At 62.2% G+C, this 55548-nt stretch carries 59 protein-coding genes and 1 tRNA gene (2 of these 60 only partly in view); 45 read left to right on the plus strand and 15 right to left on the minus strand.

What is annotated here, in order from left to right:
- The 30 genes from GTP69_RS04510 to ispF form a co-directional block, all read left to right on the plus strand.
- Positions 1 to 549 carry the final stretch of a family 20 glycosylhydrolase gene (locus GTP69_RS04510; RefSeq protein WP_229260809.1) on the plus strand. 2001 nt of this gene lie to the left of the window's left edge, so only the last 549 of its 2550 coding nucleotides appear in the window; its start codon lies beyond the left edge, outside the window; it ends in the stop codon at positions 547 to 549.
- Between the two features lie 72 nt (positions 550 to 621).
- Positions 622 to 2040, plus strand: coding sequence for an ABC transporter substrate-binding protein (locus tag GTP69_RS04515; RefSeq protein ID WP_371867798.1), 1419 nt, complete (start codon positions 622 to 624; stop codon positions 2038 to 2040).
- A complete protein-coding gene (locus tag GTP69_RS04520) occupies positions 2009 to 2716 on the plus strand; it encodes a response regulator (RefSeq protein WP_202424305.1) in 708 nt (235 codons plus the stop codon). Before GTP69_RS04515 ends, GTP69_RS04520 begins: the two co-directional genes overlap by 32 nt.
- Positions 2679 to 4169 carry a sensor histidine kinase gene (locus GTP69_RS04525; RefSeq protein ID WP_161053749.1) on the plus strand — a complete coding sequence of 497 codons (1491 nt, stop codon included), beginning with the start codon at positions 2679 to 2681 and terminating at the stop codon, positions 4167 to 4169. The genes GTP69_RS04520 and GTP69_RS04525 overlap by 38 nt, the downstream gene beginning before the upstream one ends.
- A gap of 28 nt (positions 4170 to 4197) precedes the next feature.
- On the plus strand, positions 4198 to 5307 hold the full coding sequence (locus tag GTP69_RS04530; RefSeq protein WP_161053750.1) for an acyltransferase family protein: 1110 nt from the start codon (positions 4198 to 4200) through the stop codon (positions 5305 to 5307).
- 123 nt (positions 5308 to 5430) lie between these two features.
- A complete protein-coding gene (locus tag GTP69_RS04535; protein WP_161053751.1) occupies positions 5431 to 6198 on the plus strand; it encodes a GIN domain-containing protein in 768 nt (255 codons plus the stop codon).
- Positions 6199 to 6221: 23 nt separating this feature from the next.
- Complete coding sequence (locus tag GTP69_RS04540; RefSeq protein ID WP_161053752.1) at positions 6222 to 6830, plus strand: tetratricopeptide repeat protein; 609 nt, start codon at positions 6222 to 6224, stop codon at positions 6828 to 6830.
- 97 nt (positions 6831 to 6927) lie between these two features.
- Positions 6928 to 7908: an NAD(P)H-quinone oxidoreductase gene (locus GTP69_RS04545; protein ID WP_161053753.1), complete on the plus strand. Its 981-nt coding sequence runs from the start codon at positions 6928 to 6930 to the stop codon at positions 7906 to 7908.
- A gap of 126 nt (positions 7909 to 8034) precedes the next feature.
- Complete coding sequence (gene tpiA, locus GTP69_RS04550) at positions 8035 to 8781, plus strand: triose-phosphate isomerase (protein ID WP_161053754.1); 747 nt, start codon at positions 8035 to 8037, stop codon at positions 8779 to 8781.
- A 72-nt stretch (positions 8782 to 8853) separates the two neighbouring features.
- Complete coding sequence (secG, locus tag GTP69_RS04555; protein WP_161053755.1) at positions 8854 to 9261, plus strand: preprotein translocase subunit SecG; 408 nt, start codon at positions 8854 to 8856, stop codon at positions 9259 to 9261.
- 183 nt (positions 9262 to 9444) lie between these two features.
- A tRNA-Leu gene (locus GTP69_RS04560) sits at positions 9445 to 9529 on the plus strand.
- A gap of 163 nt (positions 9530 to 9692) precedes the next feature.
- Positions 9693 to 10052 carry an NADH-quinone oxidoreductase subunit A gene (locus GTP69_RS04565; RefSeq protein WP_072780614.1) on the plus strand — a complete coding sequence of 120 codons (360 nt, stop codon included), beginning with the start codon at positions 9693 to 9695 and terminating at the stop codon, positions 10050 to 10052.
- 3 nt (positions 10053 to 10055) lie between these two features.
- Entirely contained in the window at positions 10056 to 10532 is a 477-nt protein-coding gene (locus tag GTP69_RS04570; RefSeq protein WP_008450353.1) for a NuoB/complex I 20 kDa subunit family protein, read from the plus strand.
- 17 nt (positions 10533 to 10549) lie between these two features.
- Positions 10550 to 11143, plus strand: a complete 594-nt coding sequence (locus tag GTP69_RS04575; protein ID WP_161053756.1) for an NADH-quinone oxidoreductase subunit C — start codon at positions 10550 to 10552, stop codon at positions 11141 to 11143.
- On the plus strand, positions 11143 to 12396 hold the full coding sequence (locus tag GTP69_RS04580) for an NADH-quinone oxidoreductase subunit D (protein ID WP_161053757.1): 1254 nt from the start codon (positions 11143 to 11145) through the stop codon (positions 12394 to 12396). The genes GTP69_RS04575 and GTP69_RS04580 overlap by 1 nt, the downstream gene beginning before the upstream one ends.
- Before the next feature lie 17 nt (positions 12397 to 12413).
- Complete coding sequence (gene nuoE, locus GTP69_RS04585) at positions 12414 to 12893, plus strand: NADH-quinone oxidoreductase subunit NuoE (RefSeq protein ID WP_160991431.1); 480 nt, start codon at positions 12414 to 12416, stop codon at positions 12891 to 12893.
- A complete protein-coding gene (nuoF, locus tag GTP69_RS04590) occupies positions 12890 to 14185 on the plus strand; it encodes an NADH-quinone oxidoreductase subunit NuoF (RefSeq protein ID WP_161053758.1) in 1296 nt (431 codons plus the stop codon). Before nuoE ends, nuoF begins: the two co-directional genes overlap by 4 nt.
- 22 nt (positions 14186 to 14207) lie before the next feature.
- Positions 14208 to 16526 (plus strand): NADH-quinone oxidoreductase subunit NuoG, encoded by a 2319-nt coding sequence (nuoG, locus tag GTP69_RS04595; protein WP_161053759.1) that lies wholly within the window; start codon positions 14208 to 14210, stop codon positions 16524 to 16526.
- Positions 16526 to 17611, plus strand: a complete 1086-nt coding sequence (gene nuoH, locus GTP69_RS04600) for an NADH-quinone oxidoreductase subunit NuoH (protein ID WP_161053760.1) — start codon at positions 16526 to 16528, stop codon at positions 17609 to 17611. Before nuoG ends, nuoH begins: the two co-directional genes overlap by 1 nt.
- Positions 17612 to 17623: 12 nt before the next feature.
- Positions 17624 to 18112 (plus strand): NADH-quinone oxidoreductase subunit NuoI, encoded by a 489-nt coding sequence (nuoI, locus tag GTP69_RS04605; protein ID WP_110848932.1) that lies wholly within the window; start codon positions 17624 to 17626, stop codon positions 18110 to 18112.
- Between the two features lie 74 nt (positions 18113 to 18186).
- A complete protein-coding gene (locus GTP69_RS04610; protein ID WP_161053761.1) occupies positions 18187 to 18828 on the plus strand; it encodes an NADH-quinone oxidoreductase subunit J in 642 nt (213 codons plus the stop codon).
- Positions 18825 to 19133 (plus strand): NADH-quinone oxidoreductase subunit NuoK, encoded by a 309-nt coding sequence (gene nuoK / locus GTP69_RS04615; RefSeq protein WP_110848930.1) that lies wholly within the window; start codon positions 18825 to 18827, stop codon positions 19131 to 19133. Before GTP69_RS04610 ends, nuoK begins: the two co-directional genes overlap by 4 nt.
- 36 nt (positions 19134 to 19169) lie before the next feature.
- On the plus strand, positions 19170 to 21257 hold the full coding sequence (gene nuoL, locus GTP69_RS04620; protein WP_161053762.1) for an NADH-quinone oxidoreductase subunit L: 2088 nt from the start codon (positions 19170 to 19172) through the stop codon (positions 21255 to 21257).
- A 31-nt stretch (positions 21258 to 21288) separates the two neighbouring features.
- Entirely contained in the window at positions 21289 to 22800 is a 1512-nt protein-coding gene (locus GTP69_RS04625) for an NADH-quinone oxidoreductase subunit M (protein WP_161053763.1), read from the plus strand.
- Between the two features lie 21 nt (positions 22801 to 22821).
- The gene (nuoN, locus tag GTP69_RS04630) at positions 22822 to 24327 is read left to right on the plus strand and encodes an NADH-quinone oxidoreductase subunit NuoN (RefSeq protein ID WP_161053764.1); all 1506 of its coding nucleotides are present in this window, start codon (positions 22822 to 22824) and stop codon (positions 24325 to 24327) included.
- Complete coding sequence (locus GTP69_RS04635; protein ID WP_161053765.1) at positions 24327 to 24632, plus strand: DUF2818 family protein; 306 nt, start codon at positions 24327 to 24329, stop codon at positions 24630 to 24632. The genes nuoN and GTP69_RS04635 overlap by 1 nt, the downstream gene beginning before the upstream one ends.
- A gap of 34 nt (positions 24633 to 24666) precedes the next feature.
- Positions 24667 to 25218 carry an NUDIX domain-containing protein gene (locus GTP69_RS04640; RefSeq protein WP_161053766.1) on the plus strand — a complete coding sequence of 184 codons (552 nt, stop codon included), beginning with the start codon at positions 24667 to 24669 and terminating at the stop codon, positions 25216 to 25218.
- Complete coding sequence (locus GTP69_RS04645; protein ID WP_161053767.1) at positions 25215 to 25904, plus strand: hypothetical protein; 690 nt, start codon at positions 25215 to 25217, stop codon at positions 25902 to 25904. Before GTP69_RS04640 ends, GTP69_RS04645 begins: the two co-directional genes overlap by 4 nt.
- An 8-nt stretch (positions 25905 to 25912) precedes the next feature.
- Positions 25913 to 26641, plus strand: coding sequence for a 2-C-methyl-D-erythritol 4-phosphate cytidylyltransferase (ispD, locus tag GTP69_RS04650; RefSeq protein WP_161053768.1), 729 nt, complete (start codon positions 25913 to 25915; stop codon positions 26639 to 26641).
- A gap of 2 nt (positions 26642 to 26643) precedes the next feature.
- Positions 26644 to 27132 carry a 2-C-methyl-D-erythritol 2,4-cyclodiphosphate synthase gene (gene ispF, locus GTP69_RS04655; protein ID WP_161053769.1) on the plus strand — a complete coding sequence of 163 codons (489 nt, stop codon included), beginning with the start codon at positions 26644 to 26646 and terminating at the stop codon, positions 27130 to 27132.
- Here ispF and GTP69_RS31030 read toward each other — a convergent pair.
- Together GTP69_RS31030 and GTP69_RS31810 are read right to left on the minus strand one after the other, a co-directional pair.
- Entirely contained in the window at positions 27072 to 27572 is a 501-nt protein-coding gene (locus tag GTP69_RS31030) for a DUF433 domain-containing protein (RefSeq protein WP_202424288.1), read from the minus strand. The two genes, ispF and GTP69_RS31030, sit on opposite strands and share 61 nt — an antisense overlap.
- Positions 27499 to 27774, minus strand: coding sequence for a BrnT family toxin (locus tag GTP69_RS31810; RefSeq protein ID WP_161053770.1), 276 nt, complete (start codon positions 27772 to 27774; stop codon positions 27499 to 27501). The genes GTP69_RS31030 and GTP69_RS31810 overlap by 74 nt, the downstream gene beginning before the upstream one ends.
- 210 nt (positions 27775 to 27984) lie before the next feature.
- On the opposite strand from GTP69_RS31810, the gene GTP69_RS04670 reads away from it, so the two are divergent.
- Positions 27985 to 28587, plus strand: coding sequence for a DUF6624 domain-containing protein (locus tag GTP69_RS04670; protein WP_161053771.1), 603 nt, complete (start codon positions 27985 to 27987; stop codon positions 28585 to 28587).
- Between the two features lie 5 nt (positions 28588 to 28592).
- Here GTP69_RS04670 and GTP69_RS04675 read toward each other — a convergent pair whose 3' ends face one another.
- The 4 genes from GTP69_RS04675 to GTP69_RS04690 form a co-directional block, all read right to left on the minus strand.
- Positions 28593 to 29009: a hypothetical protein gene (locus tag GTP69_RS04675; RefSeq protein WP_161053772.1), complete on the minus strand. Its 417-nt coding sequence runs from the start codon at positions 29007 to 29009 to the stop codon at positions 28593 to 28595.
- A gap of 56 nt (positions 29010 to 29065) precedes the next feature.
- On the minus strand, positions 29066 to 30991 hold the full coding sequence (locus GTP69_RS04680) for a M61 family metallopeptidase (RefSeq protein ID WP_161053773.1): 1926 nt from the start codon (positions 30989 to 30991) through the stop codon (positions 29066 to 29068).
- Between the two features lie 80 nt (positions 30992 to 31071).
- On the minus strand, positions 31072 to 31797 hold the full coding sequence (locus tag GTP69_RS04685; protein ID WP_161053774.1) for an SDR family oxidoreductase: 726 nt from the start codon (positions 31795 to 31797) through the stop codon (positions 31072 to 31074).
- On the minus strand, positions 31794 to 32660 hold the full coding sequence (locus GTP69_RS04690) for an NAD(P)H-binding protein (RefSeq protein WP_161053775.1): 867 nt from the start codon (positions 32658 to 32660) through the stop codon (positions 31794 to 31796). Before GTP69_RS04690 ends, GTP69_RS04685 begins: the two co-directional genes overlap by 4 nt.
- 97 nt (positions 32661 to 32757) lie before the next feature.
- On the opposite strand from GTP69_RS04690, the gene GTP69_RS04695 reads away from it, so the two are divergent.
- Both GTP69_RS04695 and GTP69_RS04700 read left to right on the plus strand, forming a co-directional pair.
- Positions 32758 to 33663: a LysR family transcriptional regulator gene (locus GTP69_RS04695; RefSeq protein WP_161053776.1), complete on the plus strand. Its 906-nt coding sequence runs from the start codon at positions 32758 to 32760 to the stop codon at positions 33661 to 33663.
- A 19-nt stretch (positions 33664 to 33682) separates the two neighbouring features.
- Complete coding sequence (locus tag GTP69_RS04700) at positions 33683 to 33985, plus strand: hypothetical protein (RefSeq protein ID WP_161053777.1); 303 nt, start codon at positions 33683 to 33685, stop codon at positions 33983 to 33985.
- A 4-nt stretch (positions 33986 to 33989) separates the two neighbouring features.
- On the opposite strand, the gene GTP69_RS04705 is transcribed toward GTP69_RS04700, so the two are convergent.
- Entirely contained in the window at positions 33990 to 35219 is a 1230-nt protein-coding gene (locus tag GTP69_RS04705) for an MFS transporter (protein ID WP_161053778.1), read from the minus strand.
- A gap of 89 nt (positions 35220 to 35308) precedes the next feature.
- Here GTP69_RS04705 and GTP69_RS04710 point away from each other — a divergent pair, with 89 nt between their 5' ends.
- Complete coding sequence (locus GTP69_RS04710) at positions 35309 to 35908, plus strand: TetR/AcrR family transcriptional regulator (protein WP_161053779.1); 600 nt, start codon at positions 35309 to 35311, stop codon at positions 35906 to 35908.
- Between the two features lie 40 nt (positions 35909 to 35948).
- On the opposite strand, the gene GTP69_RS04715 is transcribed toward GTP69_RS04710, so the two are convergent.
- From GTP69_RS04715 to GTP69_RS04730, 4 genes are all read right to left on the minus strand, one after another.
- Positions 35949 to 36950: an FHA domain-containing protein gene (locus GTP69_RS04715; protein ID WP_161053780.1), complete on the minus strand. Its 1002-nt coding sequence runs from the start codon at positions 36948 to 36950 to the stop codon at positions 35949 to 35951.
- Positions 36947 to 38371 carry a S1 family peptidase gene (locus tag GTP69_RS04720; RefSeq protein ID WP_161053781.1) on the minus strand — a complete coding sequence of 475 codons (1425 nt, stop codon included), beginning with the start codon at positions 38369 to 38371 and terminating at the stop codon, positions 36947 to 36949. The genes GTP69_RS04715 and GTP69_RS04720 overlap by 4 nt, the downstream gene beginning before the upstream one ends.
- 15 nt (positions 38372 to 38386) lie before the next feature.
- Positions 38387 to 39040: a GTP cyclohydrolase II gene (gene ribA, locus GTP69_RS04725; RefSeq protein WP_161053782.1), complete on the minus strand. Its 654-nt coding sequence runs from the start codon at positions 39038 to 39040 to the stop codon at positions 38387 to 38389.
- 130 nt (positions 39041 to 39170) lie between these two features.
- Complete coding sequence (locus GTP69_RS04730; protein ID WP_161053783.1) at positions 39171 to 39875, minus strand: pirin family protein; 705 nt, start codon at positions 39873 to 39875, stop codon at positions 39171 to 39173.
- Positions 39876 to 40017: 142 nt separating this feature from the next.
- On the opposite strand from GTP69_RS04730, the gene GTP69_RS04735 reads away from it, so the two are divergent.
- The 5 genes from GTP69_RS04735 (at position 40018) to GTP69_RS04755 (ending at position 45170) form a co-directional block, all read left to right on the plus strand.
- The gene (locus GTP69_RS04735) at positions 40018 to 40956 is read left to right on the plus strand and encodes a LysR substrate-binding domain-containing protein (protein WP_161053784.1); all 939 of its coding nucleotides are present in this window, start codon (positions 40018 to 40020) and stop codon (positions 40954 to 40956) included.
- A 39-nt stretch (positions 40957 to 40995) separates the two neighbouring features.
- Positions 40996 to 41988: an EAL and HDOD domain-containing protein gene (locus GTP69_RS04740; protein WP_161053785.1), complete on the plus strand. Its 993-nt coding sequence runs from the start codon at positions 40996 to 40998 to the stop codon at positions 41986 to 41988.
- Positions 41981 to 44128 (plus strand): putative bifunctional diguanylate cyclase/phosphodiesterase, encoded by a 2148-nt coding sequence (locus GTP69_RS04745; RefSeq protein ID WP_161053786.1) that lies wholly within the window; start codon positions 41981 to 41983, stop codon positions 44126 to 44128. Before GTP69_RS04740 ends, GTP69_RS04745 begins: the two co-directional genes overlap by 8 nt.
- Positions 44129 to 44215: 87 nt before the next feature.
- Complete coding sequence (locus GTP69_RS04750; RefSeq protein WP_161053787.1) at positions 44216 to 44797, plus strand: BPSL1445 family SYLF domain-containing lipoprotein; 582 nt, start codon at positions 44216 to 44218, stop codon at positions 44795 to 44797.
- A gap of 7 nt (positions 44798 to 44804) precedes the next feature.
- Positions 44805 to 45170, plus strand: a complete 366-nt coding sequence (locus GTP69_RS04755) for a glutaredoxin (protein WP_161053788.1) — start codon at positions 44805 to 44807, stop codon at positions 45168 to 45170.
- A gap of 5 nt (positions 45171 to 45175) precedes the next feature.
- On the opposite strand, the gene GTP69_RS04760 is transcribed toward GTP69_RS04755, so the two are convergent.
- From GTP69_RS04760 to GTP69_RS04770, 3 genes are all read right to left on the minus strand, one after another.
- The gene (locus GTP69_RS04760) at positions 45176 to 45481 is read right to left on the minus strand and encodes a protealysin inhibitor emfourin (RefSeq protein ID WP_202424289.1); all 306 of its coding nucleotides are present in this window, start codon (positions 45479 to 45481) and stop codon (positions 45176 to 45178) included.
- Positions 45482 to 45495: 14 nt separating this feature from the next.
- Positions 45496 to 46521: a M4 family metallopeptidase gene (locus GTP69_RS04765; RefSeq protein WP_161053789.1), complete on the minus strand. Its 1026-nt coding sequence runs from the start codon at positions 46519 to 46521 to the stop codon at positions 45496 to 45498.
- A gap of 70 nt (positions 46522 to 46591) precedes the next feature.
- Positions 46592 to 46804: a DUF3820 family protein gene (locus tag GTP69_RS04770; RefSeq protein WP_161053790.1), complete on the minus strand. Its 213-nt coding sequence runs from the start codon at positions 46802 to 46804 to the stop codon at positions 46592 to 46594.
- 135 nt (positions 46805 to 46939) lie between these two features.
- On the opposite strand from GTP69_RS04770, the gene GTP69_RS04775 reads away from it, so the two are divergent.
- From GTP69_RS04775 to sppA, 6 genes are all read left to right on the plus strand, one after another.
- A complete protein-coding gene (locus GTP69_RS04775) occupies positions 46940 to 47833 on the plus strand; it encodes a VOC family protein (RefSeq protein ID WP_161053791.1) in 894 nt (297 codons plus the stop codon).
- Positions 47820 to 49268: an alginate export family protein gene (locus GTP69_RS04780; RefSeq protein WP_202424290.1), complete on the plus strand. Its 1449-nt coding sequence runs from the start codon at positions 47820 to 47822 to the stop codon at positions 49266 to 49268. Before GTP69_RS04775 ends, GTP69_RS04780 begins: the two co-directional genes overlap by 14 nt.
- Positions 49269 to 49302: 34 nt before the next feature.
- Positions 49303 to 50400: an aromatic ring-hydroxylating dioxygenase subunit alpha gene (locus tag GTP69_RS04785; protein ID WP_161053792.1), complete on the plus strand. Its 1098-nt coding sequence runs from the start codon at positions 49303 to 49305 to the stop codon at positions 50398 to 50400.
- A gap of 85 nt (positions 50401 to 50485) precedes the next feature.
- Positions 50486 to 51688 carry an MFS transporter gene (locus GTP69_RS04790; RefSeq protein WP_161053793.1) on the plus strand — a complete coding sequence of 401 codons (1203 nt, stop codon included), beginning with the start codon at positions 50486 to 50488 and terminating at the stop codon, positions 51686 to 51688.
- A gap of 123 nt (positions 51689 to 51811) precedes the next feature.
- Complete coding sequence (locus tag GTP69_RS04795; RefSeq protein ID WP_161053794.1) at positions 51812 to 53257, plus strand: sodium:solute symporter; 1446 nt, start codon at positions 51812 to 51814, stop codon at positions 53255 to 53257.
- 40 nt (positions 53258 to 53297) lie between these two features.
- Positions 53298 to 55190, plus strand: coding sequence for a signal peptide peptidase SppA (sppA, locus tag GTP69_RS04800; protein WP_161053795.1), 1893 nt, complete (start codon positions 53298 to 53300; stop codon positions 55188 to 55190).
- Here sppA and GTP69_RS04805 read toward each other — a convergent pair.
- Positions 55187 to 55548, minus strand: the final stretch of a protein-coding gene (locus tag GTP69_RS04805) for a sensor histidine kinase (RefSeq protein ID WP_161053796.1). Its footprint extends 907 nt past the window's final position; the window shows 362 of its 1269 coding nt (coding positions 908–1269); its start codon lies off the right edge, out of view; it ends in the stop codon at positions 55187 to 55189. The genes sppA and GTP69_RS04805 overlap by 4 nt on opposite strands.

A 55548-nucleotide genomic window follows, 5' to 3' on the forward strand; every position in this document is an offset into this window, starting at 1 on the left:
AACTTCATGCCGCTCGATTACCTGAAAGAGGCCAGTGAAGCCAACCGCGTCGGCAAGGACGCGTTGACCGATTATGGCAAGCGCCGTGTGCGCGGGCTGGAGGCCACGCTGTTCACCGAAACGGTGCGCGACCCGCGCCGCATCGAGTATCTGGTGATGCCGCGCCTGCTGGCGGTGGCGGAACGCGCCTGGGCGCCCGATCCGGCCTGGGCCACCGAGCCGGATGCCGACAAGGCCGCTGCGCTGCGCCGCATTGGCTGGACCGGCTTCGTCAACGCCCTGAGCCAGCGCGTGCTGCCGCGCCTGGATCTGGAGCATGCGGACATCGATTACCGCATCGCACCACCGGGCCTGATGCTGGATGGCGACCGCGTGCTGGTCAACCATCTGCTGCCGGGCATCACCATGCGCTACACCACCGACGGCAGCGCACCAACGGCGAGCAGCCCGCTGGTGAACGGCCCCATCATGGAGCGTGGCGTGATCCAGGTCGCCGCCTTCGACCGCAACGGCCGCCGCGGCAACGTGGCGCGCATCGAACGGCAATAGCACACCAGCCCGCCGCAGACTGCCCGGCGGCGGGCTTCTTAGCTATAATCAACGTTTTCTGCGGGATATTGAGTGATCGCTTCGATGGAAAAACTGGGCCGGTTTTGCTTCGACTGGTTATGCCTTCGCCCGCGTTCCCGCACCTCATCCTCGCGCCGCGCCTGGGTCTTCGGTCTGCTGGCCGCGACCTGCGCCTGCAACGGCGGCCAACTGGCGCTGGCCGCGCAAATTCTCACTCCCGCATCCTCTCCGCTTGCCGCGCCATCGTCCAGCGTGCAGGTGCTGCACTGGTGGACTTCTGCCAGCGAGCGCAAGGCCGCCGACCTGCTGGTGCAGCGCCTGGCCGACGAACATATCGAATGGCAGGACGCAGCGATTCCCGGCGGCGCCGGCATTGGCGCCGGCAAGGTACTGAAGGGCAGGGTGCTGGCCGGCGACGCGCCGGAAGTCACGCAGATGATCGGCGTCTCGATCGCCGAATGGGCCGAGATGGGCCTGCTGCTGGAACTCGACAACGTCGCCGCCGCCGGTAACTGGAACAGCTTCCTGTTTCCCACCGTGCAGAGCCTGATCCAGCACCGCCGCCATGTGGTGGCGGCGCCGCTGGGCATTCACCGCGTCAATACGCTGTACTACAACCGCGCGCTGTTCGCGCAGCTCAGGCTGGCGCCGCCGCAGACCTGGCGCGAGTTCGAGGCTGCCGTCCACAAGCTGCGCGCGGCCGGCGTGCAGCCGCTGGCGCAAAGCAGCGAAGCGTGGCAGGTGGCGGCGCTGTTTGAAAACCTGGTGCTGGCCGAAAGCGGCCCGGAGTTCTATCGCGATCTGTTCGTGCGCCGCAGTCCGGCCGCCGCCGCCGACCCGCGCAGCGCCAACGCCTTGCAGCGCCTGCGCATGATCAAGGGCTGGATGCGCGGCCCGGTGGAGGAGCGGCCGTGGACCGACATCGTCGCCCAGTTCGCGCGCCAGCCGGTCGGCATGATGATCATGGGCGACTGGGCCAAGCCCGAACTGGCCGAATACGGCGCCGTGCTGGACCGGGACTACGGCTGCGCCGCTGCGCCGGACACCAGCAAGTACCACCTGTACAGCGTCGACGCGCTGTCGATGTTCGCCGGCGACTACCGCCACATGGCAGCGCAGGAAAAGATGGCGCGGCTGCTCGTGACGCCGGCGCTGCAGGCCGACTTCAACGCCCTGAAGGGCGGCGTGCCGGTGCGGCGCGATGCCGACCCCACCCGCATGGACAGCTGCGCGCGCGCCTCGTGGACCACCTTTGCCAAAGGCGCGGCGGTGCAGGCGCCCAGCCTGGTGCACCGCATGGCCACCGACGAAGCCACGCGCGACGCCATCATCGCCGAAGTGCAGCGCTATTTCCTCGACGACCGGGTGACGGTGGCCGAAGCCCAGCGCCGCATCGGCGCCCTGTTCAAAATGTTCAATCTCAGAAACCAAGGAGTACCTGGTGCGCAAGATACTGATCGTAGACGATGATCAAAAGACCCGTGTGCTGCTCAAGACCTATCTGGAAAAAAACCAGTACGAGGTGATCCTGTCGCACAACGGCGAGAGCTTTCTCGCCGAGCTGCAAACGCATGTGGACCAGTTGTCGCTGGTGATCCTCGACGTCATGCTGCCGGATACCGACGGTTTCGTGCTGTGCAAGCAGGTGCGCCAGCGCTCCAATGTGCCGATCATCATGCTGACCGCCAGTTCCGACGAGACCGACCGCATCGTCGGCCTGGAACTGGGCGCCGACGATTACATCGCCAAGCCCTACAGCCCACGCGAGCTGCTGGCGCGCATCAAGGCCATCTTGCGGCGCAGCGCGCTGGAGGCGCCGTCGCGCTATTACCGCTTTGTCGGCTTCACGATGGACCTGATGGAGCGCAAGGTGACCGACAGCGACGGCCAGCAGGTGGTGCTGACCGGGCTGGATTACCAGCTGCTCAAATACTTCATCGAGCATCGCGGCGTGGTGCTGGACCGCAGCGTGCTGAGCGAAGAGACGCGCGGCCGCGATACCGGCCCGCTGGACCGCTCGCTGGACGTGCAGATCAGCCGTCTGCGGCTGCGCCTGAACGACGACGGCAAGCAGCCGGCGCTGATCAAGACGGTGCGCGGCGCCGGCTATGTGTTTGCCGCCGACGTCAGCGTGTCCAGTGCTTAAGCTCCTGCGCGGCTTGCGTCGCCTGTGGCCGGCATCGCTGCTCGGCCGGCTGACGCTGGTGATGGTGGCCGGCGTGCTGGTCACGCAGGTGGCCGCCAGCGCGATCTGGGCCAGCCAGCTGCGCGCCAAGTCGCGCGTGGAGGCAGAGTCGTCGGCGCAGTATGTGGCGCACAGTGCGGCCGGCGCCATCCGCTTCTTCCGCAGCCTGCCGCCGGCCTATCGCATGCTGATCATCCAGCAGCTGCGCGAAATGGGCGGCACGCGCTTCTTCGTCAACTTCAACCATGCGTATGTGCCGGTGAGCCAGATCAAGGGCTACCCGCTGGCCGACAGTGTCATCGCCACCGTCGGCGCGACGCTGAAGGCCGACCTGCCGCATTCGCCCGGTTTCCAGCTGGCGTTCTCGTGGCCGGACAAGCTGGTAGTGGCCGAGCATGACGTGCGCCTCAACGATCTGCCGGATTCGTGGGTGCAGCACGTGCTGCTGTTGCAGCCGGACCCCGCGCCCATTCTGGTGATCCAGACCGAGATCGAGCCGGGCAACTGGCTGTATATGGCTGCGCTGATGCCCAACCCGTATTTCCTGAGCAGTAACGACCCGTTCACGTGGGACCGGCTGACACCGCAGGCGCTGTCGCTGGCCGTGGTGCTGGTGCTGTGCCTGCTGGTGGTGCGTTCGATCACGCGGCCGCTGGCGGCCTTGTCGGATGCGGCGGCGGCCTTCGGCCAGGGGCAGGATGAGGAGACGCGGCCGTTGCCGGAGACCGGCAGCCGCGAGTTCATCAACACGGCGCGCGCGTTCAGCGCCATGCGCGAGCGCATCCACCGCTATATCGAGGATCGCGAGCGGCTGTTCATTTCGATTTCGCACGACCTGCGCACGCCGATCACCCGCCTCAAGCTGCGCTCCGAGCTGCTGGACGACGAGGCGCTGCGCAACGAGTTTGAAGAAGACCTTGACGAGCTGGACATGATGGTCAAGGGCGCGCTGCAATGCGTGAAGGACAGCGACATCCACGAGAACCCCGCCGAGATCAAGCTCGATTCCATGGTCGGCCGGCTGGTGCGCAGCGCGCAGCTGGCCGGACACGTGGTGGCGTGGCAGCCCGGCGGCCTGACGGTGCGCGCCAAGCCGCTGGCACTGAAGCGCGCGCTGGGCAACCTGCTGGACAACGCGCTGTTCTACGGCCAGCGCGCCGAGATCCGTGCCTACGCCGCGCCGGGCACGGTGACCATCGCCGTGCGTGACCACGGTCCCGGCGTGCCGGACGACGCGTTCGCCAGCCTGTTCGATCCCTATGTGCGGCTGGCGCATGGCCGCGAGCAGAACGACGGCGGCATGGGGCTGGGGCTGGGCATCGCGCGCGGCATCATCGAAGCGCAGGGCGGCGAACTGATACTGGAGAACCATCCGGACGGCGGCCTGAACGCCATCATCCGGCTGCCGGCTTGATTCATCATCTGAAGGGACGGGCGGTTCAATGAAGACACAGCATCAACGTTCGCAAGCGATCGACGTGCTGCGTGGCCTGACGGTCGCGCTGATGATCATGGTGAACATGCCGGGCACGCCGGAAACCAGCTACGCGCCGTTCCTGCACGCCGCGTGGCACGGGCTGACGCTGACGGACCTGGTGTTCCCGACCTTTATGTTCGTGGTCGGCACCGCGCTGGCCTTCACGCTGGACAAGTATGAGGGCATGGGCGAGGCGGCGGTGCTGAAGAAAATCTTCACTCGCACCGCGCTGATTTTCCTGTGCGGCTTTTTGATGTACTGGTTCCCGTTCATCAGCTTTGATCACGGCGTGTCGGTGATTCCGTTCTCCGGCACGCGCATCTTCGGCGTCCTGCAACGCATCGCGCTGGGTTACTGCGCCGCGTCGCTGATCCTGCATTACAGCGGCGAGAAGGGGGCGCTGGTATTTGCGGTGCTGGCGCTGTTTGGCTACTGGGCCTTGATGGCCGGCTTCGGCGACTACACGCTGGCAGGCAATGCGCAGCGCAAGCTGGATTTGCTGCTGGTGGGCGAGGCGCATATGTACCACGGCGAGGGCATCGCCTTCGATCCAGAAGGGATACTCAGCACGCTGCCGTCCATCGTCAACTTACTGGCCGGCTACTTCGCCGGACGGCTGGTGCGCCGGCTGGGCGCCAGCTACGAAACCATCGCCAGGTTGATGCTGGCCGGCGCGGTGCTGGCGACAGTCGCGCTGTGCTGGAGCAGCGTGTTCCCGCTGAATAAAAAGCTGTGGACCAGTTCCTACACACTGATCGCCATCGCGATTGACCTTGGCGTGCTGTCGCTGCTGCTGTACGTGATTGATCTGCGTGGCCAGCGCGGCTGGACGTATTTCTTTGAGGTGTTTGGCCGCAACACGCTGTTTATCTACCTGTTCAGCGAGTTGCTGGCAACGCTGTTCTTCATCAACCAGATTGATGGCCTGTCGGTGTTCGACTGGATCTATCAACATCTGTTCCGTCCATGGGCCGGCATTTACAACGGCACGCTGCTGTGGGCACTGACCTATATGCTGGGCTGCTGGCTGGTCGGCTACGCGCTGGACCGCAAGAAAATCTACATCAAGCTCTGACGCGCCATCCCCGGAATTTGTCGTCCAGTGCCCGTTTTGTGCAGTTCGTCGCATTCCGGACTGGTGGCGCGGCTGAGCATATTATGCTTATGATAGCTGCAACAACATCTGAGGAATTCCACAATGAAGAAGCTTTTCCAGTTCGGCCTGCTGTTCGCCGCGTTCTGTGCCCTGTTTAGCCGTGCCAGCGCCGCCGATGAGGTCACTGAAACGCGCATGATTACCGTCGATGCCCGCGTGGTGCGGGTCATGATCGAGGGCGTCATCGATGTCAAGTTGCGCCAGGGTGACATGCCGTCGCTGAAGATTACCGGCGAAAAACGCTATATGGAGAAGCTGACGGCGTCGCAAACCGGCGACACCTTGCATCTGGAAAGCGAAGGACGCGGCATCAAGGTCGGCCGCGGCACCACGCGCGCCGAGCTGATCCTGCCCAACCTGCGCCAGGTGGTGTCGGAAGGCGTCGGCAGCACCGACATCAACGGTTTTACCGGCGACAAGCTGGAATTGAGCCTCGACGGCGCCGGCAGCATGAAGGTGGTGGCCGATTACCGCGCGCTGAAGGCCAGCCTGGGCGGTGTCGGCAGCATGAATCTGTGGATCAGCGAGAACGACGAGGCCGACCTGGACCTGCGCGGCGCCGGCTACATCACGCTGGGCGGTCGCAGTAAGTTGCTGAAAGCCAACCTCGGCGGCGTCGGCAGCCTGAATGCGCAGCAGTTCCAGGCGGATGCGGTGGATATCGATTTGAGCGGCCTGGGCAACGCCACCGTGAATGCCAAAACCAATGCAACGCTGAACTTGAGCGGCCTGGGATCGGTCATTGTGTATGGCAAGCCGCTGAATCGGAATGTCAGCGTGGATGGCCTGGGCAAGGTCAGCTGGAAGTAAAACACACCTATATATAACGCGATATGAAAAAATTCATACTAGCGATGGTCATCGCTCTGGGCTGGCAGTCAGCCGCGATAGCCGGATTCGCCGAAGGGGCGACTGCGTATAACAACAAGAATTACGCGGTGGCATTGAAAGAAATACGGCCGTTGGCACAGGCCGGCAACGCCGATGCCGAGCATCTGCTGGGCTTGATGTATTACATGGGCCGCGGCGTGCCGCAGGATTACAAGGCGGCGCTGGAGTGGCACCGCAAGGCGGCGCTCAAGGGCAAGGCCGATGCGCAGTATGTGGTCGGCGCCATGTATTACACCGGCAATGCGGTGATCCAGGATCACAAGCAGGCGGTGGGCTGGTTCCGCAAGGCGGCCGAGCAGGGCCATGTGCAGGCGCAGCAGGTGCTGGGACTGATGTACCGTTATCACATGGGCGGCGTGCCGCAGGATAATGTGATTGCCTATATGTTATGGAACCTGGCGGCGGCCAATGGCTCGGCCAATGCGGCCGAGCAGCGCTCGCAGGTGATCAAGACCATGACCCAGGAGCAGGTCGAGGAAGGGCAGGCGCTGTCGGCGGCGTGGAAGGTGAATACGCCGCTGCCGCAGAAGTCGCGCACGGGCGGCGGCTAAACCCCCAAAGCGAAGAGGGGTCTGACCCCATACGGGGTCAGACCCCGCAGCGGATCGCCGTGCGGGGTAAAATTGCCCTTTCTTTGAAAGGCTTCCCATGCGCGCGATTGAAATCACCCAGCCCGGCCCGGCCGATGTCCTGAAACTGTGCGAACGCCCGATGCCGGTGGTGAAGGCCGGCGAGGTGCTGATCAAGGTCCACGCGGCCGGCGTCAACCGCCCCGACGTGTTCCAGCGCCAGGGCAATTACGCGCCGCCGCCGGGCGCTTCCGACATCCCCGGCCTGGAAGTGGCCGGCGAGATCGTCGACGGCGATCTGGACTACACTACCCTCGATATCGGCGACCATGTCTGCGCTTTGGTGCAGGGCGGCGGCTATGCCGAGTACGTTGTTGCGCCAATACAGCAGGTTTTACCGGTGCCGAAAGGCTGGTCCATGCTGGAAGCGGCTTCAATTCCGGAAAATTACTTCACAGTCTGGAGCAATGTTTTTGACCGTGCCCATCTGACCGCCGGCGAGACTTTACTGGTGCAGGGCGGCAGCTCTGGCATCGGCGTCACCGCGATCCAGTTGGCCACCGCCATGGGCCACCGGGTGTTCGCCACCGCCGGTTCCGACGACAAGGTGGCGGCCTGCATGAAACTCGGCGCCGAGCGCGGCATCAACTACAAAACCGAGGACTTCGCCACCGTCATCAAGTCGCTGACCAATGACCGCGGCGTCGACGTGATTCTCGACATGGTGGCCGGAGACTACCTGCCACGCGAGGTTTCCTGCCTGGCGGACGACGGCCGCATCGCCATCATCGCCACCCTGGGCGGCGGCAAAGCGACGCTGGACATGGCCCAGGTGCTGCGCCGCCGGCTGACCATCACCGGCTCCACGCTGCGCCCGCGCTCGGCCGAATTCAAGGGCGCGATCGCCAAAAAGCTGAAGGAGCGGGTGTGGCCGATGCTGGCTGAACGCAAGATCAAGCCGGTGATCCACACCGTGTTCCCGCTGGAACAGGCCGCCGCCGCCCACGCGCTGATGGAGAGTAGCTCCCACGTCGGAAAAATCATGTTGCAAGTGATCTGAATGGGCATTTCGTTGTAAAATGCGTAGTAAATTTACGGTTTTGGTTAGCCGGGGATGTCCTTTGCCTGTTTGACCCCGCCTTTTTGGGCGCGGTACAATGGCGAGTTATTCATCTTTAGGCTAGCTATGCGTCGCAAACTCGTTATCGGTAACTGGAAAATGAACGGCAACCGCGCCGCCAACACGGCTCTGTTGTCCGGCATCGTTGCCGGCTTGAACGACTTTGGCGCGGATTGCGCGGTGTGCGTGCCGGCGCCGTACTTGGCGCAGTGCCAGGCTGAACTGGCGGGAGCGCCGGTCGCGTGGGGTGGGCAGGATGTCTCCATCCATGCCGACGGCGCCTATACTGGAGAAGTGTCGGCAGCGATGCTGCGGGACTTCGGCGCCACGTATGTGCTGTGCGGCCACTCCGAGCGCCGCGCTTATCACCACGAGAGCAATGAGCTGGTGGCGCAGAAGGCTGTGGTGGCGTTGGCCGCCGGCCTGACGCCGGTGGTGTGCGTGGGCGAATCGCTGGCCCAGCGCGAAGCGGGGCAGACCGAGGATGTGATCTGCGGCCAGTTGCAGGCAGTGCTGGATGCGCTGCCGGCGGACGATGTGGCGAAAATCATACTGGCCTACGAGCCGGTGTGGGCCATCGGCACCGGCCGGACCGCCACGCCGCACATTGCGCAAGATGCCCATCGCTTCCTGCGCAACTGTGTGGCGAACAAGAATGCGGCGGCAGCCGCCACCGTGCAAATCCTGTACGGCGGTAGCATGAAGCCGGAGAATGCCAAAGAATTAATGGCGCAGCCGGATATCGACGGCGGCCTGATCGGCGGTGCAGCTTTAAAGTCGACTGATTTTCTCGGGATTATTCAGGCGGTTTAAACGCAACGCTGTAGCGGTAAAACTGAAGTAGAAACAAAACGATACAAAACTTTTAATTTGGAATGGAATAACATGAGCTCCTTGTTCAATCTGGTTATCATCGTGCAGGTCGTTTCGGCCCTCGCCATTATCGGTCTGGTGCTGCTGCAGCACGGCAAAGGCGCCGACATGGGCGCAGCCTTCGGCTCGGGCGCCTCGGGTAGCCTGTTCGGCGCCACCGGCTCCTCGAACTTCATGTCGAAGTCGACCGGCGTCGCTGCTGCCGTCTTCTTCGCCGCCACGCTGGCGCTGTCGTACATCACCACCCACCAGACCAACAATGTCAGTGGCGGCGTGATGGATAAACTGCCGGCCGTTACCGCACCGGCGCCGGCCCCGACCAACGCCATTCCTGGCACGCCAGCGGCCCAGGTAGCCCCGGCGGCATCGGCGCCTGCTGCACCTGCAGCACCGGCGCCAGCAAACTCCATCCCAAAGTAATATAATTGTGTAGTTAATTAGGCGCAGTTGATAATTTTTTAAGTTGTTTGCACATTGTTTTGGCAGTATCGTAGCGAAAATCTTTTGTGCATCAAAATAGTTAAAGATTTATCGTTTTTCTTCTTGTTTTGACGCAATACGGATTAACAACCGCGTGAAAAAGAAGTAAAATAACGGCCTTATGCCGACGTGGTGAAATTGGTAGACACGCTATCTTGAGGGGGTAGTGGCGCAAGCTGTACGAGTTCGAGTCTCGTCGTCGGCACCAGAAAATATAGGCCAGCAAGGGTGGTACCAAGCTGGCTTTTTTACGAGGATGTGTCGTTCGATCCTGGTCAGAGCAGTTTTACGATTGGGGCGAACGTTAAGCGCACCGCAGAGTACCGCGATGTGTCCTTTAAACTGATCGTTCAACATAAGCTCATCTAATCGTGAACCTCGAAAATTATCTCCCCGTCCTGTTGTTCATCCTCGTCGGTCTCGGCGTAGGTATCGCTCCCCAAGTGCTGGGCCACATTCTCGGCCCGAAAAAGCCTGATGCAGCCAAGCTGTCCCCGTATGAGTGCGGCTTCGAAGCTTTCGAAGATGCGCGCATGAAATTCGACGTGCGTTATTACCTCGTCGCTATCCTCTTTATTTTGTTCGATCTGGAAACGGCATTCTTCTTCCCGTGGGGCGTCTCCATGCGCGAACTGGGCTGGCAGGGCTTCGTTACGATGATGGTGTTCATCGCCGAATTCGTGGTCGGTTTTTGGTATATCTGGAAGAAAGGTGCCCTTGATTGGGAATAAGCCATGGCTATTGAAGGCGTATTAAACGAAGGTTTCATCACCACCTCGGCCGACAAGCTGATCAACTGGGCGCGTACGGGTTCGATGTTCCCGATGACGTTCGGTCTGGCCTGCTGTGCGGTCGAAATGATGCACGTGGGCGCAGCCCGTTACGACATGGACCGCTTCGGCGTGGTGTTCCGTCCCTCGCCACGTCAGTCCGACGTGATGATCGTGGCCGGCACGCTGTGCAACAAGATGGCCCCGGCACTGCGCAAGGTCTACGACCAGATGCCAGAGCCGCGCTGGGTGATCTCGATGGGTTCCTGCGCCAACGGCGGCGGCTACTACCACTACTCTTACTCCGTCGTGCGCGGCTGCGATCGCATCGTGCCGGTCGACGTGTATGTGCCTGGCTGTCCGCCAACCGCTGAAGCCCTGCTGTACGGCATCATGCAGTTGCAGAACAAGATCAAGCGCACCAACACGATCGCACGCTAACGGGGGCGCTACACACAATGACTACTCATCTGGAAAAACTCCAAACCGCCCTCGGCACTGCCCTGGGCGATCGCGTTACTACCATCGTTGCACTGGGCGAAATCACGCTGGAAGTGAAGGGCGCCGATTACTACGCCGTCATGCAGATCCTGCGTGACAATGCGGAACTCGGCTTCGACACCGCGATCGACCTGTGCGGCGTGGATTACCTGAGCTATGGCGACGGCATCTGGGAAGGCCAGCGTTTCGCTGCGGTCGTCCACCTGCTGTCGGTCCAGCACAACTGGCGCGTACGCGTGCGCGCCTTCTGCGCCGACGACGACATGCCGCTGCTGCCATCGATCACGCCGCTGTGGCGCGCGATGAACTGGTACGAGCGCGAAGCCTTCGACATGTTCGGCATCCTGTTCGAGAACCACAACGACCTGCGCCGCATCCTGACCGACTACGGCTTCATCGGCCACCCGTTCCGCAAGGACTTCCCGGTGTCGGGCTACGTCGAAATGCGCTACGACCCAGAGCAGAAGCGCGTGGTCTACCAGCCGGTCACCATCGAGCCGCGTGAAAACGTGCCGCGTGTGATCCGCGAAGAAAACTACGGGATTAAATAATGGCTGAGATTAAGAACTACACCCTGAACTTTGGCCCGCAACACCCGGCCGCACACGGCGTGCTGCGCCTGGTGCTGGAGCTGGACGGCGAAGTGATCCAGCGCGCCGACCCGCACATCGGCCTGCTGCACCGCGGCACCGAGAAGCTGGCCGAGCAAAAGACCTACCTGCAGTCGGTGCCGTACATGGACCGCCTGGATTACGTGTCGATGATGTGCAACGAGCACGCCTACGTCATGGCCATCGAAAAGCTGATGGGCATTGAAGTGCCGCTGCGCGCGCAATACATCCGCGTGATGTTCGACGAGATCACCCGCATCCTGAATCACCTGATGTGGCTGGGCGCGCACGCGCTGGACGTCGGCGCCATGGGCCCGTTCCTGTACTGCTTCCGCGACCGCGAAGACCTGTTCGACTGCTACGAAGCGGTGTCGGGCGCGCGCATGCACGCGGCCTACTACCGTCCGGGCGGCGTCTACCGCGACCTGCCGGATGCGATGCCGCAGCACAAGCCATCGATCATCCGTTCGGCCAAGGCCATCGACAACCTGAACAAGGATCGTCAAGGCTCGATGCTGGACTTCATCGAAGCGTTCACCGCGCGTTTCCCGACCTATGTCGACGAATACGAAACGCTGCTGACCGACAACCGTATCTGGAAACAGCGTACCGTCGGCATCGGCGTGGTGTCGCCGGAAGACGCGAAAGCGATGGGCTTCACCGGCGCCATGCTGCGCGGTTCGGGCATCCAGTGGGATCTGCGCAAGCACCAGCCGTATGAAGTGTACGACCTGATGGACTTCGACATTCCAATCGGCACCAACGGCGACTGCTACGACCGTTACCTGGTGCGCGTGGAAGAGCTGCGCCAGTCGAACCGCATCATCAAACAATGCGTCGAGTGGCTGCGCAACAATCCAGGTCCCGTCATGACCAGCAACCGCAAAGTTGCGCCACCAGGCCGCGTGGACATGAAGACCAATATGGAATCGCTGATCCACCACTTCAAGCTGTTCACTGAAGGCTTCCACGTGCCGCCAGGCGAAGCGTATAGCGCAGTGGAGCACCCGAAAGGCGAGTTCGGCGTCTACCTGATGTCCGACGGCGCCAACAAGCCATACCGCGTGAAACTGCGCGCTCCAGACTACGCACACTTGCAGTCGCTGGATGAAATGGCGCGTGGCCACATGATTGCCGACGCCGTGACCATTATTGGCACGCAGGACATCGTGTTCGGCAGTATTGACCGCTAAGTGCGAGAGGCATAAGTATGTTGTTATCTGAGCAGTGCTACAAAAAAATCGATCGCGAGCTGGCCAAGTACCCAGACGATCAGCGTCAGTCGGCCGTGATGGCCGCGCTGGCGCACGCCCAGGTCGAACTGGGCTGGATCTCGCCTGACACCATGCAGGAACTGGCGGACTACATCCGCATGCCGGCGATTGCCGTGCAGGAAGTTGCCACGTTCTACAATATGTACAACCTGAAGCCGGTCGGCAAGCACAAGATCACCGTGTGCACCAACCTGCCTTGCGCCCTGTCGGGCGGCGAGCGCGCGGCGCACCACCTGAAACAAAAGCTGGGCATCGACTACCGTGACACCACGGCAGACGGCGAGTTCACGCTGATGGAAGGCGAGTGCATGGGCGCCTGCGGCGATGCGCCGGTACTGCTGGTGAACAATCACCGCATGTGCAGCTTCATGTCCAATGACAAAATCGACTCCCTCGTGGAGGAATTGAAGAAATGACGTCACTCCACGACCGACACATCGATCCAGTCATCCTGGCCGGCCTTAATGGCGACAACTGGCACTTGGAAGACTACGTAAAACGCGGTGGCTACAGCGCCCTGCGCCGTATCATCGAAGAGAAAATCACCCCGGAACAAATCATCGCCGACCTCAAAGCGTCGTCGTTGCGTGGCCGTGGTGGCGCAGGTTTCCCGACCGGCCTGAAGTGGAGCTTCATGCCGCGCCAGTTCCCGGGCCAGAAGTACCTCGTCTGCAATACAGATGAGGGCGAGCCGGGTACTTTCAAGGACCGCGACATCATTCGCTACAACCCGCACGCACTGATCGAAGGCATGGCCATCGGCGCGTACGCGATGGGCATCACCGTGGGTTACAACTACATCCACGGCGAGATCTTCCAGGAATACCTGCGCTTTGAAGAAGCGCTGGAAGAGGCGCGCGCCGCCGGCTTCCTGGGCGACAAGATCCTCGGCAGCGAGTTCAGCTTCCAGCTGCACGCGCACCACGGTTATGGCGCCTACATCTGCGGCGAAGAGACTGCGCTGCTGGAATCGCTGGAAGGCAAAAAAGGCCAGCCGCGCTTCAAGCCGCCATTCCCGGCGTCGTTCGGCCTGTACGGCAAGCCGACCACCATCAACAACACCGAAACCTTCGCTGCGGTGCCGTTCATCCTGAACATGGGTCCGGAGAAGTACCTGGCGATTGGCCGTCCGAACAACGGCGGCTCGAAGATCTTCTCGATCTCGGGCGACGTTGAGCGTCCGGGCAACTACGAGGTGCCGCTGGGCACCCCGTTCGCCAAACTGCTGGAACTGGCAGGCGGCATGCGCGGCGGTAAAAAGATCAAGGCGGTCATCCCTGGCGGTTCGTCCGCTCCAGTGGTGCGCGGCGAGATCATGATGCAGACCGACCTGGACTACGATTCGATCGCGAAAGCGGGTTCGATGCTGGGTTCGGGCGCGGTCATCGTCATGGACGAGACGCGTTGCATGGTCAAGGCAATGGAGCGTCTGGCGTACTTCTACTTTGAAGAATCGTGCGGCCAGTGCACCCCATGCCGAGAAGGTACGGGCTGGATGTACCGCATGATCCACCGTATCGAAAACGGTCAGGGCCGCAAGTCGGATCTGGACGTGCTGAACTCGATCTGCGACAACATCCAGGGCCGCACGATTTGCGCGCTGGGCGACGCGGCGGCCATGCCGATGCGTGCGTTCATCAAGCAATTCCGCGAAGAATTTGAACATCATATCGAGCACAAGCAATGCTGCGTGCCCGCTTATATCTAAGCTGCGTCAGGTAACGATCACCATGGTTGAAATCGAAATAGACGGCAAAAAAGTCGAAGTCCCTGCTGGTAGCATGGTGATGGACGCCGCCAACAAATTGGGAACCTACATTCCGCACTTCTGCTATCACAAGAAATTGTCGATCGCGGCAAACTGCCGGATGTGCCTCGTCGAAGTGGAAAAGGCGCCCAAGCCTTTGCCAGCATGCGCAACGCCGGTCTCGGCCGGCATGATTGTGCATTCCCACTCCGACAAGGCCGTCCAGGCACAGAAGTCGGTGATGGAGTTCCTGCTGATTAACCACCCGCTGGATTGCCCGATCTGCGATCAGGGCGGCGAGTGCCAGCTGCAAGACTTGGCAGTGGGCTACGGCAAGGGCGAATCGCGCTACGAAGAAGACAAGCGCGTCGTGACACCGAAAGACGCCGGCCCGCTGGTGTCGATGCAGGAAATGGCCCGTTGCATCCAGTGCACCCGTTGCGTACGTTTCGGCCAGGAAGTGGCCGGCGTGATGGAGCTGGGCATGATCGGCCGCGGCGAACACTCGGAAATCACCGCGTTCGTCGGCCAGACCGTCAACTCGGAAATGTCCGGCAATATGATCGACCTGTGCCCGGTAGGCGCACTGACGTCGAAGCCGTTCCGTTACAGCGCCCGTTCGTGGGAACTGTCGCGCCGCAAATCGGTCTCGCCGCACGACGGCCTGGGCGCCAACCTGATCGTTCAGGTCAAGGGCGGCAAGGTCAAGCGCGTGCTGCCGCTGGAAAACGACGCCGTCAACGAGTGCTGGATTTCCGACAAGGACCGCTTCTCGTATGAAGGCCTGGACACCACCGACCGCCTGACTCAGCCGATGCTGAAGCAGGGCGGCGAGTGGAAAGAAGTCGACTGGCAAACCGCGCTGGAATACGTGGCGCACGGCCTGAAAAACATCAAGCACGAACACGGCGCCAACGCCATCGCTGCTGTGGCCACGCCGCACTCGACGCTGGAAGAACTGCACCTGCTGCAAAAAGTCGTGCGCGGCCTGGGTTCAGACAGTGTGGACACCCGTCTGCGTCACAGCGATTTCTCGCTGGACGTGACCCCATGGCTGGGCATGTCGATCACCGAATTCGGCGCGCTGAACCGCGCCTTCGTGATCGGCTCGTTCCTGCGTAAGGATCACCCGCTGCTGGCCACCCGTCTGCGTACCGCGATCAAGGGCGGCGCCAAGCTGTCGCTGCTGAGCGCGACCGACGACGACCTGCTGATGAACGTCGCCAACAAACTGATCGTTGCTCCGTCGGAGTGGCTGTCGGCGCTGTCGCAAGTGGTGGTTGCTGTTGCCAAGGCCAAGGAAGTGGCGGCTCCGGCCGGCTTCGAAGGCGTACAAGCTTCGGACGCTGCCGCCGCCATCGCTGCTTCGTTGCTGTCGGGCGAGAACAAGGGCGTGTTCCTGGGTAACGCTGCGGCACAACATCCGCAAGCTGGCGCGCTGCACGCTGCCGCCCAATGGATCGCGGAACAGACCGGCGCCAAGCTGGGCTACCTGACCGAAGCCGCCAACACCGTCGGCGCCTATGTGGTCAACGCCAACGCCGGCAAAGCGCCAGTCTTCACCGAAGCCAAATCGGCCTACGTGCTGCTGAACGCCGAGCCAGAACTGGACGCGCACAACCCGCAAGCCGCTATCGCCGCGCTGAACAAGGCCGAGATGGTCGTAGTACTGTCGGCCTTCAAACACGGTCTGGACTACGCCGACGTGCTGCTGCCGGTATCGCCATTCAGCGAAACCTCGGGCACCTTCGTCAACGCCGAAGGCCGCGCGCAAAGCTTCAACGCGACCGTCAAGCCGCTGCTGGAAACCCGTCCAGCCTGGAAAGTGCTGCGCGTACTGGGCAACATCCTGGGCCTGACCGGCTTCGACTACGACACCTCGGAAGCGGTGCGCAACGAAGTGCTGGGCGCCGATGTGTTCGACGTTTCGGCCAAGCTGAACAACGTATCGAAACTGCCACTGGCCGCTTCGACCGTTGCTTCGACTGGCCCGGAACGTATCGCCGACGTGCCGATCTACTTCGCCGACGCCGTGGTGCGCCGCGCCGAATCGCTGCAAAAAATGGCCGACAGCGCCGCGCCGCAAGCGCACCTGTCGAGCGCACTGGCGCAGCAACTGGGCGTGGCCGCTGGCGACAAGGTCAAGGTCACCCAAGGTTCCGGCAGCGCGATCCTGGTCGCCGCTGTTGACGCCAAACTGCCTGCCAACGCCGTGCGCGTGGCCGCTGCTCACGCATCGACCGCCGCCCTGGGCAGCATGTTCGGTTCCATTACCGTAGAAAAAGCAGGAGAGGGGAAATAATGGCTCTGCCTGAATTCGTCACATCGCTTTACACGCTGGGCGAAACCAGCGTGCTGGCGCCGGTCTGGCCGCTGGTCTGGTCGCTGATCAAAGTCCTGTGCGTGCTGTTGCCGCTGATGGGCCTGGTCGCTTACGCCACCCTGTGGGAACGCAAGTTCATCGGCTGGATCCAGATCCGCGTCGGTCCTAACCGCGTCGGTCCGCTGGGCCTGTTGCAGCCGATCGCCGATGCGCTGAAACTGCTGTTCAAAGAGATCATCACCCCGGCCAAGGCCAACCCTGGCTTGTTCGTGATCGGTCCGATCATGACCATCATGCCGGCGCTGGCTTGCTGGTCGGTGGTGCCGTTCGGTCCACAGGCGGTGATCGCCAACGTCAACGCCGGCTTGCTGCTGCTGATGGCGATTACCTCGATGGAAGTCTACGGCATCATCATCGCCGGCTGGGCGTCGAACTCGAAGTACTCGTTCATGGGCGCGATGCGCGCCTCGGCCCAGATGATTTCCTACGAAATCCCGATGGGCTTCGTACTGGTGGTGGTGCTGATGGTGTCCGGTTCGCTGAACTTCGGCGACATCGTCGCCGGCCAGCAGAAGGGCATGTTCGTCGAGCACGGCATCAACTTCCTGTCGTGGAACTGGCTGCCACTGCTGCCGCTGTTCGTGGTGTACCTGACCTCCGGCCTGGCCGAGTGCAACCGTCACCCGTTCGACGTGGTCGAGGGCGAGTCGGAGATCGTTGCCGGTCACATGGTGGAATACTCGGGTATGGCCTACGCCATGTTCATGCTGGCCGAATACGCCAACATGATCCTGATCGCCACGCTGGGTTCGATCATGTTCCTGGGCGGCTGGTCCGCACCGTTCGCTGCGCTGGAATTCTGGGGCGGTTTCGGCGGCTTCTTCTGGTTGTTCGCGAAAGCGTTCTTCCTGGTGTCGGTCTTCATCTGGGTACGCGGTACTTTCCCACGCTACCGTTACGACCAGATCATGCGTTTGGGCTGGAAAGTGTTCATCCCGCTGACCCTGGTTTACCTGGTGTTCATCGCTGGCTGGATGCAGACCTCCTGGAATATCTGGAAGTAAGGAATAGAGACTATGGAACGTTTAAAAGACTTTATCGGCAGCTTCATGCTGACCGAGCTGATCAAAGGGATGGCGCTGACGGGCAAGTATATGTTCTCGCGCAAGATCACCGTGCAGTACCCGGAAGAGAAGACGCCGATGTCGCCGCGCTTCCGTGGCCTGCACGCGCTGCGCCGCTACCCGAATGGGGAAGAGCGCTGCATCGCCTGCAAACTGTGTGAAGCAGTGTGCCCGGCGATGGCGATCACCATCGAATCCGAGCAACGTGCGGACGGCTCGCGCCGGACCACCCGTTACGACATCGACCTGACCAAGTGCATCTTCTGCGGTTTCTGCGAAGAGTCGTGCCCGGTCGATTCGATTGTGGAAACGCATGTGCTGGAATACCACGGCGAGAAACGCGGCGATCTGTACTACACGAAAGAGATGCTGCTGGCCGTAGGCGATCGTTACGAAGACGATATCGCCGCAGCCCGCGCAGCGGACGCTCCTTATCGCTGACCCAAGCGGGCCGAACTTCGGTGAGGCCCGCGTTAGCGATCTGATCAATAAACTGTACGTCTCTTGGGTTAGTTATGGAATTTAAAACTGCTTTGTTCTACGTCTTCGCAGCCATCATGATTTTGGCTGCGACGCGCGTTATCACGGCCCGCAATCCGGTGCACGCGGCACTGTTCCTGGTGCTGGCGTTCTTCAACGCCGCCGGCATCTGGATGCTGCTGGAAGCCGAGTTCCTGGCGATTGTGCTGGTGCTGGTCTACGTCGGCGCCGTCATGGTGCTGTTCCTGTTCGTGGTGATGATGCTGGACATCGACACCGAAAAGCTGCGCGAGAACTTCTGGGGTTACCTGCCGGTCGCTTCCTTCGTCGGCGTGATCATCGTGCTGGAAATGGCTGCCGTGCTGTGGCGCTCGTTCCTGTCGTTCGACCCGCGTCCTGCGGCTGGCGCCAATATCGGCGGCACCAAGGAGCTGGGCCTGCTGATCTACACCAAATACATCTATGGCTTTGAAATCGCCGCCGTGGTCCTGCTGGTGGCGATCATCGCCGCCGTGGCACTGACCCTGCGCAAGCGCAAAGACACCAAACACTTCGACCCAGCCGACGCCGTCCGCGTCAAGCGCAATGACCGCCTGAAGATCGTCAAGATCGCGCCGGTCAGCGCGCGCGCAGCAGGCGCGGCTGGAGTTGATTCGGAAGTTAAGGAGGCACCATGACTTTATCCCTGGCTCACTACCTCGTCCTGGGCGCGATCCTGTTCGCGATCTCGATCGTGGGTATTTTCCTGAACCGCAAGAACATCATCATTATCCTGATGGCCATCGAACTGATGCTGCTGGCAGTGAATATGAATTTCATCGCGTTCTCGCATTACCTCGGTGATGCGGCAGGTCAGATCTTTGTCTTCTTCATTTTGACCGTTGCGGCCGCCGAATCGGCAATTGGCCTCGCGATCCTGGTGGTGCTGTTCCGTAATCTGGACACCATCAACGTCGAAGACCTGGACAGCCTCAAGGGCTAATTTTAACCTCACGAAAAATAACGATTAAGGTTCATCATGGCGGTTACTCTTAACCCTAATCTCCTGCTGGTCGTACCACTGGCGCCCCTCGCGGGCGCGGCGGTGGCGGGCTTGTTGGGAACGAAATTCTTCGGCAACGTGGTCGGTCGCAAGACCTCGACCGCGGCGACCATCCTGGGCGTGCTGGTGGCATTCATCATTTCGGCGATGACGCTGAACGACGTGCTCAACGGCGCAACCTTCAACGGCACCATCTACAACTGGATGACCGTGGCCGGCATGAAAATGGAAGTCGGCTTCCAGATCGACTCGCTGTCGGCGATGATGATGTGCGTGGTGACCTTTGTGTCGCTGATGGTGCACATCTACACCATCGGCTACATGGCGGAAGACGAAGGCTACAACCGCTTCTTCTCGTACATCTCGCTGTTCACCTTCTCCATGCTGATGCTGGTGATGTCGAACAACTTCCTGCAACTGTTCTTCGGCTGGGAAGCCGTGGGCCTGGTGTCGTACCTGCTGATCGGCTTCTGGTACACCCGTCCGACCGCGATCTTCGCCAACATGAAGGCCTTCCTGGTCAACCGTGTGGGTGACTTCGGCTTCATCCTGGGTATCGGCCTGCTGCTGGCCTACGGTGGTTCGATGAACTACCAGGACGTGTTCGCCAAGCGCGAAGCGCTGGCTCTGCTGACTCTGCCAGGCACCGACTGGATGCTGCTGACCGTCGCCTGTATCTGCCTGTTCATCGGCGCGATGGGTAAATCGGCGCAGTTCCCGCTGCACGTCTGGCTGCCAGACTCGATGGAAGGTCCAACCCCGATTTCCGCACTGATCCACGCGGCAACCATGGTTACCGCCGGCATCTTCATGGTGTCGCGCATGTCGCCGCTGTTCGAGCTGTCGGACACTGCACTGAGCTTCATCCTGGTGATCGGTTCGATTACCGCGCTGTTCATGGGCTTCCTGGGCATCATCCAGAACGACATCAAGCGCGTGGTGGCTTACTCGACGCTGTCGCAGCTGGGCTACATGACCGTTGCGCTGGGTTCGTCGGCTTACTCGGTGGCCGTATTCCACCTGATGACCCACGCCTTCTTCAAGGCACTGCTGTTCCTGGGCGCCGGTTCGGTCATCATCGGCATGCACCACGACCAGGACATCCGCAACATGGGCGGCCTGCGTAAATACATGCCGATCACCTGGATCACTTCGCTGCTGGGTTCGCTGGCTCTGATCGGTACGCCGTTCTTCTCGGGCTTCTACTCGAAAGACTCGATCATCGAAGCAGTGGGCGAGACCCATATCTGGGGCGCCGGCTTCGCACAGTTCGCCGTACTGGCGGGCGTGTTCGTGACCGCGTTCTACTCGTTCCGTATGTACTTCCTGGTGTTCCACGGTAAAGAGCGTTTCGGCCAGGCCCACGCGCATGGTCATGACGACCACCATGCCGCCGCGCACGACGACCACGCTCACGATTCCGACGCGCACCATGAGGAAGAGGAAGACGACCACGCTCACCACGGTCTGGCCCCAGGTCAGAAACCGCATGAGTCGCCATTCGTGGTCTGGTTCCCGCTGGTCATGCTGGCCATCCCATCGGTCATCATCGGCGCGCTGACCATCGGCCCGATGCTGTTCGGCGACTTCTTCAAAGGCGTGATCTTCATCGGTGAAAACCACAAGGCGATGGAACTGCTGGGCGAGGAATACCACGGCCCAGTGGCCATGGCGATCCACTCCCTGACCTCGCTGCCGCTGTGGCTGGCGATCGCCGGCGTGGCCGCTTCGTACTACTGCTACATGATCAATCCACGCGTACCGGCATGGTTCTTCGCCAAGTTCAAGGCAGTGCACACGCTGCTGGACAACAAGTACTACCTGGATAAATTCAACCAGGTGGTGTTTGCAGGCGGCGCCCGTCTGCTGGGCGAAGGCCTGTGGAACTTCGGCGACAAGAAACTGATCGACGGCCTGCTGGTCAACGGCAGCGCCAAAGTAGTTGGCTGGTTCTCGACGCTGACCCGCCTGGCGCAGACTGGTTACATCTACCACTATGCGTTCGTCATGATCCTCGGCATTCTGGGGTTCCTGGTCTACTTCCTGCCGTTTTGGCACGCTTAATTAGCTGATACGCAAAGAGATAACGATAACCATGATGCAGCAAACCATATCTACTCTACCTCCGTACCTGAGCCTGGCGATCTGGCTCCCGATTATCTTCGGCCTGATCGTCCTGGCAGTAGGGCGCGACAGCAACGCCGGCTTTACCCGCGTGCTGACGCTGATCGCGTCCATCGTCAGCTTCGGCGCGACGATTCCGCTGGTCACGCACTTTGACAACGCCGCGCACGGCATGCAGTTCGTCGAGAAATCGGCGTGGATCGAACGCTTCAACATCTTCTACTCGCTGGGCATCGACGGCCTGTCGCTGTGGTTCGTGCCGCTGACCGCCTTCATCACCATCATCGTGGTGATCTCGGCCTGGCAAGTGATCCAGAAACGCGTGGCCCAGTACATGGGCGCGTTCCTGATCCTGTCCGGCCTGATGATCGGCGTGTTCTGCGCCATGGACGGCCTGCTGTTCTACTTCTTCTTCGAAGCGACCCTGATCCCGATGTACATCATCATCGGTATCTGGGGCGGCGACAACCGCGTCTACGCCTCGTTCAAGTTCTTCCTGTACACCTTCTTCGGTTCGCTGCTGACGCTGGTTGCCATCATCTACCTGTACAAAGTATCGGGTAGCTGGGACATCCTGTACTGGCACAAAACGCCGCTGACGATGACCGAGCAGGTGGCCATCTTCTTCGCCTTCTTCATGGCGTTCGCCGTCAAAGTGCCGATGTTCCCGGTCCACACCTGGCTGCCGGACGTCCACGTGGAAGCGCCAACCGGCGGTTCCGCCGTGCTGGCCGCGATCATGCTGAAACTGGGCGCGTACGGCTTCATCCGCTTCTCGCTGCCGATCACCCCGGACGCATCGCACTACCTGTCGGGCTTTGTCATCACCCTGTCGCTGATCGCCGTGATCTACGTCGGCCTGGTGGCGCTGGTACAGAAAGACATGAAAAAGCTGGTCGCCTACTCGTCGATCGCGCACATGGGCTTTGTCACCCTGGGCTTCTTCGTCTTCAACGCCATGGCCACCCAGGGCGCCATCATGCAAATGATCTCGCACGGCTTCGTGTCGGCCGCGATGTTCCTGTGCATCGGCGTACTGTACGACCAGGCGCACTCGCGCCAGATCGCCGACTACGGTGGTGTGGTCAACAAGATGCCGCGTTTCGCCGCCTTCTTTATCCTGTTCTCGATGGCCAACTGCGGCCTGCCAGCGACCTCCGGTTTCGTCGGCGAGTTCATGGTGATCCTGGGCGCTACCCAGTACAACTTCTGGATCGGCCTGCTGGCAGCCACCGCGCTGATCTTCGGCGCAGCGTACTCGCTGTGGATGGCGAAGCGCGTCATCTTCGGCAAAGTGGCCAACCACCACGTCGCCGAGCTGGTTGATCTGAATGGCCGTGAATTCCTGATGCTGGGCATTCTGGCAGTCTGCGTGCTGGCCATGGGCCTGTACCCAGCCCCATTCACCGACACCATGCAAACCTCGGTTGCGGACCTGCTGGCACACGTTGCACAGAGCAAGCTGCCGTTCCCGGCGCATTAAGAAGAAAACGGAAACGCATAAATGACTACACCTATTCCACAAGAGGCCGTGAACCTGGTCCCGGCCTACGCCGAGATCGCGTTATTGATCGGCGCCTCGGCGATCCTGCTGATCGATATGTTCCTGACCAAGGCGCAGCGTTCGTTCACCTACGCGCTGTCGCTGCTGATGCTGGTGGTCCTGGCCGGCATCAGCTACCACGACTACGCCGCCGGCACGACGACCTATACCTTCCACGGTATGTTCGTCTCCGATCCGATGGCCAACCTGCTGAAACTGTTCACCTACCTGACCGTGGGCATGACGCTGGTGTATTCGCGCCAGTACGCGGCCGACCGCGACATGCTGAGCGGTAACCTGGGCGGCGAGTTCTACGTGCTGGCGCTGTTCGCCATGATGGGCCAGATGGTGATGATCTCGGGTTCCAACCTGCTGTCGATCTACCTGGGCGTGGAACTGATGTCGCTGTCGCTGTACGCACTGGTGGCGATCCGTCGCGACAACGTGCGCGCTACCGAAGCGGCGATGAAATACTTCGTGCTGGGCGCGCTGGCGTCGGGCTTCCTGCTGTACGGTATGTCGATGCTGTACGGCGCGACCGGCACCCTGGACATCGCCCAGATCTCGGCGGCGGCAGCCAGCGGCACCATCAACAAGACCATCCTGATCTTCGGCCTGGTGTTCCTGGTAGCCGGCCTGGCGTTCAAACTGGGCGCCGTGCCATTCCATATGTGGGTACCGGACGTCTACGACGGTTCGCCAACCGCCGTGACCCTGCTGCTGGGCGGCGCACCGAAAATCGCCACCTTCGCGATCTGCATCCGCCTGCTGGTGGAAGGCCTGATGCCAATGGCATTCGACTGGCAGCAAATGCTGCTGGTGCTGGCCGTGCTGTCGCTGGCCATCGGTAACCTGACCGCGATCGCCCAGACCAACATCAAGCGTATGCTGGCGTACTCGACCATCGCGCAAATCGGCTTCGTGCTGCTGGGCCTGCTGTCGGGCGTGGCGGGCACCACCGACGTGAGCGGCCGCGACGCTGCCTACAGCGCCTCGATGTACTACGTGATCACCTACGTGCTGACCACGGTCGGTACCTTCGGCACGCTGATGCTGGCGTCGCGCGCAGGCTTCGACGCCGACAACCTGGCCGACTTCAAGGGCCTGAGCAAGCGTAACGGCTGGTTCGCGCTGGTGATGACCATCCTGCTGTTCTCGCTGGCCGGCGTGCCACCGATGATGGGCTTTGCCGCCAAGTTCGCCGTTCTGAACTCGGTGCTGGCCACCGGCCAACTGTGGCTGACCATCTTCGCCGTGATGTTCTCGCTGATCGGTGCGTTCTACTACCTGCGCGTCATCAAGACCATGTGGTTTGACGAGCCGGTCGATACCGCGCCGATCGTCGCCCCGTTCGACATGAAGCTGGTACTGAGCATCAACGGCCTGGCCGTTGTGGCGCTGGGCATCATGCCAGAAGGCATGCTGAAAGCCTGCCTGGCCGCCATCAAAGCGACCCTCGCGACCTGATGGATACCTCCACCGCCGGCTGGTTGGTGATCGCGGTTGCACTCGCGGCCGCCAACCTGCCGTTCTTCAACGACCGCCTGTTCGCCGTGGTCGGCGCCAAATGGCAGCGCAAGCCGCTGGTCATCCGGCTGCTGGAAATGACGGCGCTGTACATGGTGGTTGGCTTTATTGGCTTCGCCCTCGAAGCCAATATCGGCGTCCGCTTCCCGCAGACGTGGGAGTTCTACGCGATCTCCGGCTGCCTGTTTGTCGTTCTCGGTTTTCCGGGATTCATCGTCCGTTACCTGCGCAAGCCTCACGGCTGATACACTATCGTTCTCATACGATCGTGGAGCAGGGATGGACAACCTCAAAGAAACGCGCATCGACGGTGAACTGGTCTACAACGGCCATTTCCTGAAGGTGCAGCGCGACATCATAGAACTCCCCAACGGCAAGCGCACCAAGCGCGAATACATCCTGCACCCCGGTGCAGTGGTGATTCTGCCGCTGCTGGACGACGGCACGGTGCTGATGGAGCGCCAATATCGCTACCCATTGCATGACGTCTTCATCGAATTCCCGGCCGGGAAAATCGACAAGGGTGAAGACCCGCTGGTCGCCGCCAAGCGCGAGCTGGAAGAAGAAACCGGCTACACCGGCGGCGAATGGCAGTTCGTCAGCAAGATCCACAACGCCATTGCCTACTCCGACGAGTACCTGGACCTGTACTTGGCGCGCGGCCTGAAAGCCGGTCCGGCCAAACTGGATGAAGGCGAATTCCTCGAAACCTTCACCGCCAGCATCGACGAACTGCTGCAATGGGTCCGCGAAGGCAAGATCACCGACGTCAAAACCGTGATCGGCATCTTCTGGCTGGACAAGCTGCGCGCGGGCGACTGGAAGCTATGAAACTGTGGATGGCGTGCGCGCTGCTGCTTGCCGCTGGTAGCGCGCAGGCGGCGCAGCAACGCACGCCATTCCAGATCCGCTGCGAAGATACGATCAGCAAGACGGTGTCGGTGCTGTCGTCGCAGCAGAACGGCTTCACCATCAACAACCAGCTGCCATACCGCGCACTGACCGCGCGCACCGGCAGCATGGACAACCGCATGCAGACGCTGGGACTGACCGTCACCAAAGGCATCTACCGCGCCACGCTGGGCGGACCGATTCTGCAAGACCCGGCCAGCGGCTACGAATGCGTGGCGCCGCGCGTGACCATCCAGCTGAATTATTCGCCGGTGTTGATCTACGTTGGCAACGAGTTTGCGCCGGGCACCTGCGCCTACAAGGAAATCCTGACGCACGAGCAGCGCCACCTGAAGGCCTATATGGACAATCTGGCGCGGGTGGAGAAAGTGGTAACGGCGGCGTTGAACAAGCGCTTCGCCGGACAGCCGATGTACGCGCCGTCCGGCACCGCCATGTCGGCGCTGGAGCACGAGATTAACGGTACCTGGTTCCCGTTCATCCAGGCGGAATTCGACAAGGGCAAGATCGAACAGGCCAAGATCGACACGCCGCAGGAGTATGCGCGCCTGGCTCAGACCTGCAACGGCGAGATTGCGGCAATCGTAAATCGCCGCCGTAAATAGAGAAACTGATGACAGCAACAAATCAACCACCACCGCGCTACTTTGCGCTGCTGCCCGCCGCCGGCGTCGGCGCGCGCATGGCGGCGAACGGCCCCAAACAATACCTGACCGTCGGCGGCAAGCCGATGCTGCGGCACGCGGTGGACGCATTCCGCGCTTCCGCGCTGGTGACGCACACCTACGTCGTCGTCAGCCCGGACGATGGTGTGATCGATTCGGTGCTGCCGCCGGAGCTGGACGGCGTGACCGTGCTGCGCGTCGGTGGAGCCACGCGCATGGACTCGGTGCTGAACGGCTTGCGTGCGCTGGACGGTGTGCTCACCGGGAGTGATCTCGTCATGGTGCACGACGCCGCCCGTCCGGGCCTGACGCCCGCCCTGATCGCCAAGCTGATTCACGGTGTCGGCGGTGATCCGGCCGGCGGCCTGCTGGCGATGCCGGTGGTCGACACCATCAAGCGCAGCGCTCCCGCCACGGACGGCTCCAGCATCAGCGCTGCCACCGTGCCGCGCGACGGCCTGTGGGCGGCGCAGACGCCGCAGATGTTCAGCTACGCCTTGCTGCTGCGTGCCCTGGGCAGCGCGCCGGATGCCAACGCCATCACCGACGATGCCAGCGCGGTTGAAATGCTGGGCTACGCGCCGCGCCTGATTGAAGGCCATCCACGGAATTTAAAAGTAACGCTGCCAGCAGACATCCGCATCGCCGAGATGTACCTGGCTAACAAGGAAGACTAAACATGAGCAAACTCCCATTCCGCATCGGCCAAGGCTACGACTGCCACGCGCTGGTGGAAGGCCGCAAACTGATTATCGGCGGCGTCGACATCCCGCACCACGTCGGCCTGCTGGGCCACTCGGATGCCGACGTGCTGCTGCACGCCATTACCGACTCGATCCTGGGCGCCGCCGCCCTGGGCGACATCGGCAAACACTTCCCGGACACCGATCCAGAATTCAAAGGCGCCGACTCGCGCAAGCTGTTGAAGGAAGCTGCCAAGCGCGTGGTGGCCACTGGCTACAGTATCGGCAACATCGACTGCACCATCATCGCCCAGCGGCCGAAGATGGCGCCGCATATCCCATCGATGCGCGCCAACATCGCCGAGGATTTGGGCGTGGACATCAGCCAGGTCAACGTCAAAGCCAAGACCAATGAAAAGCTGGGTTATTTGGGACGCGAAGAGGGCATCGCTGCTGAATCCATCGCCTTGCTGATCGCCTCATAAAAAATCGTCGCATCGTTTTCCAGCACGGCGACCGCGACGTCGCGCGACACGGCGGGATAGTCATGGAGGAAGTCCGCCATCGGCCGTCCCGCCAACAAATAGTCGAACATCCGCTTGACCGGCACCAGCGTGTCTTTGAAAACTGGCATGCCGCCGAGGATGTCCGGCGCCATCTGAACCAATGGCGTAATCGATTTCATAAACGCCAGCACCTCCGGATCAAACGGATCCAGCGGCGATTGACGGGGCGGAATCACGCGGCCGTTAAAGTAATGTACCGGCTCACCAAAATACCTCGGATCATATTCCGGTCCGTCCTCATCAATGATGATTTCGTCGTCGTGATTGGGCATCGCATTAAGCCAGCTATCTTGATCGTCTAAGGTATCTTCTTGATTCTTGTCGAGTGGCTTTTCTGAATGAAATGATTCGTAGTCCATTGCGCCTCTCCGTGTAAGTGATGCATACGATCTGGGCGTTCCACCAGCCGTAAGCGTTGTAGCGTTGTTCGCCGTAGTCATGGCGGAAATCTTCAATGACGAGTGCTTCAGCTTCAAGCACAGCACAAGCGTCGGCGAAGTCCAGGCCGTGCTTGCACAGATTGCTCTTGCGCTTAGCTTCGTCCCACGTATAGATAGTCATTTCAGTGTAGCGGCTTGACGATATCCTTCAAGCGGACTGAAAAGCCAGCGGACTCAGGACATCTTCGCCATCGTCCGCCTGCTGTTTGACTCATCTTTAGTTTGGATCAAAGGTGCGTGATTTGATTCGTACAGCCTGGATATACGTCATGCTGAAGGCGGCATGCTATTCTTTAGGCGGGCAACAGGCTTGGATTTGGATAGGAGTTTTGTGAAGAATCGATTCATTTTTTTAGGCTGGTTGGTTTTCGCTTTGCAGGCCAGTGCGCAAACCATTCCTTGTGATGCCGTCAGTACCCGCTTGAACGAGCTGGCGGGCGCCGACCAGCAAATTCGGCAAGAGCTGCATCAACAGACCACTGTCGCTGAACAAGAGAGTGTGCAAAAACGCCAGATGATCATCGACGGCGAGAATCTGAAACAGCTGAAAGCGATCGTCGCAGCATGCGGCTGGCCCAAGACAACAAAGGACAGCCATGCTGCCTGGCTGCTAGCCCAGCATGCGGATAGCGACCTCGCTTTCCAACGTCGCGCAAAGGAATGGCTGGAAGCGTCAGTCAAAGCAGGCGTTGCCACTCCGCGCGACCTGGCCTACCTTGCCGACCGCATTGCCGCCAACGAAGGCCGCCCACAAGAATACGGGACGCAATTCTCGCTGACGGATCGCTGTCATCTGGTACTCGATCCGGTGGATGACCGCGAACTGGTCAACCGTCGCCGCCTGGCGATTGGGCTGCAAAGTCTGGAAGAATACGAGGCGGAAGGGCGACGGCGTTTTATTCCAGCCGATTGCCAATCAGGGCTCGGCCGCTGACCAACTTATTTTGGCGCTGCCGGAGCGGTCGCCACCGGAATGCCAAATGAGGCTTGTAGCGTCTCGTAGTGATCGATGTTCAGCGCGTCGCCGCCTTCGGTGAAGATCAGCCGGGCGCCGCCCTTGGTCACGAACTGGTCGGCGGTGGTGGGGAAAATCTCTACCGTGGGCTTGCCTCTCAGCCCCACATAGAAACGCCCGACCCGGCGGCTGAAGCGCACGATGTCGCCGTTGTTGAGCACATACTCGTATTCGAAGGCCTCGAAGTCCCGCGGCTCCATGTGGAAGCGCCGCGCCGTGACGGACACGCTCTCAATGGGACCGGGGGCGGTGGCAGCGCTGAGCGCTTGCTGCTGGGCAGACACGGACGCAACGGAAAAGCATAGCGCGACGGCCGCCAGGCTCAAATCAAAGACCTTCATAATAGCCTCCAATGAGTTAGTAAAAAGATACTATCTCATTGTGATGCAGTGCGCAATTATTTTCCGATGTCGCCGTCTTGTTGCAGGAGACTTTGCAGATGGTCTGCTGTGCCGGAAATCCGTTGAAGCTGTGGGTAGCGCAGTGAGTCGAAGTAGGCGATGCTGACGGTGTGCGATGCGCCGTCGGCGTCGAAGGACAGTCCGATTGGCTGTTTGCTGGTGGCGGCATCGCGGATGGCTTGTTTGAGAATATCGTCCGTGTACGGTTTGCCGGCGACGGCCGTCAGACGGGCGCCAAGGCTGATGCCGGCCTTGAACGCCGGGCCCTCCCACGCTACGCTTTTCACCGCGCCTTTTTTGCCGATCACCAGCCCCAGTGAAGTGGAGAGGTCAATGCCGCCCAGGTCCGCCTCGTGCTGCACGAAGAAGTCGGTCGGTTGGTCGGTGTACACCAGCTGATAACCGCCGCGCTTCAGGCCATCGAGCAAATGCGTGTCGTCATGCGCGTTCAGGCGCGTGTTGAAATAGGCCGCCCAGTTGTACGGCGCGATCCGGTTCAAGGCCTTGCAGACATCGTCGAAAGCGTAGGTGGAGATGGTGCGGGAATTCTGTCCCGCGCCGAAGAAGGCGGCGGCAAAATCGAGCATGCTTTTCCGGCCGCCGCTCAGCTCACGCAGCAGCATGTCCACGTCCAGCCATAGCATCACGCCTTCCGCGTAGTAGTCCTCGCGCCGCTGCCAGTCGCGCCAGTGGACTGGCTTGGCCGGCATGTACAGCGCATCGACGGTGCTGTCCTGTAGCGACTTCCACACGCGTCCCGGTCGATTCGCCATCAGCGCCGCATCGACCGCCAGCGCATCCAGGCTTTGCTCCATAGTGCGCAAGCCGAGGCGCCGCGACATCACGTGAGCCCAGAATTCGGTCTGGCCTTCGTACACCCACAGCAGGCTGCCGCGCATCGGCAGGTTCAGGTTGGGCGACCACAAATCGGCCGGCTGCCGCGTGCGGCCGTTCCACGAATGGATGAATTCATGCGCCACCAGATTGGCCATCAAGACCTGTTCGCCCGCATCGCGCGCGTAGTTGGCCGAGACGTTGATCTCGGTCGATTCCTGATGCTCCACGCCGCCGCCGGACGGCATCACGTCGGACAAGGACATCAGCAGATCGAAGTGGCGATAGTGCTGCGAGCGGAATAGTTGCGGGACGGCTGTCGCCATCGCGCGGAATTTTTCCACCAGCGCGGGCGGCAGGTCCAGCGCAGCTTCGTTATCGCCGAACATATTCAGGTGCACCGGGATGGCCGGTGCATTGGTCAGCTCCACACGTTTGTAGTAGCGGCCAGCGTACACCGGCGCGTCGGCCAGATCCTCGAAACTGGCGGTCTTGAACGAGACGCGATGGGCGTTGGCCTGCGCCGTCTCCAGCGAGGTGGCGAACTGGAAGCCGTCGGGCAGCGTCAATTCCGCCTGCACGCCGATATTGCGGATGAACCAGCCGGCAGGGTAGAGCGCCACCTTGGACCAGGGCAGGGTCAGCATGTCGCGCGAAATCAGTTTAGGGCCGTTCGCTGCCGGCAGGTACTGGAACTCCAGTTCCAGCGCACGCGCACCGGCGGGAACATCGATGTGAAACGCAAACGGGTTGACGACATCGCGCCGCCATTCCAGCCGGTGCGCGCCGGCCTTGATGATCAGGCCCGCCAGCGGCGCCGCTTCCTGCGTGGCCGAATGGCTGCCGTTTTCCCACTGCGGATACAGCAGCACCATGGCGCCAGACTTCTGAACCGGAATGGTCTCGCGCACGCGGAAGATTTTATGCACGCGGTCGGAAGCATCGACCTTGAGCGTGATGTCGCCTTTAAATGGAATATCGCGCGGCGCGGCAATGGCGGGAGCCGCAGGCGTCGGTTGCGGACCAACGCTGGCATATGCCGGAACCACGCAGGTCAAGGTAAGAAGAGGGAGCAGCAGCTTTTTCATTGCACGCCAAATGAAATCCATGGGATGCCAAGAGTATCTGGACGCCCGCGCGGTGTAAAGCCATCCGCGCGGGCGTTTACTTACACCAGCACGCCGCCGCCGTCGATGGTGTGGACCTGGCCGGTGGCGAAGCCGCTGGTCATCAGGAACAGGTAGGCCGCCGCCACATCTTCCGCCGAGCCGACGCGGCCTACCGGTAGTTTTGCGGCCAGGTCGGCGTACATGCGCTGGCAGGCTTCCTCCGTCATGCCGGACCACAGATTGGTCGCCACCACGCCTGGCGATACCGCATTGACGCGAATGGGCGCCAACTCCACCGCCAGCGCGCGCGTCAGGGCTTCAACCGCGCCGCACACGCTGGCGACCAGCGTCCAGTTGGCATGCGGCTTTTGTGCCGCAATGCCGGTGGTGAAGGTCAGCGAGCCTCCCGGCCGCAGGTTGCGCGCGCCGTATTTCGCCGCCGCCATCGCGCCCCAGTAGCGGATCTCGAACGCGGAACGCGCCGTCTGCAAATCGGTATCGGCCAGCGGCGCAAGCTGTAGCGAGTCGCCGGCGGTGTAGACCAGATGATCGAATGCGCCGCAGGTGTTAAAGAAATGCTCTATCGCGGTTTCGTCACGCAGATCCAGCGCACAGCCTTGCGCCTTGGGCCCGAGCATTGCCAGCGCTTTCTCGATGCGTGTCATCTGGCTGGAGACGATCATGACTTCCGCGTCCTCACGTAAGGCTTCACGCGCCACGGCGAGACCGAGCCCGGACGAAGCACCCAGCACGATCACGCGCTGACCGTACAGGCGGCCGCTCATGCCTGCACCCGTGCCAGCAGTCCGGCGACGGCCTGGTCTAGCGTGACGGTGCCTTTGTGCGACCCGCTTTCCCCTTTTTCGAACTCGATCCAGCCTTCGTTAAAGCCATCCAGCATTTGCATGCGCGGCGTTGGATTGGTCATGCCCTGCGCCGCAAACAGTTCGGCCCAGGTGTCGCGTGGCACGGCGCGCGCGCTCACTTCGCGGCCCAGCAGGCGGCTGAAGCTGGCGGCGATGTCGACAGGGCTGATGCGTTGCGGTCCTTCCAGTTCGACCACGCGGGTGCCTTGCCAGGTCTGTTGCAGCAGCTCGGCCGCCAGCGTGGAGATGTCGGCGCAGGCCACCATCGGCACCGGACGCTCCAGCGGTTGCAGGAAGCTGGCGATGCTGCCAGCGCGCGCCGATGGCACATCCCACTGGCAGTTCTCGATAAACCATGCGGCTCGCAGGAAGGTCACCGGCAGATCCAGCGTACCCAATTCTTGCTCCATGATGCCCAGCTGATTGAGCAGGTTGGGCTGCGTGGCTTGCGCGCCGATGGTCGACAGTACGACGACGCGTGACGGCCGCGCCGTCGCCAGTGCCTGGCGCAGGGCGGCGATGCTGCGGCGCGCCTGCGGAAAGCCTTCGGTTGGATCGAAGGTTGGTGGCAGCAGCACGAACACCGCATCGGCGCCGGTAAAGGCATGGGCCAGCGCATCGGCATCGTTGATGTCGGCCAGCGCTACCTCGGCGCCGTGGGCGGCCCAGGTCTGGCCTTTGGCTGCGTCACGCACCACGGCGCGCACGGGCAGGCCGGCGGCCAGTAATTGCTTGCCCAGCTCCGAGCCTACTTGTCCCGTAATACCGGTAATTGCATACATCTGATTCTCCTTGTGAAGTTGATGGGAGAATTTTGCTGCAAAACGTCCAATACTCCGATAGCATGGGATGCATATCATTGATGACTAATCGGCATATATGGCATTTGACGAAAAAACCGTGAACGGCATGCGTGTACTGGCCGCGATTGTGGACAGCGGCAGTTTCGTGCGCGCGGGCGAGGCGCTGGCGATGTCGCAGTCGGGCGTCAGCCGCGCCGTCGCCCGGCTGGAGGCGCGGCTCAATATCCGGCTGTTCGACCGCACCACGCGCAAGGTCTCGCTCACCGACGAGGGCCGCCGCTTCTATGCGCAGATCAACCCACTGCTGGCGGGCCTGGAAGATGCCGTGGCGTCGGCCGGCGAGGGCGCCGTTGTGGTGCGCGGCCGGCTGCGGGTGAATATCGATCCGCTGTTTGCGCGGATACTGCTGGGCCCCAAGCTGGGCGCTTTCCTCAAGCAGTATCCGGAACTGGAGCTGGACCTGACCGTGCGCGATCATTTGGGCGATATGGTCGGCGATGGTTTCGACCTCGCCGTTCGCCTCGGCCATCCGCAGACCTCATCGCTGATCGCCCGCAAGCTGATGGACACGCGCGTGCTCACCGTCGCCACGCCGGCCTATCTGCGCAAGCACGGCACGCCGAAGAAGCCGGCTGACCTGGAAAGCCCGGACCACGTCTGCATCCACTTCCGCAACCCGGTCACGGGGCGGCCATTCGACTGGGAGTTTCATCGCGGCGGCAAGGTGACCATTGTGCATCCGCGCGGCCAGGTCACGCTCAACGATCCGGGCACGATGGAGAGCGTACTGCTGTCCGGGTATGGGCTGGCGCAGGTGATCGATCTGGCGGTGCAGCCGCTGCTGCGTTCCGGTGCGCTGACGCCGGTGTTGACGGCGTGGCCGGACGAGCGCTTTCCGTTGTATGCGTTGTACCCGTCGCGCCAGCATCCGCCGGCCAAGACGCAGGCCTTCCTGGCCTTCGTCCAGTCTCTGCTACCATGACGGCTTTTAGGAGTAGCACATGACGCGGGATATGACGGCGTACCGCAAGGTAGCGGTGCATTCGGAGGAGTGGAATGGCCAGGTGGAGATCCATCCGATGCCAGGCCAGGCCTATGCGACGGATCTCAATGTGCAGTGTTCGCGCCGCATGTGCGACACCAGCATCTACCCGCTCGGCACCAGCTTCCTGGTGGACGCCAAGCTGACGGACCGCCTGGGCGGCCCGCAGTACCTGTACGTCTGGCATGGCGACGACATCCACGTAATGTCGGACCAGGAGGCGGAAGTCTTCCTCGGCGCTTATCGCCGGGTCAGACTGTAACGCTTTAATGTACCGCGTGTAGCTTGGTGGCCGGCTGTTCGCCGTCCTGTGCCCAGCGCAGGGTGACTGCCGCCATGGCCAGCGCCAGCACGCCGCCCACCACCATGGCGCTCGATACGCCCAGATGATCGACCGCCACGCCGCCGACCAGCGCACCGCTGGCCAGCGCGATCTGCGCGGTGGTGACGAAGACCGCGCCGCCACTCTCCATCGCATGCGGCGCCGCCTGGAAGATCCAGGTCTGCACCGACATCGGCATCATGCCGAACGCGATACCCCACACGATCACCAGCAGCGTCGCGCCGATCAGGCCGGTGCCCAGTAGCGGCAGCAGCGCCGTCGACAGGCCCATCACCACGCCGGTGGTGATCAAACCGGCACGCACGCTGCGCGCCAGGATCTTGCCGCCAATGACGTTACCCGCCAGGCCGGCCGCGCCGTACACCAGCAACAGGATGCTGATGGTGCGCGCGTCCAGATGCGCCACCTGGCTGAGGAACGGCGTGATGTAGGTGTAGGCGGCAAACTGGCCGATGAACACCAGCATGGTGATGAAGATGCCCAGTCGCGCCTTCGGCACGCGCAGCATTTCCGGCAACTGGCGGAAGGTCACCGACGACTTGGCCGGCAGCGACGGCAGCAGGCGCATTTGCGTCAGCAGCACCAGCAGGGCCACCACGCCACCGGCATGGAAGGCGATGCGCCAGCCGAACAGTTCACCCAGCAGCGCACCGGCCGGCACGCCGGCCACGGTGCCGATCGAGACGCCGGCAAAAATCATCGACAGCGCGCGCGGTTCGGAGCCGGGCGGCACCAAGCGCGTGCTGAGCGCCGGTCCCAGCGCCCAGAAGCCGCCGACGCCGATACCCAGCAGCGCGCGGCCGAACAGCACCAGCGGGAAGGAATGCGACAGGGCGACGATCAGGTTGGACACCAGCATGGTGCCGGTCAGGCTCCACAGCACGAAGCGGCGGTCGGCCTTGCCGATGCCGACGGTGACCAGGATGGCGGCCAGCGCCGCCACCAGGCCCGGCACGGTGACCATCATGCCGGCCACGCCTTCGGTCACGCCCAGTTCGGCGGCAATCGCCGGCAGCAGGCCGACCGGCAGAAATTCGGTGGTCACCAGCGCAAAGGCGCCGATGGCGATCGAGATCACGGCCGGCCACGGCGAGTGGTGGTGCGACGGTGAGAGTTCGGCCTCGGTGGCCAGGGTGTTGGTTTGATTTTGCATGATGGTCCTGAAAAAGCTTGAGTTTTTTACTGGTCGGTTCATAATGTGCGTCAGGAGACACTTTGTCAATGAATATTTAACCGATCGGTATGAAAGAGCGAAAAATCGGCCGTCCGCGCACCTTCGATGCAGACCAGGCGCTGGACAAAGCCATGAAAGTATTCTGGGAAAAGGGCTACGAAGGCAGTTCCTTGCCCGAGCTGACGGAGGCCATGGGCATGAACCGGCCCAGCCTGTACGCGGTGTTCGGCAACAAGGAAAACTTGTTCAAGCTGGCCCTGGAGCGCTACGGCGCCACCCACGATCCGCTGTTCGACGCGGCCTTGCAGAAGGCCACCGCGCGCGGCGTGGTCGAGCATTTCCTGCGCGGCAATGCCGATGCCCAGACCGAGGAAGAAAATCCGCACGGCTGCCTGGTCATCAACGGCGCGCTGGCGTGCAGCGATGATGCGCTGCCGATCCGCAATTCCCTGATCGAGCGCCGCGCCGTCGCCGAAGCGCGTCTGCGCGACCGCTTCGACCGCGCCAAGGCCGAGGGAGATTTGCCGGAAGATTTCTGCGCCAGCCAGATGGCGCGCTATGTGATGACCATGTCCAACGGCATGGCGGTGCAGGCCGCCGCCGGCGCCAGCCGCAAGCAGTTACAGGAAGTGGTCGACCAGGTATTGCGCGGCTGGCCGGGCGCCTGACGCGGCCCGCATCGTCGCAGGCCGCATCTTCAGTGGCGGCTCAATCGCCGCCGCCGTCCTCTTCACCATCGCCGTCATCGTTGTCGGCGCCATCCTTGACCGCATGCGCGCGGGCGGCGTCCACGCCGGCCTGCAACCTGGCGGCGTTGGCCAGGAACTGGTCGACGCTGCGGTTGTCGCTGTGGCGCACTTCCGGCGGCAGCAGCACCGACATGTACAGCTCGTCGGAGGCACGGCCGGCGCTTTGCAGATTGCTCAGCACCACCAGTCCGGAGCCGGCCAGCAGCATCACCGTGGTGGCGATCAGGAAGCGGCGCGGGTGGTGCGGCTTGATGGTGATCAGGTGGAAGAAGATCATCGCGCAGGCAATCGCCAGCGTGACCAGGTTGCCGTAGCGCGTCAGCGATTCGGCCGACCAGGCATAGGCCAGCACCGCGCTGCCGCCGCGCCACAGGCCCACCACCGCCAGCGCGCTGCCGAGGATGAACAGGTGGCGACCGAGGCGCGCATGGCTGCCGAACAGGCGGTTGGCCAGCGCCCACACGCCGGCCCACAGCAAACCGGCGGCCAGGCTGGAAGCCAGCACCAGCAAATAGCGGATCAGCGCAAACGGTTCGACATCGCTGAGCCAGGTTTCCAGGCAGCTGAACACGGCGATCAGCACCAGGCCGATGGTGGCCGGCGTCGCACCTTCCCAGCTGTGCATGGTGGTGTCGGCGATTTCCGCCGCCACCGGGAAGTCCGACGGCCGCACCCGCAGCCGCGTGTGGCCGAGCCGCACCACGGTGTTGCCGTCCAGCGTGATGCTGGTCTGGCGGCGGCCCTTGTGGATGGTGCCGTTCTTGCTGCCGAGGTCGCGCAGGATGACCTGGTTGTGCTGGTCGGTTTCGACGATGGCGTGGCTGGCGGCGCTGTGGGCGTCGTCCAGGATGATCTCGTTGTCGTAGGCGCGGCCGATGCGGATCGGCAGCTCGGCCACCTTGTGCCGGTGCAGCACGTCGCCATTGCGGGCCAGGATTTCGACGAAGTAGGGGGCTTTCATTTGGCGCCGCCTTTCTTCGCTGCTTCGGCGGTCGGCTTCAGCGACAGCGAATCGAGGAACACGCGCGACAGGCGCAGGCCGTTTTCATACGAGACGCCGCGCGCATCCAGCCGGCTTTGCAGGCTCATCAGGCCTTGATCGGTGCTGGCGGTCAGCAGGGCGAAGTCATACAGGCCGGCGAACTTGCGGTAGGCGCGCACGCACAGCACGGCGCGCAGCGGCAAGTCCTTGTTCTTGACGAAGTCTTCGGTGCAGTTGGGACCGGTCAGGCGTGAGTCCTTGTTGCTGCCGAAGTGTTCGTTGCGGAACGAGGCGCTGGCCAGCTGGGCAAAGCGCAGCTTGTCGAGGCCGGCGCTGCGCAGGAACTGGTGGCGGATGGCGATCTGGCCGGTCTGCAAGGAGCCGCTGACGAAGATCGCCGACTCCATCGCACAGCTGGCGTCGTCCACCGTGAACGGCTTGTCGGCCTTGACGTTGGAACGGCCCCAGCAGCGCATCTGCTCGGATTCGCGCACCGGCACCTGATACGGGCCCATCGGCTTCAGGCTGAGCGGGCTGGACAGCAACTGGTTGACCATCGCGGTCTGGTGCGCCAGCAGCTGGCTGGCCACCACGGCGGTGAAATCGGTCGGCGCTTTCTGCTGGGTTTCCACCTTGTTCAGGATGTCCTGGGCGTAGCGGGCCGGCACCAGGAAGCTGACCAGTTCGCCGTCGAGGCGCTTGGAGACGTTGATGCCGGCCACCGAGCCGTCGGCTGTCACGCTGGGGCCGCCGCTCATGCCGGAGTTGATCGGGCCGGTGAACATCAACTGGTCATAGAAACTGCGGGCGATGACGCCGTTGTAGGCGCCTTCCGAAATCGCAAAGCCGAGGTCGAGCGGATTGCCCATCGAGTACAGGTACTGGCCTTGGGTCAGGCGCGCCAGTTGCGGCGGCATCTTGAAGAAGCCGGTGCCGTTGCGGCTGACGCGCAGCACCGCCAGGTCATGCAGCACATCGACCGCCAGCAGTTCCACATTGCCGCGCTGGCCGCCGGTGTCGACCCATTCGCCGACGTAGGTGTCGGGATCGAGCGCGAATTGCGAGACCACGTGGTAGTTGGTCACCACCAGGTTGCTGGTGCCGATCAAAAAGCCGGAGCCGACCGAGGATTGGGTGCGACCGCTTTTCAGCAGCGAGCGCACTTGCAGGATGTCGTTCTTGGCGGAGGCATACAGGTGCTGGGCGGCGCTGGAAGGCGGCGGCAGCGGCGCGGCCTCGCCATCCGGTGTGGTGGCGGCTGGAGGCGTGACATTTGGCGCAGTGGCCGGGGCTTTGGCGACGGGCTGCGCCGGTGCGGCAGCGGCGGCAGCTGAGGCGGCGCCATGGCCGGCGGCGGCCCAGATCAAAACAAGCGTACTAGCGAGCCTGGTGACTTTCATGCATTCCTTCAAACGTTACAGCGCGCCATCCTCCACCGGCGCCGGCGTCAGCGGCGTCATCATGTGGCCCAGCTTGGCGGCCTTGGTATCCAGATAATACTGGTTGAAGGCATTGCGGTTGACCAGCAGCGGAACGCGCTCGGCCACTTCAATGCCCAGTTTGGTCATGGCATCGATCTTACGCGGATTATTGGTCATCAGGCGCAGGCTTTTTACGCCGAACTGCGACAGCATCGGCTGGACCAGGCCGTAGGTGCGCTGATCCGGCTTGAAGCCCAGCTGTTCGTTGGCCTGCACCGTGTCGGCGCCGGCTTCCTGCAGTCGGTAGGCGCGGATCTTGTTGATCAGGCCAATGCCGCGGCCTTCCTGGCGCAGGTACAGCAGCACGCCGCGGCCTTCGTCGGCGATCTTCTTCAGCGCGCCTTCCAGCTGGGCGCCGCAATCGCAGCGCTGCGAGAACAGCACGTCGCCGGTCAGGCATTCCGAATGGACGCGCGCCAGCACCGGCTCGCCGTTGCCGATATCGCCCAGCACCATGGCTAGGTGTTCCTTGCCGGTGGCCTTTTCGACAAAGGCGTGCAAGGTGAACTGGGCCCAGGGAGTCGGCAGGGCGCAGGAGGTAACGTAGTTCAGTTCGTCCTGGGACGGGATTTCTGCGCTCTGCGACATGGTTTTGCTCTTTATTCTGTTCATATAAGGTAAAAAAGGCGCGCCGGGCTGTTCCAACAGACCCGGCGCGCCCTTCATGATACCAAAACTGGCGGAAATGTTTCTGAGACCCCCTCGGGGCGCAATATCCTTATTGTTTTGGCAGGTCGAACAACAGCAGTTCGGCCGCTTCAGCTTGTTCCAGCGTGACCAGCGTTTCATCGCTGATTTTCAGCGCGTCGCCTTGTTTCAGGTGCACGCCGTTGACGGTGACCGCGCCGCGGATCACGTGGACATAGCCGAGGCGGTCTTCGTCCAGCGTATGTTTCAGGTGGTCGCCTTCATCCATGATGGAAGCGTAGATCGATGCTTTCTGGTGAATCAGCACCGAACCGTTGCGGCCATCGTTGGACGCGATCAGCGCCAGCTTGCCTTGTTTATGTTCCGGCGTGAAGTGCTTTTCTTCGTAGCTCGGTGGAATGCCCAGTTCGTTAGGCTGGATCCAGATTTGCAGGAAGTGCACTTGCTGGCTGCGGTCGCCGTTGTACTCGCTGTGACGCACGCCGGTGCCGGCGCTCATGCGCTGGACGTCGCCGTAGTGCAGCACCGAACCGGTACCCATGCTGTCCTTGTGTTCCAGCGCGCCGCTCAGCACGTAGGAGATAATCTCCATGTCGCGGTGACCGTGGGTGCCGAAGCCCTGGCCGCCTTGTACCTGGTCTTCATTAATCACAAGCAACGGACCGAAGCCGACATGTTCCGGGTCACGGTAGTGACCGAACGAGAAGCTGTGTTTGGAATCCAGCCAGCCGTGGTTAGCTTTGCCGCGGGAATCAGAATGGCGTACTTGTAACATGATGAGCTCCGTTTCTTGTGAGTTAATGTGCGATAATTTTGAAAGCGTTCTTTCGTATCGCTGCATCCATGAATCACATTGTAGACCTGTGTTCCGGATTAAAAAAACGGAAAATTTACCCCTCTATTATCGATAAATTCGAATGCTCAGATTAAGCCTGGAAGCCCTGCAAATCGTTGACGCTATCGACCGGCGAGGCTCTTTCTCTGCCGCAGGGAAGGAATTGCACCGCGTTCCCTCGACAATTTCCTATACTGTCAGCAAGCTGGAGGACGATCTTGGTGTGCAAGTTTTCGAACGTAACGGCCCGCGCGTCGAGCTGACGGCGGCCGGGGCCGAACTTCTGAAAGAGGGCCGCTACCTGCTTAAGGCAGCGCTGGACCTGGAACACCGCGTGCGCCGCGTCGCTTCCGGCTGGGAAACCGAGCTGGCGGTCGGCATGGATTCGATGTTTTCGGCTTGTTTGTTCCATGCCGACGTGCCGGCGTTCTACGAGGTCGCCCAGCAAACCCGGCTGCGCATCGTGCAGGAAGCGCTGTCCGGCACCTGGGAAGCCTTGATCGAGCGCCGTGCCGATTTGCTGGTGGGCGCGGCCGGCGACGGTCCGGCCGGCGGCGGATATGTGTCCGAGCCGATCGGCAAGATCGATTTCGTATTCGCGGTGGCGCCGTCGCATCCGTTGGCCGCAGTCGAAGGCAAGCTGAGCCGCACGCACCTGCAAAACTACCGCGCCATCAGCGTGGCCGATTCGGCCCGCAAGATGGCGCCGCGCACGGTCGGCCTGTTGCTGGGGCAGGACACGCTGACCGTGCCGGACATGAAGACCAAGTACCAGTACCAGCTGGCCGGCATGGGCTTCGGTTTCCTGCCCGAACCGTGCGCCCGTTACGCCATCGCCCAAGGGCTGCTGGTGGAAAAGCAGGTGGAAGAACCGAAGCCGGCCGAGACCTTCTACCTGGCCTGGCGCAGTGGCGAAAACGGCGCCGCGCTGAACTGGTGGATCGACCGCATGCGACGTCCGGGGCTGTTCGAGCGTTTGCTGAGCCATCTGCCCCATCATAAAGTTGACCAAGGCCAATAGTTTCGGGCAACATAGCAGAACCACTGAACGGACCATGTCATGACCGCACTGATCGCCACGCCTGTATTGCTGCATTTGTTGGCTGACCGTAAGGGCAGTCCGGCGGCCTTGCTGCTGGATTCCAGCCGCCCGCAGGCCAGTGCGGACGCATCGCCAGCCGCGCCGGTGAAACTACTTGAAGAACTGGCCAGCGGTGGCATGCATTGCTTCTACCGCGCCGGCATCGCCGCAGAGCTGCACGAGGCGCTGGCGCAAGTCGGCTGGCAAGCGCTGGCGGCCGACAAGGTCATGCGCGCCGACGATGTGTTGCCGAAAGAGCTGCCGCCCGGCGTCAACTGGATCGAAGGCGACTGGTTCCTGGCGCCGCCGCCCAAGCCGGTCGGCGCCCAGGCCGCCTCGCGCGCGCTGGCGCTGCAACTGGTGCAACTGGTGTCGGCCGATGCCGATACCCACGAAATCGAAGCGCTGCTGCGGCAAGATCCGACGCTGTCGTACCACCTGCTGCGGCTGGTTAACTCGCTCGGCATGGGCACCGGCCGCCGCGTCACGAGTTTTTCGCAAGCCATCCTGATCCTCGGCCGCGCGCAACTGCGGCGTTGGCTGAACCTGATGTTGTTCTCGTCGCGCGAAGGCGATCCCCGTTCGGCCATGCTGCTGGCGCGGGTGGCGGTGCGGGCGCGTATGATGGAGCTGCTGGCTAAAGCCTGCGGCGAGGACAAGCCGCACCAGGAACAGGCCTTCATGGTCGGCATGTTCTCGCTGCTGGGCGTGCTGTTCGGCCTGCCGCTGGAAGAAGTGATGAAGCCACTGACCATCAGCGACGCCGTGCAGCAGGCATTGCTGGCCCATGAAGGCGAACTGGGTCAGTTGTTGTGCGTGGTGGAATCCGCCGAACGCGAGGACCACGATGCGCTGGACGGCTGCCTGGCGGCGCTGCCGCTGGATGCCGATACCTATAACCGCATCGTCATCGATGCCTACCTGTGGATGCAGGACGTCACGGCAGGCAAAACGGGTAACGGCCATGCGTGATGCGATCGAGCGTTGTCTTGCACTGAGCCGTCAAGCCCGGAGTGAGCAAGGCGACGCGCTGACGCAGACGCTGAACCAACTGGACGCGGCCCTCAACCAGGCCCAGGCGGCGATCAAGCCGGCCGACCTGCCGCCGCAGGACGCCACGCTGGCGCTCGACCTGACCGGCTATGTCACCGCCTGGAGCATCGGCGCGCAGCAGATGTTCGGCTACACGGCCGACGAGGTGATTGGCCAGCACGTGCTGTTCCTGTACGCCGAGGATGACGACGACGGCAATATCGCCGAATTGTTCTTCGACCACGATCCCGGCGCCTCGGCCGCCCGCACCGAAGTACGCCGCCGCAAGAAGAATGGCGAAATCATCTGGGTGCACCTGGACATCGAGTTGCGTCCCGACGACGGCGGCATGCTGGTGACGCTGTCGCAAGCCAACCAGACGCTGTCAGACCTGGACAAGGTCAACCTGCACGCGCGCATTATCGAAGACAGCGAGCAGGGCGTGCTGATCACCGACGCCCATGAACGCATCGTCTCGATCAATTCCTCGTTCACCCGCATCACCGGCTACACGCCGGCCGAATCGATCGGCAAGACGCCCGACCTGCTGCGTTCCGGCGTGCACGACGCCGACTTCCGCGCCAAGGTGCGCAGCGCCATGCAGGGCGGCGGACCGTGGCGCGGCGAGATCATCGGCAAGCGCAAGAATGGCGAGCTGTTTCCGCAGTCGGTGACCATCAGCGCGGTGCGCGACCAGCACGGCAAGATCAGCCATACCTTCTCGCTGTTTTCCGACATCAGCGTGCACAAGGACGCTGAAGCGCGCATGCAGCGCATGGCCAACTACGATCCGCTGACCGGGCTGCCGAACCTTTGCCTGCTGACCACGCTGGTCGGCCAGGCGCTGACCGAGACCAAGCGCTCCGGCGAACACGGCGCGCTGCTGGTGGTGGAGATCACCCGGCTGGGCGCGATCAGCGATACGCTGGGCCACGATATCGGCAACGAGCTGCTGTGCGAAATCGGCCGCATCTTCCGCGCTTCATTGCGCGAAGCCGACGTGCTGGCGCGTCTCGATGGACACCGTTTCGCCATCGCGCTGCTGCAAGTGGAAAAACGCGAACATGCCGGCATCGTCGCCGAAAAGCTGCTGGCAGTGCTGGCGGCGCCGATCACCATCGCCGGCCACAGCCTGCAAGTTGGCGCGCATGTTGGCATCACGGTCTACAACGAGGACGGCGCCGACGTTCCCACGCTGATTCGCTACGCCGACGTGGCGGTGGCCAAGGCGGGGCAGAGCATCGACTCCAGCTTCCTGTTCTACAGCGAAGAGATGAATCAGCGCGCCAAGGAACATCTGCGCATCGAAAGCGAGTTGCGGCAGGCGCTGCAAAATAATGAGTTGCAGCTGTATTACCAGCCAAAAGTCAGCTTGCGCAGCGGCCGCATCGTCGGCGCCGAGGCGCTGCTGCGCTGGCGTCATCCGCTGCGCGGGCTGGTGTCGCCGGGCGTGTTCATCCCGGTGGCGGAAGAGACCGGCCTGATCCTCGACCTCGGCGCCTGGGTGCTGGAAGAAGCCTGCCGTCAGGTGCGCGAATGGCGCGACGCCAATATGATCACGCCGCCGATCGCGGTCAACCTGTCGGCACGCCAGTTCGACGCCGAGTTGCCGAAGCGCATAGCAGCGGTGCTGGAGCGCCACCAGGTGCAGCCGGACCAGATCAACCTGGAAATTACCGAAAGCCTGCTGGTGCGCGGTACCGACAAGGTGATCGCCATCATGAACCAGCTGGTGGCGATGGGCATGTCGCTGGCGCTGGATGACTTCGGCACCGGTTATTCCAGCCTGGCGTACCTGAAAAAATTCCCGATCAGCACCTTGAAGATCGACCGTTCCTTCGTCATCGGCCTGCCGTATGAAGAGAACGATTGCGCCATCGCCCGCGCCATCGTCACCATGGCGCAGCAGCTGCGCCAGGAGATTGTGGCGGAGGGTGTGGAGACGGCCGAGCAGATGGCGTTCTTGCGCGAACTGGGCTGCGACCAACTGCAAGGCTACCTGTTCAGCCAGCCGGTGCCGGCGGCCGATTTCGCCACCATGCTGCGCGAAGGTAAGAGATTGGCGTTCGCTAATCGTTGAGCTGCGGTGTGCTACGGAAGAGAGATAGCGTGGTAATGTAGAAGATGAAACAATGGTCTGTTTAATCCACACTTACTGGAGACTTCCATGCAAAAACGTACTTTCCTGATGCGCGCTACTGCAGCTGTTGCTTTTGCCGGTCTGGCACTGGGTGGTTGCACCACCACCACCGGCGCCGCCAAACCAAGTTCGGCTGCCGTGAAGACTGAAATCGAACAAGGCGCTTACACCACGCTGGAGCGCCTGTACAAAGAAGTGAAGGGTTCGCGCGAGCTGGTGCAAAAAGCCAATGGCGTACTGGTGTTCCCGAATGTGGTGGCGGCTGGCCTGGTGGTCGGCGGCGAATACGGCAAGGGCGTGCTGCGTACTGGCGGCCAGGTGGCGGATTACTACAGCGTCGCTTCGGTGTCGGTTGGCTTCCAGGCCGGCGCGCAATCGAAGGCCGTGGTGCTGCTGTTCATGAGCCGCGAAGCGCTGGATAAATTCCGCGCCGGCAAAGGCTGGACCGCCGGTGTTGACGGTTCGGTGGCGCTGATCAAAGTGGGCGCCAACGGCGATATCGATACTGCCACCGCCAACAATCCAGTACAGGCTTTCGTGCTGACCAACGCCGGCCTGATGGCGAACCTGAATCTCGAAGGCACCAAAATTTCCAAACTCGACTTATAAGGCAATAATGACACGACCGCTCCTGGATCAAGCACGCATCCATCCTGCCGCCCTGGCGCAGATCAGCAGTTATCACACCGATCTGATCGCCGAGGTGGAGGCTGCCATCGCCGCCAACAAGGTGGTGGTGGTCGGCATGGGATTGAATCCTTTCCCAGCCAAGGCACGCAAGATCCTGGACGGTCAGGGCACGCCGTATAAGTATCTCAATTACGGCAATTATTTTTCGCAGTGGCGGCCGCGCCTGGCGCTCAAGCTGTGGAGCGGCTGGTCGACTTTTCCGCTGATTTTCGTCAACGGCACGCTGATCGGCGGCGCCACCGACCTGCAAAAGCTGATCGCCAGCGGCGAGTTTGCGCGCCTGCTGGCTTAGCTCAATTAGTCAGGCTCGACTTCGTCGTTGAGCTTTTCGGTCAGCGCCTTCAGCGAAGGCGAGGCCTGATCGAGGTGGTAGCGCACGCAGTGCGCCTTGCCGCCATCATCCACCTCCAGGTCGTATTGAAAGTCCCACGACTTCGGCGCTTCCTTGACCAGTTTGGGCGGCAGCGTGAAGAAGTCGCTGGCGTGCAGCAGCTTCTCCAGTTGGCTGGCCTGGTCCTGCGGCAGCTGCGCCAGATCGATGGTGCGGGTTTGCGCGCCGGCCGGTCCGGCGAAGCCGCCGGTGCATGTCAAAATCAAACGCATGATGCTCCCTTACTTTAACTGACGCCAACTACTTTCCACGCCGCCTGCACCGCGTGCTGTTCGGCCGAATCGGCGCCGTACAGCAATGCGGCGGCTTGCGCGGTGGCCTTGGCCATGTCGGCAAACGTGGCGTTGGGCGTCAGCAGCGACAGCGATTTGTACCAGATCGGCGCGGCCTTTTCCCAGGCATTGCCCTTGAGCGCAATCGCGGCCGCGTAAAACGCGTGGTTGGGAATGCCTGAGTTGGTGTGGACGTCGCCGTTCTCGATATATCCTGCCATAGTTTTCGGTTGGTCGTCGCCCGACCAGGTGAGCGCCTGATTGCCCGGATCGGCCATCGAGCGCAATGCCTTGCCGACCGATGGCGCCATGATGCCAGCGCCGATCAGCCAGTCGGCCTGTTCGGCGCTTTGCTTCAGCGTCCACTGCTTGACCACGCTGCCGAACACATCGGAAATCGACTCGTTCAGCGCGCCGCTCTGGCCCTCATACACCAGCCCGCCCGGCACCGCGTACTGCGTCACGCCGTGGGTCAGTTCGTGGGCGATGACATCGACCGCGCCGGTGAAGCCCATGAACAGCTTGCCGTCGCCGTCGCCATACACCATCTGCTGGCCGTTCCAGAAAGCATTATTGAATTTGTTCTGGTAATGGACAGTGGAATCGATGCGCAAGCCTTTGTTGTCGATCGAGTTGCGCTGCAGGATTTCACGGTAGAAATCGTAGGTGGCGCCGGCGCCGTCATAGGCTTGGTTGACGGCCTTGTCGGTGGACGGTTTGCTGGCTTCTTCGCGCACCAGTTTGCCGGGCAGCTTGGACTTGTTTTGGGCGTCGTAGACGGTGCGGCGTTTTTCGCCGGTGGCGGCGGTGATGCCCAGCGTCATTGGCGCGACTGAACGCTGGCCGCGCAAATGGGCGGACAGCTCAGCTGTATCCAGCAGGCAGTGGCGCTCTTGCTGGTCGGTGGTTTGCTCGGCCAGTTTGCGCAGCATTTTGGATGGAATGATGAAGCAGGTGCAGCCAAGCGGGTGCGCAGCCATGACGTTCTCCTAAACAATGCAATAGCGTATTTATACACGTATTTCCATTGCCGGGACGTCACGCTGGCCGCTATGGCCGGCGCAGCGGATCGAGCAGCATGCGCAGGTCGTTATGGTCGAGTTCGTACATCAGCGCGATCAGGGCGCCGAGTTCGCCGGAAGGGAAGCCTTCACGCGCGAACCAGCCCAGATAGTGTCCGGGCAGGTCGGCGATTTTGCGGCCTTTGTACTTCCCGTATGGCATTTCGCGGGTCAGCAGCAGGGCGAGTTTTTCAGAGTTCATGCGGCGATTTTAACGCAGGCGCCCGCACCGCCGGAAGCAAAAAAATTGGGCCAACTGATCCGATGGTAGGGCAATCGCGGCCCGCCGATTGGTATAGTGAAAAAATCCCTTATTCATGTTATTTCAGGAGTTTTCATGACCATGCAATCCTTCCGTCACCGTATGCTCGCTGGCGCATTGTCGGTCGCCCTGGCGCTGCCGGCGCTGGCGATGGCGGCGCCGGATGTCGCGGTCGGTCCGCAATACGACACCACCCACGTATACGTGCAGGACGCCGATCTCGCGACCTTCATCGATAGTTTTACCGGTACTTTCGGCGGCAAGGCGACCCCGCGCGCGGTGTTCACGGTGACGCCGACGCCGAGCAAGACCGCCTCGCAATATGTGCAGACGCCGGTCGGCATGCTGTCGGTGTTTGCGTTCCAGACGCCGATTCCTTACGGCTTCGGCGCAGAGCGCACCGGCTACCTGGTGAACGATATTCACGTCGCCACCAAGGCGGCGGTGGAGGCGGGCGCCGATGTGACGGTTGAGCCGTTTGATGACCCGATCGGCAAGGATGTGATGATCCAGTGGGCCGGCGGCGTGAACATGCAGCTGTACTGGCATACCAGGTCGCCGTCGTATGCGCCGCTGCATAGCGTGCCGGATAACCGTGTGTACGTGTCCAAGGTATCGGGCGATAAGTTTATCGGCCAGTTCAAGCAGTTTGCACATGCCAAGGTGACTGCCGACGACCAGATCGATGGTGCGGAAATTGGTCGCGCCGGTGAGCAGGTGCGCCGCGTGCAGCTGTCGTCGGGCTTCGGCAAGATGATGGTGTTTGTCAGCGATGGCAAGCTGCCGTTCCCGTATGGCCGCGAGACCACCGGTTATCAGGTGGACGATGTGGCGGCGACGCTGGAGAAGGCGGCCGCCAATGGCGTCAAGGTGCTGGTGCCGCCGGTTAAAACGAGTCAGGGTAATGTGAGCGCTATGTTGCAGTTCCCAGGTGGTTACATCAGCGAGATTCACAATGCAGCGAAATAGTTTTACGTTGCTCCGCTGCGGCGGCGCGCTGGCGCTGGTCGTCAGCAGCGCGGCCGGCGCGCAAACCTTGACGGCGGCCACCGACGTCCCGGCCGCAGCCGCCCCGGCGCCAGCCTGCGACACCAAGCGGCCGGTCATCAACTTTAATCGCTGGATGGAGAACTGGGGCGTGCTGGCAGATCCTTGCGTGCCGCGCCAGCCGCTGGATGGCCTGAAATACATTCCGCTCAGCGACGACGGCATATCCTATCTGTCGCTTGGCGCCGGCCTGCGCGAGCGCTACGAGCATATCGATGCGCCACTGTTCGGCGCCGGCACCGCGCCGTCCGACGGCTACGTCATCCAGCGCACCAACCTGCACGCCGATCTGCGTCTCGGCCCCTACGTGCAACTCTTCGGCCAACTGGTCGACGCCCGCACCTTCGGCAAAAAGACCATTGCGCCACCCGACCGCGACAAGCTGGACGTCGAACAGTTGTTCATGACCGTCGCCGTGCCCACCGCCGACGGCGCCGTCAAGGTCCGCGTCGGCCGCCAGGAAATGGCCTTCGACTTGCAGCGCTTTATCGCCGTGCGCGACGGCCCCAATGTACGCCAGGCCTTTGACGGCGTCTGGGCCGACTGGGAGCATGGCCCATGGCGTTTGATCGGCTACGTCACGCAACCGGTGCAAAACCGCAGCGTCGACAGCTTCGATGACTACTCCAACGGCCACCTGACGCTGAACGGCATCCGGCTCGAATACCAGGGCCTCGGCCCCGGCGACCTGTCCGGCTACTACTCGCGCTATCGCCGCGACAGTGCGCGCTTCCTCGACGCCACCGGCGACGAACGCCGCAACGTCTGGGACATGCGCTACAACGGCAAGAGCGGGGCAGTGGACTTCGATATCGAAGGCATGCGCCAGACCGGCCAGGTGGGAGCGAAGCAGGTATCGGCATGGGCCCTCGGCTCCATCGCCGGCTACACCTTCGCCAAGACCGAATGGACGCCGCGCGTCGGCCTGCAATTCGACATGGCCTCCGGTGACAAGCACGCCGGCGACGGCAAGCTGGGTACCTTCAATCCGCTGTTCCCCAACGGGTATTACTTCGCGCTGGCCGGCCTGACCGGCTACAGCAACTTGATCCATCTGAAGCCATCGGTCACGCTCAAGCCGGCGAAGACGCTCAGCGTCACCACCGCGCTTGGCCTGCAATGGCGCCAGACCACCGCCGACGCGGTGTATGTGCAAAGCATGGCTGGCGTGCCGCGCACCGCTGGACAAGGATCGCGCTGGACCGGCGCTTACGGCCAGTTGCGCGTTGACTGGGCGGTGTCGGCCAACGTCGCTGCGGCGGTGGAAGCGGTGCATTTCCACGCCGGCGACACGCTGCGCAACGCCGGCGGCCGCGATGCCGACTACCTCGGTGTGGAGCTCAAGTTCGGCTGGTAGAATCTGACGCATTCAATGTCCTTTCGAAGGCGTCATGCTGACTAATCTCTGGTATGTGGTGCTGCCGTCCGCGCAACTGGCGGACGGCTTGAAGCCGGTGCAGCTGCTGGGGCAGCACTTTGTGGCTTTCCGCGATGAAGTCGGTATGGCGCGGCTGCTGTCGGACATCTGCGTGCATCGCGGCGGAGCGCTGTCGGCCGGCGCCAAGGTGGGTGGCAGCGTGCAATGCCCGTATCACGGCTGGCGCTTCAACGGCGACGGTGTCTGCAACCACATTCCGGCGCAGCCCGACCTGCGCATTCCGCTGCGCGCGCGCGTGGATGCCTATCCGACCATCGAACGCTATGGCTGGATCTGGGCCTTCCTCGGCGACCTGCCGGAAGCCGAACGTCCACCGCTGCCGCAGTTGGACTGGGTCGACGATCCCAATGTGCGCGTGGTCTCCGGCCACTTCGACTGGGATGCAAGCTGGGATCGCGTGATGGAAAACGGCCTCGATTTCGCCCACGCGCCGTTCGTCCACGGTTCCACCTTCGGCGATCCCGATCATCCGGAAATCGGCGGTTTCGACGTCGAGCGCGAGCCGTGGGGCGGCAGCGCGCTGATGACCATGCGCCGGCCGGTGCGCAAAGGCTGGCGGCGTGCGCCGACCGGCGCGCATGTGGACGTGTCCACGCGGCCCGGCTTCCACCTGTCCGGACCCTGCGTCACGCTGGAACTGGCGCCGCGCGACGGCTGGAAAATCTACATCGTCTCGGCCCACACGCCGGTGGACGGCACCCGTACCCGCACCTGGTGGATGATGGGCCGCACCTTCATGCGCTGGCCGCTGCTGGACCGCCGCGTGGTCGCCAGCAACCTGAAAATCTTCAACCAGGACCTGGCGGTGCTGAGCAAAGTGCGGCCGGAGCGGGTGCCGGATTCGTGGCTGCAAGAGGTGTCGATCAAATCCGACGCGCTGCAAATCGCCTTCCGCCAGAAGATCCGGGAGCTGGAGGAGCGCGGCTGGCGCATCGACGAAGTGCGCGTAGAGCGCGAGTTCACCGGCCGCACCGCCTGCGTGGTGCCGGGGCCGGACCGCCGCGACGGCGGGCCATGGGCCATCGAGACCATCCCCATTATTGCGTACTGAGCAAAGATGTTTTGGAGTTTCGTGTCTTTTTCTCATGCGCGAAAGTCCTGATACTGCATGACATCAACTACTCAGGAGTGACGTCATGCCAATTGCACTACTCGCGCTGACCATCAGCGCATTCGCCATCGGGACCACCGAGTTTGTCATTGTCGGCTTGTTGCCGACCATCGCCGCCGATCTGGGCGTGAACCTGCCATCGGCCGGCCTGCTGGTCAGCCTGTACGCCCTGGGCGTGGCCGTCGGTGCACCGCTGCTGACCGCGCTGACCGGCAAAGTGCCGCGCAAGCTGCTGATGGTATCGCTGATGGTGCTGTTCACCCTCGGTAACCTGCTGGCCTGGAAAGCGCCAAGCTACGAATCGCTGGTGATCGCCCGCATCCTCACAGGACTGGCGCACGGCGTATTCTTCTCGATCGGCTCGACCATCGCCACCTCGCTGGTGCCGAAGGAGAAAGCGGCCAGCGCGATCGCCATCATGTTCACCGGCCTGACTGTGGCGCTGGTCACCGGTGTACCGCTGGGGACCTTCATTGGCCAGCATTTCGGTTGGCGCGAGACTTTCCTGGCCGTGGCAGCGCTGGGTGCGATTGCGGTGGTCGGCAGCATGCTGTTTGTGCCGTCGAATATCCAGCACAACAAACCGGCTTCGCTGCTGCAGCAGATGAAAGTGCTGGCTGAGCCGCGCCTGTTGCTGGTGTACGCCATGACGGCGGTGGGTTACGGCGGTTCGTTCATCGCCTTCACCTTTTTGGCGCCGATCCTGACCGACATCACTGGCTTCAGCGCCAGCGCGGTGGGTCTGGTGATGCTGGTGTACGGCGTATCGGTCGCGGTAGGGAATATCTGGGGCGGCAAACTGGCCGACAAGCGCGGCCCGATTGGCGCGCTGAAGATCATCTTCCTGGGTCTGGCGGCTGTACTGGTGGTGTTGAGCTTCGCCGCCTCGTACAAATGGCTGATGCTGGCAACTGTACTGGTGTGGGGCGCGGTGGCGTTTGGTAACGTGGCCGGCTTGCAGGTATATGTCGTGCAGCAGGCGGAACACTACACGCCGCGTGCCGTGGATGTGGCATCGGGCCTGAACATTGCGGCGTTTAACCTGGGGATTGCAGGTGGCGCGTGGGGCGGCGGTCTGATCGTTGAGCATGTGGGTCTGGTGCACACCGGCTGGATCGGCGGGCTGGTGGTACTCGGCGCGCTGGGCCTGACCGCGCTGAGCGGACGGCTGGATCGCCTGAATCCACGCGCCGTGCGGGGTAGCGGCGTGCGCGTGGCCGCACACTAAACCCGCACTTCGCTAGGGGTCTGACCCCGTACGGGGTCAGACCCCGGTTTGGCTTCGGGGTAAAAGCCAGCGCCGCCAACTGGTGTATATTGGCGGCGATCTGAATTCTTCACCTTCCACCCCATGTCCGCAGTCTCGCTGTTTTGCCTCGTCTCCGCCTATTTCGCCGTGCTGCTGATCGTAGCCTGGCGTACCTCCCGCAACGCTAATAACGACAGCTTTTTCATCGGTAACAAGCGCAGTAACTGGATGCTGGTGGCGTTCGGCATGGTCGGCACTACGCTGAGCGGCGTCACTTTCATCAGCGTGCCCGGCGCCGTCGGCCGCGATGGTTTCGGCTACCTGCAAGTTATACTCGGCTATGTGCTGGGCTACATCGCCGTCACTTTCATCCTGCTGCCGCTGTACTACCGCCTCAAGCTCACCTCCATCTACACCTATCTGGAACAACGCCTCGGCCAGCGCGCCTACCAGAGCGGCGCCGCGTTCTTCATCATCTCGCGCCTGCTGAGCGCCTCGGCGCGGCTGTACCTGGTGGTCAACATCCTGCAATTGACGATTCTCGACAGCATGGGCGTGCCGTTCTGGCTGACCACCACGGTCATCCTCGCCATGATCCTGCTGTACACCTACGAAGGCGGCGTCAAGACCATCGTCTGGACCGATACGCTGCAAACCACCGGCATGGTACTGGGCCTGGTGATCTGCGCCGGCTGGCTGCTGCACGCCATGAACCTTGGCCCGCTGGACAGCTTTGCGCAAATGCAGGCGCACGGCCTGACCCGCGTGATCACCACCTCGGTCGACAGCCCGGCCAACTTCTGGAAGCAGCTGCTGGCTGGCTTCTTCATCGTACTGGCCATGACCGGCATGGACCAGGAAACCATGCAGAAGAACATCTCCGTGCAAACGCTGCGCGACTCGCAAAAGAACATGCTGCTGACCACCGCTGTACTGACGGGTGTACTGGTACTGTTCATGTACCTTGGCGGGTTGCTGTACCTGTACGCGCCGACGACCGGTGTAACGGCGGTAGGGGACAAGCTGTTCCCGGCCGTGGTGATGGGCCACATGCCGGCCGCGCTGCAACTGATCTTCTTCATCGGCCTGATCTCGGCGCTGTTCCCCAGTGCCGACGGCGCCATGACCGCGCTGACTTCCAGCTTCAGCATCGACATCCTCGGCGTGCAGCGCCGCAGCGACCTGACGGAAGCCAGCCGCAAGCGCCTGCGCCACCGCGTGCACCTGGCGTTCTGCGCCATCTTCCTGGCGCTGGTGCTGGTGTTCAAATGGGTGGATAACGCCAGCATGGTTGGCCTGGTGCTCAAGCTAACCGGCTACACCTATGGCCCATTGCTGGGCCTATTTGCCTTCGGTATCCTGACCCGCCGTGCCGTGCGCGACCGCTGGGTGCCAGTCGTGGCGCTGGCCGGGCCGCTACTATGCTATGTTATTGATTTTAATCAGCAATCGCTGTTTGGAAGCTATCGGATTGGGCTGGAATTGCTTATCCTGAACGGCTTGCTGGTGTTCGCCGGCCTGCTGGTCATTTCCAAAAAGCCGCTGTAGCGGTATTATCATTGCAAATTACGCAACCACTGGAGTGTTGATGAGTCAGTCCCCGCAATCCCCGCAAAAACCGCGTTCGTTTATTCGTCGCGGCTTCGCCTTTTTCTGGCGCTCGGTCGACGCCACCCGCCGCACGGTGCTGAACCTGATTTTCCTGGCTATCGTGCTGATCTTGCTGTACGCCATCTTCGGCGGCGGCGCCAAGCCGCTGCAACCGAAAACCACGCTGGTGCTGGACCTGAAGGGCCAATTGGTCGAACAGTCCAGCGTCAACGCCACTGAGGCGCTGCTGGCCAACGCCCGTGGCGGCGAAGTACACAAGATGATCCAACTGCGTGACGTGCTGGCCGTGCTGGACACCGCCGCCAAGGATCCGAACGTGGCATCCGCCGTGCTGCTGACCGACGACCTGCAAGGCGCCGGCCAGGCCTCGCTGCGCGAAGTGGCGGCCGCCATCGACCGCTTCAAGGCCACCGGCAAGCCGGTCATCGCCTGGGGCGCCAGCTACGACCAGCGCCAGTACCTGCTGGCCGCGCATGCCAGCGAAGTCTATCTGCATCCGATGGGCATGGTGATGATCGAAGGTTTCGGCCGCTATCGCAATTACTACCGCGATGCGCTGGACAAGCTGGGCGTGACCGTCAACCTGCTGCGCGTCGGCACCTACAAGAGCTTCGGCGAGCCGTACATCGCCAACGGCCCGTCGCAGGCTGCCAGCGAGGCGGATTCGTATCTGAACAATGCGCTGTGGGCCTCGTACACCGACAACGTCGAGAAAGCGCGCAAGCTGCCGCAAGGCCAGATCATGAAGACCATCAACGACCTGCCAACGCAAGTGGCGGCGGTGAATGGTGACCTGGCCAAGCTGTCGCTGGCCGAGAAACTGGTCGACGGCTTGAAGACCAAGGATGAAATCCGCCAGATGATGATCAAGCGCGGCGCCGCCGATGCGGATGCCAAGAGCTTCCGCCAGGTGGCGTTTGACGAGTACCTGGCCCGCGTGCCGCACAAGCTGACCGGCGACGCCGTCGGCGTGATCGTGGCGCAGGGCGAAATCAGCGACGGCAGCGCCGGTCCTGGCTCCATCGGCGGCGATTCGACCTCGAAGCTGATTCGCATGGCGCGTGAAGACAACAACATTAAGGCAGTGGTGCTGCGCATCGATTCGCCAGGCGGCAGCGCCTTCGCTTCGGAGCTGATCCGCCGCGAGTTGGAACTGACGCGCGCCGCCGGCAAGCCGGTGGTGGTCTCGATGGGTAACGTGGCGGCTTCGGGCGGCTACTGGATTTCGATGTCGTCGGATGAAGTGATCGCCGAGCCGACCACCATTACCGGTTCGATCGGCGTGTTCGCCATCCTGCCGACCGCTGACAAGGTGATCGACAAGCTGGGCATCCACACCGCCGGCCAGCCGACTACCTGGCTGGGCGACGCCGGCAATCCGCTGCGTCCACTGGACCCGCGCTTCGGCCAGGTGATCCAGGGCAGCATCAACCATATCTACGCCGAGTTCACCACCAAGGCGGCACAGGCGCGCAAGACCACGCCGGAGAAAATCAATGAAGTGGCGCAGGGCCGTGTGTGGACTGGCGCGCAGGCCAAGGATCGCGGTCTGGTCGACCGTCTGGGCAGCTATGGCGACGCGCTGAAGTCGGCCGCCGCCCGCGCCAAACTGCCGGCGGATTACCGCGTGGTGTATGTCGAGCGTGACATCAGCAAGTTTGATCGTTTTGTGGAGATGATAGGCGGCGGCACGGCGCAAGCGGTGGCGCAGGCTGTGTCGGCGCAGCTGAAGCTGGGCGCCGCAGCCACCACCGGCCTGCCGCCTAGCGCGGCAACCGGCATCGCCCAGGACCTGGGCTGGCTGACGGAGATCACGGCGCAGCACAAGCCGTTCACCGCGATCACCCACTGCCTGTGCGAATCACCTTAAATCAGCGGTAACTCAACTTCGAAGCAGCTGCGCCCATCCCGCATCAGGGCGCAGCGGGCTTCGCCTCCATGGCGCCGGGCGATCTGGCGCACCAGTGCCAGACCCAATCCCGCACCATTGTTATCCAGCGTGCCGCGACGGCGGAAGAAGGGCTCGAATACGCGCTCGAATTCCGGATCCGGCACGCCTGGGCCCTCATCCCATACCCGCAACGTTGCCACCTTATTGGCGCAGGTGATGCGCACGCTGGCCGGCGGCACGCCGTGGCGGTGTGCGTTCTCCAGCAAATTGCGCAGCAGTCGGCGCAGCAGGCGCGGATCGCCTTGCATCACGGCCGACTCGCCATCCAGCATGGTGT

Origin of the sequence: Duganella levis (genome assembly GCF_009857605.1) — a bacterium.
Taxonomy (GTDB): Bacteria; Pseudomonadota; Gammaproteobacteria; order Burkholderiales; family Burkholderiaceae_D; genus Rugamonas; species Rugamonas levis.

What these genes read in the sequence shown, in the direction of transcription:
- ispF (WP_161053769.1), top strand. Translation starts at nt 26,644, where the DNA reads ATGAGCAAACTCCCATTCCGCATCGGCCAAGGCTACGACTGCCACGCG.
- GTP69_RS04745 (WP_161053786.1), top strand. Translation starts at nt 41,981, where the DNA reads ATGCGTGATGCGATCGAGCGTTGTCTTGCACTGAGCCGTCAAGCCCGG.
- GTP69_RS04785 (WP_161053792.1), top strand. Translation starts at nt 49,303, where the DNA reads ATGCTGACTAATCTCTGGTATGTGGTGCTGCCGTCCGCGCAACTGGCG.
- GTP69_RS04765 (WP_161053789.1), bottom strand. Translation starts at nt 46,521, where the DNA reads ATGGCTGCGCACCCGCTTGGCTGCACCTGCTTCATCATTCCATCCAAA.
- nuoE (WP_160991431.1), top strand. Translation starts at nt 12,414, where the DNA reads ATGTTGTTATCTGAGCAGTGCTACAAAAAAATCGATCGCGAGCTGGCC.
- GTP69_RS04535 (WP_161053751.1), top strand. Translation starts at nt 5,431, where the DNA reads ATGAAGAAGCTTTTCCAGTTCGGCCTGCTGTTCGCCGCGTTCTGTGCC.
- GTP69_RS31810 (WP_161053770.1), bottom strand. Translation starts at nt 27,774, where the DNA reads ATGACTATCTATACGTGGGACGAAGCTAAGCGCAAGAGCAATCTGTGC.
- GTP69_RS04570 (WP_008450353.1), top strand. Translation starts at nt 10,056, where the DNA reads ATGGCTATTGAAGGCGTATTAAACGAAGGTTTCATCACCACCTCGGCC.
- GTP69_RS04625 (WP_161053763.1), top strand. Translation starts at nt 21,289, where the DNA reads ATGATGCAGCAAACCATATCTACTCTACCTCCGTACCTGAGCCTGGCG.
- GTP69_RS04580 (WP_161053757.1), top strand. Translation starts at nt 11,143, where the DNA reads ATGGCTGAGATTAAGAACTACACCCTGAACTTTGGCCCGCAACACCCG.
- sppA (WP_161053795.1), top strand. Translation starts at nt 53,298, where the DNA reads ATGAGTCAGTCCCCGCAATCCCCGCAAAAACCGCGTTCGTTTATTCGT.
- nuoF (WP_161053758.1), top strand. Translation starts at nt 12,890, where the DNA reads ATGACGTCACTCCACGACCGACACATCGATCCAGTCATCCTGGCCGGC.
- GTP69_RS04760 (WP_202424289.1), bottom strand. Translation starts at nt 45,481, where the DNA reads ATGCGTTTGATTTTGACATGCACCGGCGGCTTCGCCGGACCGGCCGGC.
- nuoK (WP_110848930.1), top strand. Translation starts at nt 18,825, where the DNA reads ATGACTTTATCCCTGGCTCACTACCTCGTCCTGGGCGCGATCCTGTTC.
- GTP69_RS04775 (WP_161053791.1), top strand. Translation starts at nt 46,940, where the DNA reads ATGACCATGCAATCCTTCCGTCACCGTATGCTCGCTGGCGCATTGTCG.
- GTP69_RS04675 (WP_161053772.1), bottom strand. Translation starts at nt 29,009, where the DNA reads ATGAAGGTCTTTGATTTGAGCCTGGCGGCCGTCGCGCTATGCTTTTCC.
- GTP69_RS04755 (WP_161053788.1), top strand. Translation starts at nt 44,805, where the DNA reads ATGACACGACCGCTCCTGGATCAAGCACGCATCCATCCTGCCGCCCTG.
- GTP69_RS04530 (WP_161053750.1), top strand. Translation starts at nt 4,198, where the DNA reads ATGAAGACACAGCATCAACGTTCGCAAGCGATCGACGTGCTGCGTGGC.
- GTP69_RS04690 (WP_161053775.1), bottom strand. Translation starts at nt 32,660, where the DNA reads ATGTATGCAATTACCGGTATTACGGGACAAGTAGGCTCGGAGCTGGGC.
- tpiA (WP_161053754.1), top strand. Translation starts at nt 8,035, where the DNA reads ATGCGTCGCAAACTCGTTATCGGTAACTGGAAAATGAACGGCAACCGC.
- GTP69_RS04795 (WP_161053794.1), top strand. Translation starts at nt 51,812, where the DNA reads ATGTCCGCAGTCTCGCTGTTTTGCCTCGTCTCCGCCTATTTCGCCGTG.
- GTP69_RS04575 (WP_161053756.1), top strand. Translation starts at nt 10,550, where the DNA reads ATGACTACTCATCTGGAAAAACTCCAAACCGCCCTCGGCACTGCCCTG.
- GTP69_RS04740 (WP_161053785.1), top strand. Translation starts at nt 40,996, where the DNA reads ATGACCGCACTGATCGCCACGCCTGTATTGCTGCATTTGTTGGCTGAC.
- secG (WP_161053755.1), top strand. Translation starts at nt 8,854, where the DNA reads ATGAGCTCCTTGTTCAATCTGGTTATCATCGTGCAGGTCGTTTCGGCC.
- ispD (WP_161053768.1), top strand. Translation starts at nt 25,913, where the DNA reads ATGACAGCAACAAATCAACCACCACCGCGCTACTTTGCGCTGCTGCCC.
- nuoL (WP_161053762.1), top strand. Translation starts at nt 19,170, where the DNA reads ATGGCGGTTACTCTTAACCCTAATCTCCTGCTGGTCGTACCACTGGCG.
- GTP69_RS04770 (WP_161053790.1), bottom strand. Translation starts at nt 46,804, where the DNA reads ATGAACTCTGAAAAACTCGCCCTGCTGCTGACCCGCGAAATGCCATAC.
- GTP69_RS04790 (WP_161053793.1), top strand. Translation starts at nt 50,486, where the DNA reads ATGCCAATTGCACTACTCGCGCTGACCATCAGCGCATTCGCCATCGGG.
- GTP69_RS04680 (WP_161053773.1), bottom strand. Translation starts at nt 30,991, where the DNA reads ATGAAAAAGCTGCTGCTCCCTCTTCTTACCTTGACCTGCGTGGTTCCG.
- GTP69_RS04540 (WP_161053752.1), top strand. Translation starts at nt 6,222, where the DNA reads ATGAAAAAATTCATACTAGCGATGGTCATCGCTCTGGGCTGGCAGTCA.
- GTP69_RS04695 (WP_161053776.1), top strand. Translation starts at nt 32,758, where the DNA reads ATGGCATTTGACGAAAAAACCGTGAACGGCATGCGTGTACTGGCCGCG.
- GTP69_RS04685 (WP_161053774.1), bottom strand. Translation starts at nt 31,797, where the DNA reads ATGAGCGGCCGCCTGTACGGTCAGCGCGTGATCGTGCTGGGTGCTTCG.
- GTP69_RS04780 (WP_202424290.1), top strand. Translation starts at nt 47,820, where the DNA reads ATGCAGCGAAATAGTTTTACGTTGCTCCGCTGCGGCGGCGCGCTGGCG.
- GTP69_RS04705 (WP_161053778.1), bottom strand. Translation starts at nt 35,219, where the DNA reads ATGCAAAATCAAACCAACACCCTGGCCACCGAGGCCGAACTCTCACCG.
- GTP69_RS04700 (WP_161053777.1), top strand. Translation starts at nt 33,683, where the DNA reads ATGACGCGGGATATGACGGCGTACCGCAAGGTAGCGGTGCATTCGGAG.
- GTP69_RS04750 (WP_161053787.1), top strand. Translation starts at nt 44,216, where the DNA reads ATGCAAAAACGTACTTTCCTGATGCGCGCTACTGCAGCTGTTGCTTTT.
- GTP69_RS04730 (WP_161053783.1), bottom strand. Translation starts at nt 39,875, where the DNA reads ATGTTACAAGTACGCCATTCTGATTCCCGCGGCAAAGCTAACCACGGC.
- GTP69_RS04735 (WP_161053784.1), top strand. Translation starts at nt 40,018, where the DNA reads ATGCTCAGATTAAGCCTGGAAGCCCTGCAAATCGTTGACGCTATCGAC.
- GTP69_RS04720 (WP_161053781.1), bottom strand. Translation starts at nt 38,371, where the DNA reads ATGAAAGTCACCAGGCTCGCTAGTACGCTTGTTTTGATCTGGGCCGCC.
- GTP69_RS04545 (WP_161053753.1), top strand. Translation starts at nt 6,928, where the DNA reads ATGCGCGCGATTGAAATCACCCAGCCCGGCCCGGCCGATGTCCTGAAA.
- GTP69_RS04645 (WP_161053767.1), top strand. Translation starts at nt 25,215, where the DNA reads ATGAAACTGTGGATGGCGTGCGCGCTGCTGCTTGCCGCTGGTAGCGCG.
- GTP69_RS04710 (WP_161053779.1), top strand. Translation starts at nt 35,309, where the DNA reads ATGAAAGAGCGAAAAATCGGCCGTCCGCGCACCTTCGATGCAGACCAG.
- GTP69_RS04715 (WP_161053780.1), bottom strand. Translation starts at nt 36,950, where the DNA reads ATGAAAGCCCCCTACTTCGTCGAAATCCTGGCCCGCAATGGCGACGTG.
- GTP69_RS04635 (WP_161053765.1), top strand. Translation starts at nt 24,327, where the DNA reads ATGGATACCTCCACCGCCGGCTGGTTGGTGATCGCGGTTGCACTCGCG.
- nuoG (WP_161053759.1), top strand. Translation starts at nt 14,208, where the DNA reads ATGGTTGAAATCGAAATAGACGGCAAAAAAGTCGAAGTCCCTGCTGGT.
- nuoN (WP_161053764.1), top strand. Translation starts at nt 22,822, where the DNA reads ATGACTACACCTATTCCACAAGAGGCCGTGAACCTGGTCCCGGCCTAC.
- ribA (WP_161053782.1), bottom strand. Translation starts at nt 39,040, where the DNA reads ATGTCGCAGAGCGCAGAAATCCCGTCCCAGGACGAACTGAACTACGTT.
- GTP69_RS31030 (WP_202424288.1), bottom strand. Translation starts at nt 27,572, where the DNA reads ATGGACTACGAATCATTTCATTCAGAAAAGCCACTCGACAAGAATCAA.
- nuoI (WP_110848932.1), top strand. Translation starts at nt 17,624, where the DNA reads ATGGAACGTTTAAAAGACTTTATCGGCAGCTTCATGCTGACCGAGCTG.
- GTP69_RS04525 (WP_161053749.1), top strand. Translation starts at nt 2,679, where the DNA reads ATGTGTTTGCCGCCGACGTCAGCGTGTCCAGTGCTTAAGCTCCTGCGC.
- GTP69_RS04610 (WP_161053761.1), top strand. Translation starts at nt 18,187, where the DNA reads ATGGAATTTAAAACTGCTTTGTTCTACGTCTTCGCAGCCATCATGATT.
- nuoH (WP_161053760.1), top strand. Translation starts at nt 16,526, where the DNA reads ATGGCTCTGCCTGAATTCGTCACATCGCTTTACACGCTGGGCGAAACC.
- GTP69_RS04640 (WP_161053766.1), top strand. Translation starts at nt 24,667, where the DNA reads ATGGACAACCTCAAAGAAACGCGCATCGACGGTGAACTGGTCTACAAC.